The sequence below is a fragment of the Actinoplanes sp. NPDC049548 genome (assembly GCF_040676695.1).
GTDB lineage: Bacteria > Actinomycetota > Actinomycetes > Mycobacteriales > Micromonosporaceae > Actinoplanes.
In genome coordinates this window covers 1-46,894 of the sequence record NZ_JBFAPM010000034.1, presented here as the reverse complement: position 1 = coordinate 46,894, position 46,894 = coordinate 1, and the positions used below count along the sequence as shown (strand labels likewise).

Annotated in this window: 46 protein-coding genes and 1 tRNA gene; 28 read left to right on the top strand and 19 right to left on the bottom strand. The window is 71.8% G+C overall.

Translation table 11 applies throughout. The features are described from left to right. Positions 1-95: 95 nt before the first annotated feature. Positions 96-171 (bottom strand) — tRNA-Arg (locus AB0J80_RS36765). A 48-nt stretch (positions 172-219) separates the two neighbouring features. Beyond that, positions 220-1,293 (bottom strand): alpha/beta hydrolase, encoded by a 1,074-nt coding sequence (locus AB0J80_RS36760; RefSeq protein WP_364714248.1) that lies wholly within the window; start codon positions 1,291-1,293, stop codon positions 220-222. A 171-nt stretch (positions 1,294-1,464) separates the two neighbouring features. Between AB0J80_RS36760 and ssb the strand changes: the two genes are divergently transcribed. The 9 genes from ssb to AB0J80_RS36715 all read left to right on the top strand — a co-directional run bounded on the left by ssb (position 1,465) and on the right by AB0J80_RS36715 (position 12,460). Then, entirely contained in the window at positions 1,465-2,202 is a 738-nt protein-coding gene (gene ssb / locus AB0J80_RS36755) for a single-stranded DNA-binding protein (protein WP_364714246.1), read from the top strand. 643 nt (positions 2,203-2,845) lie between these two features. Beyond that, positions 2,846-3,793 carry a cobalamin biosynthesis protein gene (locus AB0J80_RS36750; protein ID WP_364714245.1) on the top strand — a complete coding sequence of 316 codons (948 nt, stop codon included), beginning with the start codon at positions 2,846-2,848 and terminating at the stop codon, positions 3,791-3,793. After that, complete coding sequence (locus tag AB0J80_RS36745) at positions 3,790-5,325, top strand: cobyric acid synthase (protein WP_364714244.1); 1,536 nt, start codon at positions 3,790-3,792, stop codon at positions 5,323-5,325. The genes AB0J80_RS36750 and AB0J80_RS36745 overlap by 4 nt, the downstream gene beginning before the upstream one ends. After that, a complete protein-coding gene (locus AB0J80_RS36740) occupies positions 5,318-5,935 on the top strand; it encodes a hypothetical protein (RefSeq protein ID WP_364714242.1) in 618 nt (205 codons plus the stop codon). Before AB0J80_RS36745 ends, AB0J80_RS36740 begins: the two co-directional genes overlap by 8 nt. A gap of 21 nt (positions 5,936-5,956) precedes the next feature. Next, positions 5,957-7,030, top strand: a complete 1,074-nt coding sequence (locus AB0J80_RS36735; RefSeq protein ID WP_364714240.1) for a M48 family metallopeptidase — start codon at positions 5,957-5,959, stop codon at positions 7,028-7,030. Positions 7,031-7,137: 107 nt separating this feature from the next. Further along, complete coding sequence (locus tag AB0J80_RS36730; protein ID WP_364714239.1) at positions 7,138-8,487, top strand: dipeptidase; 1,350 nt, start codon at positions 7,138-7,140, stop codon at positions 8,485-8,487. A 1-nt stretch (position 8,488) separates the two neighbouring features. Continuing rightward, positions 8,489-9,973, top strand: coding sequence for an FAD-dependent monooxygenase (locus AB0J80_RS36725; protein WP_364714238.1), 1,485 nt, complete (start codon positions 8,489-8,491; stop codon positions 9,971-9,973). Between the two features lie 138 nt (positions 9,974-10,111). Continuing rightward, positions 10,112-10,330: a hypothetical protein gene (locus tag AB0J80_RS36720; RefSeq protein ID WP_364714237.1), complete on the top strand. Its 219-nt coding sequence runs from the start codon at positions 10,112-10,114 to the stop codon at positions 10,328-10,330. Positions 10,331-10,906: 576 nt separating this feature from the next. Beyond that, positions 10,907-12,460, top strand: coding sequence for an ATP-dependent DNA ligase (locus AB0J80_RS36715; RefSeq protein ID WP_364714235.1), 1,554 nt, complete (start codon positions 10,907-10,909; stop codon positions 12,458-12,460). Here AB0J80_RS36715 and AB0J80_RS36710 read toward each other — a convergent pair. From AB0J80_RS36710 to AB0J80_RS36690, 5 genes are all read right to left on the bottom strand, one after another. Then, the gene (locus AB0J80_RS36710; protein WP_364714255.1) at positions 12,423-12,929 is read right to left on the bottom strand and encodes a hypothetical protein; all 507 of its coding nucleotides are present in this window, start codon (positions 12,927-12,929) and stop codon (positions 12,423-12,425) included. The two genes, AB0J80_RS36715 and AB0J80_RS36710, sit on opposite strands and share 38 nt — an antisense overlap. 246 nt (positions 12,930-13,175) lie before the next feature. Further along, the gene (locus tag AB0J80_RS36705) at positions 13,176-13,325 is read right to left on the bottom strand and encodes a transposase (protein WP_364714234.1); all 150 of its coding nucleotides are present in this window, start codon (positions 13,323-13,325) and stop codon (positions 13,176-13,178) included. Between the two features lie 73 nt (positions 13,326-13,398). Continuing rightward, the gene (locus tag AB0J80_RS36700; protein WP_364714232.1) at positions 13,399-14,130 is read right to left on the bottom strand and encodes a pentapeptide repeat-containing protein; all 732 of its coding nucleotides are present in this window, start codon (positions 14,128-14,130) and stop codon (positions 13,399-13,401) included. A 492-nt stretch (positions 14,131-14,622) separates the two neighbouring features. Beyond that, on the bottom strand, positions 14,623-15,060 hold the full coding sequence (locus AB0J80_RS36695) for a hypothetical protein (protein WP_364714230.1): 438 nt from the start codon (positions 15,058-15,060) through the stop codon (positions 14,623-14,625). Between the two features lie 84 nt (positions 15,061-15,144). After that, positions 15,145-15,984 (bottom strand): SURF1 family protein, encoded by an 840-nt coding sequence (locus AB0J80_RS36690; RefSeq protein ID WP_364714228.1) that lies wholly within the window; start codon positions 15,982-15,984, stop codon positions 15,145-15,147. A 111-nt stretch (positions 15,985-16,095) separates the two neighbouring features. Here AB0J80_RS36690 and AB0J80_RS36685 point away from each other — a divergent pair, with 111 nt between their 5' ends. Both AB0J80_RS36685 and AB0J80_RS36680 read left to right on the top strand, forming a co-directional pair. Further along, positions 16,096-17,571: a cobyrinate a,c-diamide synthase gene (locus tag AB0J80_RS36685; RefSeq protein ID WP_364714226.1), complete on the top strand. Its 1,476-nt coding sequence runs from the start codon at positions 16,096-16,098 to the stop codon at positions 17,569-17,571. Between the two features lie 318 nt (positions 17,572-17,889). Further along, positions 17,890-18,492 (top strand): TIGR03086 family metal-binding protein, encoded by a 603-nt coding sequence (locus AB0J80_RS36680; protein WP_364714224.1) that lies wholly within the window; start codon positions 17,890-17,892, stop codon positions 18,490-18,492. A 32-nt stretch (positions 18,493-18,524) separates the two neighbouring features. On the opposite strand, the gene AB0J80_RS36675 is transcribed toward AB0J80_RS36680, so the two are convergent. Continuing rightward, complete coding sequence (locus tag AB0J80_RS36675) at positions 18,525-20,675, bottom strand: transglycosylase domain-containing protein (protein WP_364714223.1); 2,151 nt, start codon at positions 20,673-20,675, stop codon at positions 18,525-18,527. 26 nt (positions 20,676-20,701) lie between these two features. On the opposite strand from AB0J80_RS36675, the gene cobC reads away from it, so the two are divergent. The 4 genes from cobC to AB0J80_RS36655 all read left to right on the top strand — a co-directional run bounded on the left by cobC (position 20,702) and on the right by AB0J80_RS36655 (position 24,515). Beyond that, positions 20,702-21,805 carry an Rv2231c family pyridoxal phosphate-dependent protein CobC gene (gene cobC, locus AB0J80_RS36670; RefSeq protein ID WP_364714222.1) on the top strand — a complete coding sequence of 368 codons (1,104 nt, stop codon included), beginning with the start codon at positions 20,702-20,704 and terminating at the stop codon, positions 21,803-21,805. A gap of 64 nt (positions 21,806-21,869) precedes the next feature. Then, positions 21,870-22,922, top strand: a complete 1,053-nt coding sequence (gene cobT / locus AB0J80_RS36665; protein ID WP_364714221.1) for a nicotinate-nucleotide--dimethylbenzimidazole phosphoribosyltransferase — start codon at positions 21,870-21,872, stop codon at positions 22,920-22,922. Beyond that, the gene (cobA, locus tag AB0J80_RS36660) at positions 22,919-24,112 is read left to right on the top strand and encodes a uroporphyrinogen-III C-methyltransferase (protein ID WP_364714220.1); all 1,194 of its coding nucleotides are present in this window, start codon (positions 22,919-22,921) and stop codon (positions 24,110-24,112) included. The genes cobT and cobA overlap by 4 nt, the downstream gene beginning before the upstream one ends. Before the next feature lie 28 nt (positions 24,113-24,140). After that, positions 24,141-24,515, top strand: coding sequence for a VOC family protein (locus tag AB0J80_RS36655; RefSeq protein ID WP_364714219.1), 375 nt, complete (start codon positions 24,141-24,143; stop codon positions 24,513-24,515). On the opposite strand, the gene AB0J80_RS36650 is transcribed toward AB0J80_RS36655, so the two are convergent. Next, positions 24,504-25,919 carry a trehalose-6-phosphate synthase gene (locus AB0J80_RS36650; protein WP_364714218.1) on the bottom strand — a complete coding sequence of 472 codons (1,416 nt, stop codon included), beginning with the start codon at positions 25,917-25,919 and terminating at the stop codon, positions 24,504-24,506. The two genes, AB0J80_RS36655 and AB0J80_RS36650, sit on opposite strands and share 12 nt — an antisense overlap. A 129-nt stretch (positions 25,920-26,048) precedes the next feature. Here AB0J80_RS36650 and AB0J80_RS36645 point away from each other — a divergent pair, with 129 nt between their 5' ends. From AB0J80_RS36645 to AB0J80_RS36625, 5 genes are all read left to right on the top strand, one after another. Next, on the top strand, positions 26,049-26,570 hold the full coding sequence (locus AB0J80_RS36645) for a hypothetical protein (protein WP_364714217.1): 522 nt from the start codon (positions 26,049-26,051) through the stop codon (positions 26,568-26,570). A 117-nt stretch (positions 26,571-26,687) separates the two neighbouring features. Continuing rightward, positions 26,688-28,364: an energy-dependent translational throttle protein EttA gene (gene ettA / locus AB0J80_RS36640; RefSeq protein ID WP_364714216.1), complete on the top strand. Its 1,677-nt coding sequence runs from the start codon at positions 26,688-26,690 to the stop codon at positions 28,362-28,364. Between the two features lie 34 nt (positions 28,365-28,398). Beyond that, on the top strand, positions 28,399-28,803 hold the full coding sequence (locus AB0J80_RS36635; protein WP_364714214.1) for a thioesterase family protein: 405 nt from the start codon (positions 28,399-28,401) through the stop codon (positions 28,801-28,803). 3 nt (positions 28,804-28,806) lie between these two features. After that, entirely contained in the window at positions 28,807-29,466 is a 660-nt protein-coding gene (locus tag AB0J80_RS36630; RefSeq protein ID WP_364714213.1) for a hypothetical protein, read from the top strand. Between the two features lie 129 nt (positions 29,467-29,595). Next, the gene (locus AB0J80_RS36625) at positions 29,596-30,177 is read left to right on the top strand and encodes a YbjN domain-containing protein (RefSeq protein WP_364714212.1); all 582 of its coding nucleotides are present in this window, start codon (positions 29,596-29,598) and stop codon (positions 30,175-30,177) included. 58 nt (positions 30,178-30,235) lie between these two features. On the opposite strand, the gene AB0J80_RS36620 is transcribed toward AB0J80_RS36625, so the two are convergent. The 4 genes from AB0J80_RS36620 to AB0J80_RS36605 all read right to left on the bottom strand — a co-directional run bounded on the left by AB0J80_RS36620 (position 30,236) and on the right by AB0J80_RS36605 (position 34,540). After that, entirely contained in the window at positions 30,236-31,495 is a 1,260-nt protein-coding gene (locus AB0J80_RS36620) for a PKD domain containing protein (RefSeq protein WP_364714210.1), read from the bottom strand. 56 nt (positions 31,496-31,551) lie between these two features. Continuing rightward, positions 31,552-31,941 carry a globin gene (locus AB0J80_RS36615; RefSeq protein ID WP_364714208.1) on the bottom strand — a complete coding sequence of 130 codons (390 nt, stop codon included), beginning with the start codon at positions 31,939-31,941 and terminating at the stop codon, positions 31,552-31,554. Further along, complete coding sequence (locus AB0J80_RS36610; RefSeq protein ID WP_364714206.1) at positions 31,938-33,329, bottom strand: MFS transporter; 1,392 nt, start codon at positions 33,327-33,329, stop codon at positions 31,938-31,940. The genes AB0J80_RS36615 and AB0J80_RS36610 overlap by 4 nt, the downstream gene beginning before the upstream one ends. A gap of 221 nt (positions 33,330-33,550) precedes the next feature. Further along, positions 33,551-34,540 carry a mechanosensitive ion channel family protein gene (locus tag AB0J80_RS36605; RefSeq protein ID WP_364714253.1) on the bottom strand — a complete coding sequence of 330 codons (990 nt, stop codon included), beginning with the start codon at positions 34,538-34,540 and terminating at the stop codon, positions 33,551-33,553. A gap of 314 nt (positions 34,541-34,854) precedes the next feature. Here AB0J80_RS36605 and AB0J80_RS36600 point away from each other — a divergent pair, with 314 nt between their 5' ends. Beyond that, positions 34,855-35,397: an HNH endonuclease gene (locus tag AB0J80_RS36600; RefSeq protein ID WP_364714204.1), complete on the top strand. Its 543-nt coding sequence runs from the start codon at positions 34,855-34,857 to the stop codon at positions 35,395-35,397. Between the two features lie 4 nt (positions 35,398-35,401). On the opposite strand, the gene AB0J80_RS36595 is transcribed toward AB0J80_RS36600, so the two are convergent. Both AB0J80_RS36595 and AB0J80_RS36590 read right to left on the bottom strand, forming a co-directional pair. Further along, complete coding sequence (locus AB0J80_RS36595) at positions 35,402-36,010, bottom strand: class F sortase (RefSeq protein WP_364714203.1); 609 nt, start codon at positions 36,008-36,010, stop codon at positions 35,402-35,404. Between the two features lie 250 nt (positions 36,011-36,260). Beyond that, positions 36,261-36,749, bottom strand: coding sequence for a hypothetical protein (locus AB0J80_RS36590; protein WP_364714201.1), 489 nt, complete (start codon positions 36,747-36,749; stop codon positions 36,261-36,263). A 223-nt stretch (positions 36,750-36,972) separates the two neighbouring features. Here AB0J80_RS36590 and AB0J80_RS36585 point away from each other — a divergent pair, with 223 nt between their 5' ends. Both AB0J80_RS36585 and AB0J80_RS36580 read left to right on the top strand, forming a co-directional pair. Next, positions 36,973-37,278 (top strand): hypothetical protein, encoded by a 306-nt coding sequence (locus AB0J80_RS36585; protein WP_364714200.1) that lies wholly within the window; start codon positions 36,973-36,975, stop codon positions 37,276-37,278. A gap of 91 nt (positions 37,279-37,369) precedes the next feature. Continuing rightward, positions 37,370-37,753, top strand: coding sequence for a DUF5130 family protein (locus AB0J80_RS36580; protein ID WP_364714251.1), 384 nt, complete (start codon positions 37,370-37,372; stop codon positions 37,751-37,753). A gap of 4 nt (positions 37,754-37,757) precedes the next feature. Here the strand turns inward: AB0J80_RS36580 and AB0J80_RS36575 are convergent, their stop codons facing one another. Further along, positions 37,758-38,360, bottom strand: a complete 603-nt coding sequence (locus AB0J80_RS36575) for a Uma2 family endonuclease (protein WP_364714198.1) — start codon at positions 38,358-38,360, stop codon at positions 37,758-37,760. Between the two features lie 83 nt (positions 38,361-38,443). Then, complete coding sequence (pepN, locus tag AB0J80_RS36570; protein WP_364714196.1) at positions 38,444-40,999, bottom strand: aminopeptidase N; 2,556 nt, start codon at positions 40,997-40,999, stop codon at positions 38,444-38,446. Positions 41,000-41,183: 184 nt separating this feature from the next. Between pepN and AB0J80_RS36565 the strand changes: the two genes are divergently transcribed. From AB0J80_RS36565 to AB0J80_RS36550, 4 genes are all read left to right on the top strand, one after another. Further along, on the top strand, positions 41,184-41,426 hold the full coding sequence (locus AB0J80_RS36565) for a hypothetical protein (RefSeq protein ID WP_364714195.1): 243 nt from the start codon (positions 41,184-41,186) through the stop codon (positions 41,424-41,426). Positions 41,427-41,487: 61 nt separating this feature from the next. Beyond that, positions 41,488-42,678 (top strand): DUF1015 family protein, encoded by a 1,191-nt coding sequence (locus tag AB0J80_RS36560; RefSeq protein ID WP_364714194.1) that lies wholly within the window; start codon positions 41,488-41,490, stop codon positions 42,676-42,678. Positions 42,679-42,680: 2 nt separating this feature from the next. Continuing rightward, positions 42,681-43,598, top strand: a complete 918-nt coding sequence (locus AB0J80_RS36555) for an alpha/beta hydrolase (RefSeq protein WP_364714192.1) — start codon at positions 42,681-42,683, stop codon at positions 43,596-43,598. A 23-nt stretch (positions 43,599-43,621) separates the two neighbouring features. Beyond that, the gene (locus AB0J80_RS36550) at positions 43,622-44,095 is read left to right on the top strand and encodes a ribose-5-phosphate isomerase (protein ID WP_364714190.1); all 474 of its coding nucleotides are present in this window, start codon (positions 43,622-43,624) and stop codon (positions 44,093-44,095) included. Between the two features lie 7 nt (positions 44,096-44,102). On the opposite strand, the gene AB0J80_RS36545 is transcribed toward AB0J80_RS36550, so the two are convergent. Beyond that, complete coding sequence (locus tag AB0J80_RS36545) at positions 44,103-44,399, bottom strand: hypothetical protein (protein ID WP_364714250.1); 297 nt, start codon at positions 44,397-44,399, stop codon at positions 44,103-44,105. A 326-nt stretch (positions 44,400-44,725) separates the two neighbouring features. After that, entirely contained in the window at positions 44,726-45,964 is a 1,239-nt protein-coding gene (locus tag AB0J80_RS36540) for a GNAT family N-acetyltransferase (protein WP_364714189.1), read from the bottom strand. A 99-nt stretch (positions 45,965-46,063) separates the two neighbouring features. Here AB0J80_RS36540 and AB0J80_RS36535 point away from each other — a divergent pair, with 99 nt between their 5' ends. Next, the gene (locus AB0J80_RS36535) at positions 46,064-46,774 is read left to right on the top strand and encodes a DNA-directed RNA polymerase II (protein ID WP_364714188.1); all 711 of its coding nucleotides are present in this window, start codon (positions 46,064-46,066) and stop codon (positions 46,772-46,774) included. Positions 46,775-46,894 lie beyond the last annotated feature (120 nt).

The window sequence follows — 46,894 nt, the reverse complement described above, 5'->3', positions numbered from 1 at the left end:
CCCACCGGCAGACCACCCGGACCCGCACCGAAAACGAAGAACCCCTGAACCCACAACCGTGGGTTCAGGGGTTTCCGATGTCTTGAGACATCACATGGCGCGCCCGGCAGGATTCGAACCTGCGACCGACGGATTAGAAGTCCGTTGCTCTATCCGCTGAGCTACGAGCGCCTGGCCTGCACATACTAGAGTCCCACCGGCTCCCTGGCGAGCCGGATGTCACGCCGTCGTGCTGCCCGCTTTGTCGTCCGATGCCCCGGCGCCCAGCTCCGCCTCGGCCTCCGCCCGCGCGACCCCTTCGGCGCTGTCCTCCGGCGCCGGCGGGATTTCCTCCTCGGCCGTGCCCTTGGGGGGCAGGAACGCGTCCACCCAGCGTCCGAGCTCGCGGAACACCTCGGCGCGCACGTCCTTGCCGGACAGCGTCAGGTCGTGCATGCCGCCGTCGAAGCGGGCGATCGTCACCCTCGGGCCGAGTCGCGGCGCCCAGCGGACGATGTGTTCCACATCGAGGACCGAGTCGGTCACTCGCGCGTCTTCGGACCAGGCCTTACCGCGGAAGGTACGGGTGGAGCAAGCGACCAGGATCGGCGCGCCGATCGCCAGTCCTGCGCGCAGGCGGGTCTGCCCGCGGCGGATTGCTTCGAGCCATCCGGTACGCACGGGGAAGCCGAGCAGGGGCTTCCAATCCAGCTCGTACGTCCATTCGCCACGGTGGTCCGAGTGCAGACTCTGCCCGTACACGCCGAGGGTGCTCAGTGGCAGCACGCGGTAGGGGTTACGGGAGCTGGTGCGCCCGACGAGGTTCATCAGGGGCCGGCGCAGCACCCACGGCACGTTGAAGTCGAAGAACGGGCTGTTGAGGAACAGGCCGTCGACGATGCCGCGGTCGCTGCGGGCGTGGGACCACAGGGACGTGATGAGCCCGCCCGTGGAGTGGCCGGCGACCAGGAGCTGGTCGTGGCCGTCCTGTTCGCGGATGATGCGTGCCGCCTCGTCGAGCTCCGGGAAGTACTCGGTGAGGCTGCGGGCGAAGTTGGGCGTCTGGTGGGGGAGCAGGCTGCGGCCGTACTTGCGCAGGTCGAGGGCGTAGAAGTCCCAGCCGCGCTCGCAGAAGAAGTCGGCCAGGTGGGTCTGGAAGAAGTAGTCGACGAAGCCGTGCACGTACAGCACCGCGCGCCGGGTGGGCTTGTCCGCGCGGCGCCGGACCAGGGTCGCGACGACCGGCCCTTCGTCGTCGGTGCCCAGGTCGATGGTGTGCCGCTCGTACGGCGGGCCCAGGACGTCGGTCTCCACGCCAGCCAGGTTACCCACAGGTAGGGCCTGGCGCGCCATAGCAGCTACGGCTGATCTTCGGAGGTTTTCCCCATCGCGCCGTCGTCCACAGGCCGCGCCGGCACTCCGGGCGGCCAGGGCGGCCTTCACGGCAGGCTGCTCCCACGAACTTCGACCGATGGAGGAGAAACGATGTTCGACACCAATATCGTCGTGATCGGCAACGTGCTCACCCCGCCCGAGTGGCGGCGGACCGCCGGTTCCCACACCCTCGTGGCGAACTTCCGGCTGGCGTCGACGGCACGCCGCATGGACCGGGACACGGGCAAGTGGGTGGACGGCAACCATCTTCGGGTACGCGTGAACTGCTGGCGCCGCCTCGCCGAGGGAGTGGCGTCCTCCGTCACGGTCGGCGACCCGGTCGTGGTGGCGGGACGCCTCTACACCCGCGACTGGACCGACGCCGAGGGCAACCTGCGTACGTCGTACGAGATGGAGGCGGTCTCCGTCGGTCACGACCTGTCCCGCGGCCGGGCCCGATTCTTCCGGAACAAGTCGGCGGCGACGGCTGCGGTCGAGAACCCGGAAGCGGTGGACAAGGTACGCGGTGAGCCGGCGTCCCCGATCTCCGAGTGCGACGCCCCCGCGGTGTACGGCGACGGCGTGCCCGACGGCGAGGAGCCGACCTTCGAGGACGTGCCCGCACAGCTGCCGGAGGGCTCCGAGCCCGTGGCCGCACTACCCGGCGGCGGGTTCGAGCCGTTCGACAGCATTGCGGCGCCCCCGGACGCCGAGCCGGTCGAGCCCGTCGACGCCGAACCCACCTCGACGATCCACGAACCGACGGCGGGCCGCACGGAGCAGGCCGAGTCGGTGAGCCCGCGCCGGGTGCGCAGCCGCAGTCCCCGTCGTCAGCCGGTCGCGGCCTGACCGGTCACCGCAGAGCCACCGGCCCCGGAGCGGCTACGGCTCACGGGGCCGGGGATGGCAGCCGGCGGCCCGCGCGAGACCGGGCGCGGGCTTCCGGCTCACCTGGGCGATGCGCGACGGCCGGCATCGCCTGGGCGGTATAGCCGCTCGTCGCCGGGGTCGCGAGCGAGCGGCCGAACCCGGTCGCCGGCGTACGACGGCGACCGGGCCAGAGTCTCCGGCCGCCGGTGGACGCGAGGGGTGAGCACGCGTCCCACCGGAGGGGCGGGCGGTCGGCACCCGCCCGTCCCCGCTGTTCCGCCCTTACCGCGGTGAGCGCACGCGAGGCGGAACAGCACCGGCCGGCCGCCGCTCGGTCGAGCAACGACGGCGGCCGGCCGCCCAGGCGCGACGGCGGAAGGGTCCCCGCCCCTCCGTCGTCGTCCGGCGGCGCGCGGGTGTTCCGGTGGCCGGCATCCGCGCGCCCACCCTCCTGCCCTGCCCCCGGGGCGGGAGGGGCGGGCCTGCCCGGCGTACGGCGCACGAGGGCCGGGCAGGCGAGAAGACCGCCGGCCACCGGTCCCGCTGGCGGACCGGTGGCCGGCACGCGGGCAGGGGCCCGCTCACTAGGGTGGTGCGGATGGAACGAGGAGGGCGAGCTGGGATGGTTGCCGACGCCGCCGGGATTGTGGCGGGGTATGCGCTGGATGCCGTTCTCGGCGATCCGCGGCGCTTTCACCCCGTGGCCGGCTTCGGCCGGGCGGCGGGGGCACTCGAGCAGCGCCTGTACGCGCCCAACCGCGTGGCCGGCACCGCATTCGCCGTGGTGGCCGCCGGCATCCCGATCGTGGCCGGTGCGGGTCTCGCCGTCCTGACACGTCGCCGGCCGGCCGTGCGAGCCGCCGTGGTGGCGGCCGCGACGTGGACCGTGCTCGGCGGCCGCACGCTGCGACAGGAGGCGGGCATCATGGCCGGCCATCTCGAGCGCCAGGATCTGGCCGCGGCGCGGGGGAGGCTGAACCACCTCTGCGGGCGCGACCCCGCCACGCTCGACGCGCCTGAGCTCGCCCGCGCCACCGTCGAATCCGTCGCCGAGAACACGTCCGACGCCGTGGTCGCCCCGCTGTTCTGGGGCGGCGTCGCCGGGCTGCCGGGGTTGCTGGGATACCGGGCCGCCAACACGCTGGACGCGATGGTCGGGCACCGCTCCTTGCGATACGCCCGCTTCGGTACGGCGTCCGCGCGGCTCGACGACGCGCTCAACCTCCTGCCCGCGCGGCTCACCGGGCTGCTCACGATCGCCGCCGCGCCGGTCGTGCAGGGACGCCGGGCCGAGGCGTTGCGGGTGTGGCGGCGCGACAGGCGGGACCATCCGAGTCCCAACGCGGGGCAGTGCGAGTCGGCGATGGCGGGGGCGCTCGGCGTACGGCTCGGGGGACGGAACGTCTACTTCGGGCGTACGGAAACCCGGCCTTTCCTGGGCGACGGACCGCGGCCGTCAGCCGCCCACCTGCGCCGCGCCGCACGCCTCTCCGGAGTTGTCGGACTCGCGGCGGCCGCGATCGGTGCCGGGACAGCCCTCGTCCGTGGCGTGGCCGGGAGCCGTCGATGAGCGGCGGGCTGCTGGTCGCCGGCACCACGTCCGATGCCGGCAAGAGCGTGCTGACCGCGGGAATCTGCCGGTGGCTGCGCCGGCGGGGGGTGAAGGTTGCGCCGTTCAAGGCGCAGAACATGTCCAACAACTCCGTCGTGGTGGTCGGCGAGGACGGGCGTGGCGGTGAGATCGGGCGGGCGCAGGCGATGCAGGCCGCCGCGTGCGGGATCGCGCCGGACATCCGGTTCAATCCCGTCCTGCTCAAGCCGGGCAGCGACCTCTCCAGCCAGGTCGTGCTGCTCGGCGAGGCGATCGACACGGTGACCGCGGGCAACTACCGCGCTCTGCGGCCCAAACTGGCCGAGACGGCGCATGCCACGCTTGCCGCCCTGCGCGCCGAGTACGACGCCGTCATCTGTGAGGGCGCCGGAAGCCCTGCCGAGATCAACCTGCGCGACGGTGACTTCGTCAACATGGGGCTGGCCCGGCATGCCGGGCTGCCTGCCGTCGTCGTCGGCGACATCGACCGCGGTGGGGTCTTCGCCGCGCTGTTCGGGACTCTGGCCCTGCTCAGCCCCGAGGACCAGGCGCTGATCAGCGGCTTCGTCATCAACAAGTTCCGGGGCGACCTCGGCCTGTTGCGGCCCGGGCTCGACATGATCACCGCTGCCACCGGGCGGCCGGTGCACGGCGTGCTGCCCTTCGATCTCGACGTCTGGCTCGACGCCGAGGACTCACTCGCGTACGGGCGGACATTGGGACGTCCCGGCCCGCCGCGGGGAACGGAGTGGCTGCGCGTCGCCGTGGTGCGGCTGCCGCGCATCTCCAACGCGACCGACGCCGAGGCGCTCGCGGCGGAACCCGGCGTGCGCGTGATGCTCACGATCGAACCCGGCGACATCGCAGACGCCGATCTCGTCGTGCTTCCCGGTTCCAAGGCGACCGTCAGCGACCTGGCATGGCTGCGGGAGACCGGTCTGGCCGACGCCGTCCTCGCACACGCGGCCGCGGGCAAACCGCTTGTCGGTATCTGCGGCGGCTTCCAGATGCTCTCCGAGACGATCCACGACGAGGTGGAAAGCCGCCGCGGCACCGTCCCGGGACTGGGGCTCCTGCCGGTCGGCATCACGTTCGGCGCCCGCAAGACCCTGACCCGGCCGAGCGGCACGGCGTGGCATCAGGTCCCGGTCGGTGGCTACGAGATCCATCACGGGTACGTCTCCAGCGGCGCACCGGAACCACTCCTGCGATACGCGGACGGCACGCCGGAGGGTGCCGTGGTGGGCGCGGTGTGCGGCACGCACTGGCACGGTGCCTTCGAGTCGGACGAGTTCCGCCGCCGCTTCCTGACCGAGGCGGCCCGGCAGGCCGGCCGGCACGGTTTCGTGGTGGCCCCGGACACCCGCTTCGCCGACGTCCGGGAGAAGGCGCTCGACACTCTCGGCGACCTTGTCGAGGAGCACCTGGACACCGACGCGCTGTGGCGGCTGATCGAGTCGGGTCCGCCTGCGGGCCTGCCGTTCATCCCGCCAGGGGCGCCGGGTGGCTAGCTTCGCCGAGCTCGCCGCGCGCATCCTGGCCACCGGGCCGCGGCTGGGACCCGTACGCCTCGTCGCCGTCGACGGGCCGAGTGGCGCGGGCAAGAGCTGGTTCGCCGGGAAACTGGCCAAGGCCGCCGATGTGCCCGTCGTGCACACCGACGACCTGCTCGACGGGTGGGAGGACCAGTTCACCTTCTGGGCGCGGCTCGAGGAACAGGTGCTCGAGCCGCTGCGGCGCGGGCGTCCCGCCACGTACCAGCGCTACCTCTGGCATCGGCAGGCGTTCGGCGGACCTCCTGTGACGGTTGCGCCTGCTGCGGCCGTACTGCTGGAAGGGGTGACGTCCGCGCGCCGGGCGATCCGGCCGGAGCTCTCGTTCTCGGTGTTCGTGACGGCGCCACCGGATCTACGCTGGCGTCGGGCTTTGGCACGCGATGGGCGTAACGATGTTGCGTTTCGGGCGTACCTTGAGCGCTGGCGCGCCGCGGAGGACGATCACTTCGCCGCCGAGGCCACCGCCGCGCACGTGGACCTGCTGGTCGACGGTGCGGCCGAAGGATCCGGTGACCGCTACGAACCGTTGCGGCAACCGCCTCATTGGCCACGATCTGCTGTGTGAGCAGCGGGGACGGGGACGACGATGACGACCGAAGACGACAACCGGCCGACGCGGCGACGGGTCACGCTGACCGGCATCAGTTCCCGCGCCTGGGAGCACCCCGCGGACCGAGGTGCGCTCACCGCCCTGCGCGAGCTGCGCGGCTTCGACGACGTGGTGAAGGCATTCTTCGGCATGTGGAACGAGCGGGGCTTCCGCCTGCAGTTCCTCGCCAGCGCCATCCGCGTCGACCACCGGCAGTATCCGCGGGTCTACCAGCGCTTCACCGAGGCCGCCACCACCCTCGACGTCGCCGAGCTGCCCGAGCTGTACGTGAGCCAGTCGCCGGTCATCAACGGGCAGGCGATCGGTATGGACAAGCCGTTCATCGTGATCACCACCGCGGCCGTGGAGAAGCTCGACGACGACGAGCTGCGGGCCCTGCTCGGGCACGAGATCGGCCACGTGCGCAGCGGCCACGCGGTCTACAAGACGATCATGATGATCCTCACCCGCTGGGCCGCCAACCTCAGCTGGCTGCCGGTCGGCGCGATCGCGCTGCGGGCCATCATCGCCGCGATGTTCGAGTGGTGGCGCAAGGCGGAGCTGTCCGCCGACCGGGCCGGCCTGCTCGCCGGCCAGGACCCGGCAGCCTCCACCCGCCTGCTGATGAAGCTCGCCGGCGGTGGCGACCTCTCCCAGATCGACACGGCCGCCTTCCTGGAGCAGGCCGCCGAGTACGAAAGCGGCGGCGACCTGCGCGACAGCATCCACAAGCTCGGGATGACGGCATGGAGCACGCACCCGGTGCCCGTGGCGCGCGCTTCCGAGCTGCGCAAGTGGATCGACGCGGGCGACTACGGCCGGATCCTGGGCGGCGACTACCCGCGGCGCGACTCCGACGGCAACGCCTCGGTCACCGAGGACATCAAGGCGGCCGCCGACTCCTACCGGCAGAGCTTCACCACCTCGCAGGACCCGCTGGTCGGGTTGCTGCGCAAGCTCGGTGACGGCGCCGCCGACCTGGCCGGGTCCGCCGCCCGCGGGGCACGCGACTGGGCCTCCGGGTCCGGCCGCCGGCGTAACGACGACACGCCACCTCCGCCGACGTCCTGACACTCCCGCAGCGTTGTCACGGCCGTCCGAAACCGTCCGGACCCCGTTGTCCACAGCCTCGAAAAGCGGCCCGGCACTCAGCCGGGCCGCGGGCCTAGGATCGGGTCATGAGCCTCACTGAAGACGACCTGCGCGCCACGATCGCGCGGGAGCTGCCCGGTGTCCGCGCCGACCTCGAACGGCTGGTCCGCATCCCCGGGATCGCGTTCGACGGCTTCGACCACTCGCACGTCGAGCGGTCGGCCGAAGCCGTCGCGGAGCTGCTGCGCGGCTGCGGGCTCGACGTGCAGATCGTCCGGGCCGGTGGGCAGCCGGCTGTCATCGGTCACAAGCCCGCGCCGCCCGGCGCCCCGACGGTCCTGCTCTACGCGCACCACGACGTCCAGCCGGCCGGCGACCCCGCGCTGTGGACGAGCGACCCGTTCGAGCCGGTCGAGCGCGACGGGCGGCTCTACGGCCGCGGCGCCGCGGACGACAAGGCGGGCGTCATGGCCCACGTGGCCGCGCTGCGCGCCTTCGGCGACCAGCTTCCGGTGGGTGTGGTCCTGTTCATCGAGGGCGAGGAGGAGTACGGCTCCGACTCCCTCGACGAGCTGATCCAGAACCACCGCGAGCTGCTGCGCTCCGACGTCATCGTCATCGCCGACTCCGGCAACTGGGACATCGGCGTGCCGGCGCTGACGACCTCCCTACGTGGCCTGGTCAACTGCTTCGTCGAGGTCAGCACCCTGCAGAGCGCCGTGCACAGCGGCATGTTCGGCGGACCGGTGCCGGACGCGCTGACCGTCCTCTCCCGCCTGATCAGCACCCTGCACGACGAGCAGGGCGAGGTGGCGGTCGACGGCCTGGTCGGCCGGGAGGGCGCCACCGTCGACTATCCCGAGGAGCGCCTCCGCCACGAGGCCGGCGTCCTCGACGGGGTCAAGCTCGTCGGCAACGGACGGCTCACCGACCGGATCTGGACCAAGCCGGCGATCTCGGTGCTCGGCATCGACGCCCCCAGAACCAGCGAGGCGCCCAACGCTCTGGTGCCCAAGGCCAAGGCCAAGCTGAGCGTACGGCTGGCGCCCGGCGACGACCCGGCCTCGGCGTATGCGGCGATTCGCGCCCACCTCGAGAAGTACGTGCCGTGGGGAGCGCACGTCGACGTGACCCTGGAGAGCGGCGGCGCTCCGTGCGTCATCGACGCGACCGGCCCGGCGTACGACGCGGCCCGCGCGGCGTTCACGACGGCGTGGGACGGAGTGGCACCGGTCGACATGGGGGTGGGCGGCTCGATCCCGTTCATCGCCACCTTCCAGGAGCTGTTCCCGCAGGCGGCGATCCTGGTGACCGGCGTCGAGGATCCGTTCGCCGGCGCCCACGGGCCCAACGAGAGCCTGCACCTGGGCGAGTTCGCGCGGGTCTGCCTCGCCGAGGCGCTCCTGCTGCGCAACGTGGCAGAGCTGGGCTCGTGACATGACGGCCCCGGCCCCGGGCGAGCCCCGGTCGAGCTGCGACGTACTGGTGGTCGGCGCCGGTCCCACCGGACTGATGCTGGCGAACTGGCTGGCCAAGCTCGGGGTCAGGGCCGTGGTCGCCGACGGCAAGGCGGGACCGACGCGCGAGTCGCGGGCGCTGGTCGTCCAGGCTCGCAGCCTCGAGGTGTACGACCAGCTCGGCATCGGCGACAAGGTCATCGCGGCGGCGTACCGGGCCAACGCCCTCGCACCGGGCTTCGGCGACCGGGTCTTCGGGCGGATCCCCCTCGGACCGCTCGGGGAGAGCCTCACGCCGTACCCGTACATCCAGGTTCTCGAGCAGAGCCGCAACGAGGAGATCCTGTACGAGAACCTGCGGGCTCTCGGCGGCACCGTCCGCTGGGGTGCCGCCGTCACCTCCCTCGAGCCGACGCCCGCCGGCGTCGAAGCGGTGCTGGACGGCGAGAGGATCACCGCCCGGTACTGCGTCGGTGCGGACGGCGCCAACTCGATCGTCCGCAGAGCGCGCGGCATCGCCTTCGAAGGCATCACCAACCCGCACCTCTTCTACGTCATCGACGCGACGGCCGTCGGTGGGCTGGTCGATGCCGCGATCAACGTACGCCCGGGCCGCGACGACTTCCTCCTCGGCTTCCCGATGGTCGGCCGCGGCAACTGGCGCCTGATCGGCCTGGTCCGCGACGACGACGGCGACGGCAAGGTGGGCGAGGAGGACGCCCGCGCCCGCATCCGCCGCGACTTCGCCGTCACGTACGCCGACAGCCGCTGGTTCGCGACATACCGGGTGCACCACCGGGTGGCGGCCGCCTTCCGCGACGGCCCGTTCTTCCTCGCCGGCGACGCGGCTCACGTCCACTCGCCGGTCGGCGGCCAAGGCATGAACACCGGCCTCCAGGATGCCCACAACCTCGCCTTCAAGCTCGCCGACGTCATCCACGGCCGCGCCGCGGACGCATGGCTCGACCGCTACCAGGCGGAACGCCGCCCGGTCGCACGCACCCTGGTCGCCACAACGGACCGCATCTTCGGCTTCATCACGTCCCAGCGCACCTCGCTCCGCGTCCTGCGGCGCGCCATCGTGCCGCTGCTCGCCCCGGTCGGTGTGCGAACCCTGCCGCGCTCCACCGGCGGCTCCCGCCTGTTCGGATACGTCTCCCAGATCCGCATCCGCTACCCGATGCTGCCGGACGAACCCCGCGACCCGGTGGTGGGCCGCCGCCTCCCGTGGACCGGCACCAACCACGCGGCGTTGCGGTCACTGGAGTGGCAGGTCCACGCGTACGGGAAGACCGCTGCGGTTCCGGACCTCGAACTGCCGGTACACGTCTTCGGCGCGGCTCCGCAGACGGCACTGCAACCCGGCATGCTCTATCTCGTACGGCCGGACGGATTCGTAGCGGCGGCCGCCCCGCCCGCCGAGGCGGCGGAGGCCTTCCGTCGCGCAATGCCGCCGCCTGCTTGACCCGGTAGGGGGAGATCGTGCGACCCGCCGCCAGGCCGTGCTGCCGCCGCGCCGCCTCTGCCGCGTACCCCGGAAAACTGCTCGCTCGATCGGGTGTTTCCAGCGCACCGGCGAGATCATCCCTGATAAGGTTCGAACATGAGTTCGAATGATGCCATCGAGGCGCTTCGCGCCGCCGGCCGTGCTCTGGGAGACGTCGACGTCTCCGGATGGGACGACACCATCCTCAGTGACCAGCTCGCAGAGCTGTCCGCGGTCCTGTGCCAGCTCGACGCTCAGCTCAGCCGGGTCGCCGACGCCGTGCGAGCCCGCGGGTACCGCATCGCGGAGCCCCTACCCGAACCCCTCGCAGCCTGACTGTGAGACGGCGAGCCGGCGACGACGCCGGCCGCCATGCCGATGCTCTTCAGCGTCTCTGTCGCCCGGCAGCGCCTCCATTGCCCCATGGGCGCGCTCGACGAGCGACAGAAGCCGCCGTCGCGCTCGCAGACCCTGTCGCCACAGGGCCCGCAAGTGCGGCAGGCGGACCGGCCGGGTCCCTTCGATCCGGCTGGATCCGGCAGGGTTCTGTCGAACTCTGCTGGTGGCCCGGGCCGGCCCGCATGTCCCGGTCGGCCGGCCCGGCAAGCTTTCGCACCGTCGATCCGTTGCACCGGCTCGGCAAGTGCTTGCACCGCTTGTTGGCCGCGCCGGCTCGCAGCATTCCATCCTTCTGCTGCGGGCCGGTTCGGTGCTCCGGCTCGACGGGGCGCTCAGCGTTCGCGCAGAGCCGCGCATCGGCTTGCCTGCCGCAGTCCATCGGCGGCCGAGCCGAGCGTTCGGCGCGATGTCCGTGACCTCCTACGGACCAGGTCGCGGCCGTTTTGACTGCTTCACGGGGGAGCACGTCACAACGGCCCGGAAATTGTCGTAGGTGGCTGCCAGGATGGGTCCGTGCAGTTCCTCGACCTGGCAGCCACCTCGGCAGCCGTCACCGCCGTCTCCGGCCGGAAGGCGAAAATCGACCTGATGGCCGACGCTCTGCGCCGCCTCGATCCCGTTGAGGTCGCGCCGGGCTCCGCCTATCTGGCCGGTGAGCTCCGGCAGCGGCAGACCGGCGTGGGCTATGCCGCCCTGCGGGACCTGCCGGCGCCCGCGGCCGTGCCGAGTCTCACCGTCGCCGAGGTCGACTCCCGGATCGCCGCGATCTCGATCGTCGCGGGTGCCGGCTCCCAGGCCCGCCGGCGTGAGCTGCTCGCCGAGCTGTTCGGCCGGGCGACCGCCGACGAGCAGCGGTTGCTCGTCGGACTCTTCGGCGGGGAGCTCCGTCAGGGCGCACAGGCCGGCCTGCTCGCCGACGCGATCGCCCGCGCCGCCGACGTGCCGGCCACCGCCGTGCGGCGGGCCCTGCTGCTCTCCGGCGACCTCAAGCAGGTGGCGGTCGCCGCCCTGAGCGGCGGCGCGCCCGCGCTGGCGGGCATCAGCCTGCGCGTCGGCACACCCCTGACACCGATGCTGGCCAGCAGCGCACCCGACGTCAACACCGCCGTGGACGCCACCGGGTCGCCCGCCACCGCCGACGTCAAGCTCGACGGGATTCGCATCCAGGTGCACCGCTCCGGGGACGATGTCGCCGTCTTCACCCGCAGCCTCGACGACATCACGCCCCGCCTCCCGGAGGTGGTCGCCGCCGCGCGTGCGCTGCCGGTCACCGACATCGTGCTCGACGGCGAGGCCATGGCGCTGGACGCCACCGGCCGCCCCCGGCCGTTCCAGGAGACGTCCAGCCGGGCCGCCACTCGAGGCGCCCGCCGCGGCGGCGGGAACGGACCTGTCGAGGGCCCCGCGCTGGTTCCGTTCTTCTTCGACCTGCTGCACCTCGACGGCACCGACCTGCTCGACGAGCCCGGCCGCGTCCGCTGGGCGGCGTTGGCCGACACCCTCCCGCCGTCGCTCATCGTCGGCCGCCGCACGGTCGAAACCGCCGAACAGGCCCAGGAAGCCTTCGCCGCCGCCCTCGCCGCCGGCCAGGAAGGCGTCGTCATCAAAGCGCAGGAAGCCCCGTACGACGTGGGTCGCCGCGGCGCCGCCTGGGTGAAGGTCAAGCCCCGCCACACCCTCGACCTGGTCGTCCTGGCGGTCGAGTGGGGACATGGCCGCCGCAAAGGCTGGCTGTCCAACCTGCACCTCGGGGCCCGTGACCCGCGAACGGGCGGGTTCGTGATGCTCGGCAAGACGTTCAAGGGGCTCACGGACGAGCTGCTGCGCTGGCAGACCGAGCGGTTCAAGGAACTCGCCGTCGACGACTCCGGCTGGGTGGTAACGGTACGCCCGGAGCAGGTCGTGGAGATCGCCTTCGACGGCGTCCAGACCTCACCCCGCTACCCGGGCGGCGTGGCCCTGCGCTTCGCCCGAGTGCTCCGCTACCGCGACGACAAACGAGCCGAGGAGGCCGACACCATCGACATGGTCAAGTCCATCGGCGGCCACAACCAGCCCGAATCCTGAAGGCCAAGCGGCACGATCGCCGTGCACTCCACGCCCGACTTAAAGGTCTAACACGATCTCTTAGCGGGTCCAGTTGATCAGTCGGCGCCAGCAGATTAGGACGCAGGCACGGCTGACAAGCCGTCGTGGATGTCGAGGCGGCGTTCCCAGCGCACGGCAAGTCGGCGGAACTGGTGCAGCAAAGCGAAGGTCTGCTCGACGACGTAGCGCAGCTTGCCCAGGCCTTTGACCCTGTGCGTCCTGGGCTTGGGGATGATCGGCTCGGTGCGCCGTGCTCGTGGCAGGCCTGGCGGAACGCCGCGCTGCGGGAAGCCTTGACGGCCAGCAGCGCGGCAAAGCGGCGCCGGGGCCGGCCCGGGCGTCCGGCGATCGGCGGGTAGCAGTCGAGCAGGTCCCGGGCCCGTTTGATGTCGGGCACGTTCGCGCCGCTGGTCAGCACGTATATCGGGGTGCCGTTACCGTCGCAGATCAGGTGGTGCTTCGAGCCGGGCTTGTCGCGGTTGACCGGCGACGGGCCTGTCCCGGCACCCCGTTTTTCGCGTCGATGTGACTCGCGTACATCGCCGCTCTCGACCAGTCGATCCGGTTTGCTGCGTTCAGCCTGGCCAGCAGTATCTGGTGGACTTGGTCGAAGACGTCGGCCTCAGTTCAGCGTTGCAGCCGCCGCCGGCACGTCATCCCCAGAGCCGAACCCGAGCTCCTGCGGCGGGTCCCCTCACCCGATGCCGGTGTGCAGCACGAACAGATTGCCCTGCAGGCACAGCCGGTCCGACAGAGGCCGCGGGCTCGGAGCCTTCGCCGGCCACGCAGGCAGCACCGGCTCGATCAGCTTCCACAACTCGTCGTCGACCCACGCCTTGCTCACGACGAACGGAACGAGACTGATCTTCGCCTCGCCACGCTGATCAACATCGATTCAGCAGATCGCGTGAGGAGCTTTAGGGGCAGTTAGGAAGTTCGGTCCCCAGCGGCAGCGATGTGGTCTGGTCGGTCTTGACGCACTGCAGGTCAGCGCCTTTCAAGTTCGCCCCGCTCAGGTCCGCCCCGATGAGGTTCGCGCCGCTGAGGTCGGCTTCGATCAGATCCGCGCTGAGGTGTGCACCCCGCAGGTCGGCGCCATTGAGGTTCACGCCGTTCGCGTTGCTTTTCATCTGTACATCGATGAGCACCGCACCGGACAGATCCGTGCCATGAAGGTAGGCGGCGTCCAGATTCGCTCCGGAGAGGTCCGCGTCGTGCAGGTCCGCGTCCCGTAGGTCTGCGCCGACAAGGTCGGCGCCGGCGAACTTGCCCGCGGGCAGGACCGCCCGTCCGAAGTTCGAGAAAGACAGTACGAGGCGACTCTCATCGCCACGGCCCGGCACCCGGCGTGCCAGGACGGTCATTGCGGCTTGGATGTCCGCTGGGGGAGCTGCGGGAAACCGGGATTCGGGTTCGTCGGATACCTGGGAGTGCACGCGGATGAATGCACAGAGGATGTCCACGACCGCGGCCTGGTCGTCCTCCGAGTCGCGCATGATGCGCTGGAGCGCATAGATCGCCCCCATGCGAACGTCGATCTTCTGTGGTCCCGGTTGGCCGAGCTGCTCCACGGCCCTGGTGAACCTATCGGTGATCTGGCCCTGCAGGGCGAGCGCTTGTTGATCACGGTTGTAGTTGTTCGTGATCACGAGGCCTACCGCCACCGCCAACACAGAGAGCAGACCAGCAATCGCTGTAACTCGTTGCCATCTGTCCGACTCGGCTTGCACAAAGCCCATAGTGGATGACCGGTGGCCGGAACAACCAGTTCTGTCGGGGCGGCGCCACGTCACCACTCGAAAGAGCAGGGTTCCCGTTGGCGACGTTGCGGAAGCTGTTCGGTGTCCTCTACATTGCCGGCTCCGAGGGATCGAACGGCCCCCGGCCGCACGACCTGGTCCCGCGGGCAGCGTGCGGCGTCGCTCGTCTAGGAGCGGCGATATGGACGACAACAGCATCGAGCCCGGGACCAAGCTGACGCCCAAGGACCTCTTTGCCATACCCGCCGCCTGTGGCGCCGGTAACGTGCCGGCCAAGCTGACGCCATGGGCCGCAAACCGGACGTCCACGAAGGCCGGCGGCCTGCACCCGCTCAAAGCCAACTGCCACGTCGGGCGAAAGGGGCGCCTACCCGGGCCGGCTCAGAGCGCCGCCAGCGACCGGACGTAGTTCACCTGCTGGTGGACGTACGTGACCTGCGACTGGTCCGTCACCGGGATCCGCGACACATACTGCCTCGTCCCATTCGTCACCGTCACCTGCACTGTCCCCTGCTGGATCGTCACCTTGACCAGCAGGAACAGCAGGCTGAACACCGTCAGGACGCAGAATCCCGCGATCGCCGCCACGATCGCCCACGTCGGGATCTTCGTCTCGCTGTGCCAGTAGTCGTGCACCGTCCACGTCGAACCCGGCAGCGGGATGTCGCCGGCCGGGGTGTGGACGACCGTCGAGGTCACGCCCATGTCCCCGATCTGCACGATCACCGGCCCGGGCACCGCCGGCGCGTCCGGCGGAGGCGGGGGAGGGGCCGGCACACTCCACGGGTCACTGGGGGCCGGATCCTGGGGAAACGTCACTCCCGAAACCCTAGTCGGGCACAGCCGGGCACGAAACTCCGCGCGAACAGCGTCAGGCGGGCAGGACGGGCAGAGCAGGCAGGCTCAGGCGGGGTGGATTGACCGGTCCGTGGCGTGACCGGCGGGCGGCGTCGGCACGGGCGGCGGCGATGCACCCTCCACCCGGTCGACCCGCTTCTTCGGCGTGTCGCCCTGCGCTTCCTTACGCGCCTGCCAGCCGTACGCCAGCAGCGCCATCACCGCGAACATCCACCACTGGACCGCGTACCCGCCGTTCTGCCACGCGTCCTCGTGGTCGACGGGGATCCGGGAGAAGCCTTCCGCCGGATCGGTGTCCAGCACGTATGCCCCGTACACGGGATAGGGCATTTCTTTCGCGAGATGGGGCAGCGAGATCCTGCGGGTGTCCAGCCGTCCGTCCCGGCGCGAGATGCTCGAGGGGCGGCTCTCGGTGAGGTGGAGCTGGCCGACCACGGTGACCTCGCCCGCCGGGGGTGGGGAGGCGACCGGTGGGGAGATGGCGTCGCCGTTCTGGGACGGGACCCAGCCGCGGTCGATCAGTATCGCCGTCCCATCTGCCAGGACGAGGGGGGTGACGATCTCGAATCCGACTTTGCTGTCGACCGTGCGGCCGCGGGCCTGGATCTCGTGCGTGGCGTCGTACTTTCCGGTCACGGTGACCTTCGTCCACGCCTGGTCCTTGCCGGGCCGGGCGCCGAGCGTGCCCGCCGCGGGGGGCTTGACCAGCACTGATGTCAGCGGAACCGCCGGTGCCGAGTCGGCCGCGTCGATGCGGTGGTTGATCGCGCTGCGCTCGTGGTACCGGTGGAGCTGCCAGTTGCCGAGGAAGACCATGACCACCGAGGCGGCCACCGTCAGTGCCGCCGCGGCGAGCCAGCGGGGGGTCAGCAGGAACCGGTACACGACCCGAGGCTACCCGGGTGTGAACGGCGGCTCGCGGCTGGCAGGTAGGGTGCGACTTCCGGCGGGCTTATCACGTCGGCGGCGTTTTCCGTATCCCCGAGGGAGCCATTGATGACCACCCCATCACGTCTGGTGGTGAGCGCCCCCTCGTCCGGGCACGGCAAGACTGCGATCGCTGTCGGGTTGCTGGCGGCCTGCGCTGCCCGGGGAGTGCCCGCGGCCGGTTTCAAGGTGGGGCCGGACCACACCGACGCGGCGTACCTGGGTCTGGCGGCCGGGCGTCCCGGCCGCAACCTGGACCCGCGCCTGGTCGGGGCGCAGCGCATCGCTCCGCTGTTCGCCCATGGCGCGACCGGTGCTCAGCTCTCCGTCATCGAGGGCGCGATGGGCCTGTTCGACAGCCTGACCGGCCAACCGGAGATCGACGGCACTGCGGCGGTCGCGGCCGCCCTGCGCGCGCCGGTCCTGCTCGTCGTCGACGTCGCGGCGATGGGGCATTCGCTGGCGGCGCTGGTGCACGGCTTCCGGATGTTCGACGAGATGGTTCACCTGGGCGGCGTCGTGCTCAACCGGGTCGCCTCGCCGCGGCACGAGGAGATGCTGCGCACCGCACTTGACGACATCGGCATGCCCGTACTCGGTGCGCTGCGCCGCGGCGACCTTCCCGCCGTGCTGCCGGCTCGCGCTCATGGGCCGGTGCCGGTCGCCCACCGTACGGTCGAAGCGGTCCGGGCGGTCCGCCGCCTGGGTGAGGCCGTGGCGGGCGCTCTCGACCTGGACCGCATCATGGCCCTTGCGGACACCGCCCCCGCGCTTGCGGGATCGCCCTGGTCGCCCACGGACGCCCTTGCCGAGGCGACCGGCGAACCTCCGCTTCCGCCCGGGAACCGGCCGGTGATCGCGCTGGCGGGCGGGCCGGGTGCGCCGTACACGTACGTCGAGACGGCGGAACTGCTCACGGCCGCCGGAGCGGACGTCGTCGTGCTGGACCCCCTGCGCGACGAGGCCCTTCCACCCGGCACCCGGGCCCTGATGATCGGCGCGGGCCTTCCCGAGGGCTACGCGGAGGAGCTCTCGGCGAACCACCGCCTCAGCGCGGCCGTCGCGCGGCTCGCCCACGAGGGCGGTCCGATCGTCGCGGAGGGCATCGGACTGCCCTGGCTGACCCGCGACTTCGATGGCCGACCGATGTGCGGCGTCCTCGACGCGTCGGCGACGACCGGCGCCCAGACCGTGGCCGGCTACCGCGAGGCGACAGCGCCGGCCACGTCGCCGCTCGCCCCGGCGGGAGCGCGCGTCACCGGCTACAAGCAGCACCGGGCGATCGTCACACCCCGTGCGGGACAGGTCCCGGCCTGGACCTGGTCAGGCGGCAACCCGGAAGGCTTCATCTGGCGGCAGGTGCACGCGTCCCAGCTCGGCCTGCACTGGGCGGGCGCGCCGGACATCGCCCGCCGCCTGGTCGCGGCGACGGCCCTGCCGGGCGAGGCCCCGCAGATCCCGGTCAAGGCCGGCGTCGCCCCACCCACCGAAGACCCGGGCGAGGCCACGTTGTCCCTCACGGCCGTGACACCCCCAAACCCTTGATATGTACGCGGACACGAGCCCAGTGACACCAAAGCTCTCGACCGCCCTCGAACCCGGACTCCGCCCCGCCCCCACCGCCCCGGAGCGCTAGGTCGCCCCCTCGAGAACGGCGCCCGGTGGCACCGCCGGCGTCCCGTGGCACCGCCGCCAGGGCCGCGCGATCCTCCACCGAACGCCGCCCCTGGCACGCGACCCGCCGGACTCCGGCCGGGCCCGTTCTCCCGCACCCGGCACGGCGTGTCGCCACCCGACACGCCGCCCGGCAATTGTCACAGCCCGGCCTTACGGTGAGGGGGTCCGCGAGAAGGGAGAACGACCGTGGCAGATCGTGTGCCGCTCGATTTCGACCCGCCGGTCCGCCAGATCCGGGCCTTGCTGTTCGGCATCACCGACGACCATCTCACCGCCCCGACGCCCTGCCCCGCCTGGTCCGTCGGCGACCTGCTCGATCACCTGATGGGCCTCTGCTGGGCCTTCACGCAGGCAGCCCAGAAGAAGACCGACCCCGGCACCGACTCGGCCCCGCCTCAGCCCTCCGCGGCCAACCTCAACCGCCACTGGCGCAGCCGCCTGCCCGTCGTCCTCGAAGACCTCGCGACCGCCTGGAGACAACCGACGGCTTGGGAGGGCACCGCCTCGGCGGGCGGCGTCACGATGCCGGCGGCCGCCATGGGCACCGTCGCCGTCAACGAGCTGATCATGCACGGCTGGGACCTGGCCCGAGCCACCGGCCAGGAGTATGCAGCCGATCCCCGCACCCTCGAGCAGCTCATCGAGTTCCTGTCCCAGGGCCCGGCGGAGGGCACGCCCGGCCTGTTCGGCCCCGTCGTCCCGGTCGACGACGAGGCAACCCTCCTCGAGCAGGCCGTCGGCCTCGCCGGTCGCGACCCCCACTGGCGTCCGGTCACGGCGCCCCACTGAACGGGAGGGGACGACGCCACCGAAGCCCCGGGTCAGTCCCCGTGGACCATGCTGTCCGGAGGCGGGGTGAACTTCGCCTTCGGCAGGCCCTTGAGCGCATCCTTCAGCGTCTCGGCCACCGTGAACTTCGAGATCGTCCCCCGGCTGGTCCCCACCGTGTTATCCGGATTGTCCGGATCCGCCACGAAGGCCGCCGCCGCCAGCTGCGGGGTGAAGCCGCAGAACCAGGCGCTGCGGTTGCTGTCGGTCGTGCCGCTCTTGCCCGCGACCGGCCGCCGCAGCGTCGCGTGGACCATCGGGGAGGTCGACCAGCCGCCGCATTCGCCCTTCGCCGCGCCGTAGCCCGTCACGCAGCGGGCCGCGTCCGTCGCCGCCTGGGCGACTTCCGGGCGCAGGGCCTGGTGGCAGCGCGGGCCGGCGACCTTCTTGCCCTTGTACTCGAGGCTGGCCCCGTCGCGGGTGTTGATCAGGCGGACCGGGATGGGTTCGCAGTACTTGCCCTCGGCCGCGAGGGTGGCGAAGACGTTGGCCATCTCGATCGGGGTGGCGTCGCTGACGCCCAGCGTGAAGGCGCCCCAGCCGTTCGCGTGCTCGGGTGTGGCGAGCATCTTGTCGATCTCGGTACGCCATTTCAGGCCGAGGCGTTCCGCCATCCGGACCGCCTTCTCGGCGCCCACCTTCTGTTCGAGCTGCACGAAGTAGGTGTTGACCGACTTGCCGAAGCCGCTCCACATGGTCTGGCGGCCGCTCATCGAGGCGCTGGAGTTCTTCGGGCACCAGTGGATGCCACAGGTCGCCGGGCCGGGGGCGGTGATGTACTTGGTGACGTAGCGCTGCGGGGAGTTGAAGGCCGTGTCCAGCGGCATGCCCTCGTCGAGGGCCGCCAGCATGGTGAAGATCTTGAACGTCGAACCGGCCTGGTAGCCCGCCATGTCGCCGCCGCCGAGCAGCGGGTTGACCGTGTTCGGGTAGTTGCCGCGGACCTGGTCCCGGAGCCGGCGGTCGCTGTGTTCGCCGTTGTTCTTCTGATCGAGGGAGTAGCGGCGGTTCACGGCCATGGCCTTGATGCGGCCGGTGCCCGGTTCGATGACGACCTCGCCGTGGGCGTAGACGCTCTTGCGCTTCTCCTTGTCCAGGACGTGCTTCATCGCCGACGACTGGATCTTCGGGTCGATGGAGGTCACGATCTTGTAGCCGCCGCGGCGGAGGTTCTCGAGGCGTTCCTGGGCGTTGGCGCCGAAGGCGGGCTGTTCCATCCACCAGTTGCGCAGGTAGTCGCAGAAGAAGCCCCAGTCGTTGTGCTTCTTCGGCACCGACACGCAGTCGTTGGGCGGGCTGGTCAGCTTCAGCTTGATCCTGCTCTTCTTGGCGGAGCGGGCCTGCGCGTCGGTGATCGTGCCCATCTTGAGCATCTGGTCGATGACGTAGTTGCGCCGCTCGGTCGCCGCCGTCTGGTCGTTCACCGCCGGGTCGTACGCCGACGGTGCCTTGACCAGGCCGGCGAGGGTGGCCGCCTCGGTCAGGGTGAGGTCCTTGGGCGTCTTGGAGAAGAACACCTCGGAGGCGGCGAAGATCCCGTACGCCCGGTGCCCGAAGTACGCCGAGTTCAGGTACCGCTGGAGGATCTCCTCCTTCGACACGCGCTTCTCGAGCTCGATGGCGAGGCGCATCTCCCGCAGCTTGCGGGCGGTGGTCTGCTCGGTGGCCTCGAGGGCCTCCTTGGGCGTCTTGGCCCCGTCGCGCAGCGCCATGCGGACGTACTGCATGGTCAGCGTCGACGCGCCCTGGGAGACGCCGCCGGCCTGCTGGTTGGCGACGAAGGCGCGGGCCACGCCCTTGGGGTCGACGCCGTTGTGCTCGTAGAACCGGGTGTCCTCGGAGGCCACGATCGCCTTGAGGACGTACGGCGACATGTCCTCGATCTTGGTGGGCTTGCGGTGCTCCTCGTAGAACATGGTGAGCAGGGTCTTGCCGTCGTTCGCGTACACGTAGGTGGTCTGCGCCGACGGCACGACCGTGAGCTGCTCGGGCATGCTCTGCAACGCGTCCGCGCCGTTCTTCGCCTGGACGCCGGCGAGGGCGACCAGGGGGAAGATCAGACCGGCGATGGCGAGCCCGGCGATGAGTCCGGCCCGGATGAGCGGGGCGAGTCGTCCAGCTTTGGCGAGTCCGGTCTTCGTCACCCTTCGAAGGTATGACAAATCGGCTCATGTCCCGACGGAACGGCCGAAGTGGCCGCCGGTTTCCGATCCGGCATGCTGGCGGGGTGGAGATGGATCTGCACCACCACGGGGACGCCGAGGTGGCACCGGGGCTGGTCGACCTGGCCGTCAACGTCCGGCGGCAGCCGATGCCGGCCTGGCTCGCCGACCCGATCGCGGCGACCCTCGGCGACCTCGCCGCCTATCCCGACGCGACGCGCGCCACCGCGGCCGTCGCGCGCCGCCACGGCCGGGACCCGCGGGAGGTGCTGCTGACGGCCGGTGCCGCCCAGGCCTTCGTCCTGATCGCCCGGGCGGTCGACGCGCGGCGCCCGGTCGTGGTCCATCCGCAGTTCACCGAGCCGGAGGCGGCCCTGCGCAACGCGGGCCACGACGTCGGGCGCGTGCTGTTGCGCGAGGCCGACGGGTTCCGCCTGGACCCGGCTGCGGTGCCGGACGATGCCGATCTGGTCTTCGTGGGCAACCCCACCAATCCCACCTCCGTCCTGCACCCGGCGGACGATGTCGCCCGGCTCGCCCGCCCCGGCCGGGTGCTGGTCGTCGACGAGGCGTTTGCCGACACCACGTGGCGCGCCGGTGTCGACGGCGAGCCGGAGTCGCTCGCCGGCCGCGGTGACCTGCCGGGCCTGATCGTGCTCCGTAGCCTCACCAAGACCTGGGGGCTGGCCGGCCTGCGGATCGGCTACGCCCTCGCCGGTCCGGAGCTGATCACCCGGCTCGCCGCCGCCCAGCCGCTCTGGGCGGTGTCGACGCCGGCGCTGGCCGCGGCCGAGGCGTGCGCGTCGCCGGTGGCCGTCGCGGCCGAGCGGGAGATCGCCGCCGCCCTGGCCGTCGAGCGCGAGCACCTGGTCCGCGGGCTGCGGGGAGTGCCGGACGTCACTGTCGCGGGCGATCCGGCCAGCGCGTTCGTCGCGCTGCGCCTGCCGGGCGCCGGCCAGGTGCGCCTTGACCTGCGCAAAGAGGGGTACGCGGTGAGGCGCGGCGACACCTTCCCGGGGCTGGGCGCCGACTGGCTGCGCGTAGCGGTGCGCGACACTGCCACCAGCGACGCGTTCCTGGCGAAGCTGACCGACGTGCTGAAGCGACGATGACCGACGCGCCGACGCGCCGGACGACCCGAGCTGACACGCTGACCGACGTGCTGAAGGAGCGCCAGTGACCCTGGAGACGACCCTCGCCGCCATCGCGCCCGCCGATGAGCCGGCCATGGCCGCCGCCCGTGACCTGCAGTCGCGGCTGACCAAGCCGGCCGGCTCGCTGGGCGTCCTCGAGGAGCTGTCCGTACGCCTGTCCGGCCTCGCCGGGGCCTGCCCGCCGCCGCTGCCGGAGCCCGCGGCCATCGCGGTCTTCGCCGGCGACCACGGGGTGCACGCCCAGGGCGTCACGCCGTGGCCGCAGGAGGTCACCGCGCAGATGGTGGCGAACTTCGTCGCCGGCGGCGCGGTGATCAACGCCTTCGCCCGGCAGGCCGGCGCCTCGCTCATGGTCGTCGACGTCGGCGTGGCCATCCCGCTGCACGGCGGCGACAACCTGCTCGACGCCAACGTGCGCCGCGGCACCCGCGACCTCGCCCTGACCGCGGCCATGACGCAGGAGGAGGCGCGGGCCGCCCTCGAGACCGGCATCTCGGTGGCCGGCGCACTCGTCGAAGGCGGCGCGAAGTGCCTGCTCACCGGCGACATGGGCATCGCGAACACCACCCCGGCGGCGGCGCTGGTCGCGGCCTTCACCGGCGCGGCCCCGGCCGAGGTCACCGGTCGCGGCACGGGCGTCGACGACGAGACGTACGCCCGGAAGGTCGACGTGGTCACCCGCGCGCTCGCGCTGCACCGCCCGGACCCGGCGCGGCCGCTTGCGACCCTGGCCGCCGTCGGCGGGCTGGAGCACGCGGCGCTGGCCGGCTTCATCCTCGGGGCCGCGGCCCGCCGGGTGCCGGTGATCGTCGACGGTGTCATCGCCGCCTCGGCCGCCCTGGTGGCCGCGGCGTTCGCTCCCGACGCCGTCGCGGCGATGGTCGCCGGGCACCGGTCGGTCGAGCCGGGTGCCTCGGTCGCCCTCGCCCACCTGGGCCTCACCCCGCTGCTCGACCTGGGCATGCGGCTCGGTGAGGGTACGGGCGCCGCCCTGGCCCTCCCGATCGCCGCGAGTGCGGTGCGGGTGCTGCGCGAGGTGGCCACCTTCGACGCGGCGGGGGTCTCGGAGAAGTGAACCTCTATCCGTTGGCGTTGCGGCTCGAGGGCCGCCCGGTGCTCGTCGTCGGCGGCGGGGCCGTGGCCACCCGCCGCATGCCGGCCCTGCTCGCGTCCGGGGCGCGCGTCCAGATCGTCTCGCCCGTGCTCACGCCTGCGCTGCAGGCCTACGTCGACGCCGGCCGGCTGACCTGGCGGGAGGGCCGGTTCGAGCCGTCCGACCTGGACGGGGCGTGGCTGGTGCAGGTCGCCGTCGACGACCCGGCCGCGGCGGCCCAGGTGAGTGTGGCGGCCGAGGAGCGCCGCGTCTTCTGCGTACGCGCGGACGACCGCGACGCCGCGACGGCCTGGACCCCCGCGGTGACCCGGCAGGGACAGATCACCGTCGCGGTGACCGACGGCGGCGACCGTCGCAACGCGATGGCGCTGCGCGATCTCATCGCCGCGGCACTGGAGAACAACGAGCTGCTCAGCCACCGCGCCGAGCGGGGTCAGGTCTTCCTGGTCGGCAGCGGTCCGGGCGACCCGGAGCTGATCACCGTCAAGGGCCGCCGGCTGCTGAACCGCGCCGAGGTCGTGGTCGCCGACCGGCTGGTGCCCGGGATGCTGCTGGACGAGCTGCGCCCCGACGTGGAGCTGGTCGACGCGGCCAAGATCCCGTACGGGCCGTCCGCCGCGCAGGAGGAGATCAACCGGATCCTCGTGGAGCGCGCGCAGGCCGGGAAGTTCGTGGTGCGGCTCAAGGGCGGCGACCCGTTCGTCTTCGGCCGCGGGGGCGAGGAGGTGCTGGCGTGCGCGAAGGCCGGCGTACCCGTGACGGTCGTGCCCGGGGTGACCAGCTCGATCGCCGCGCCGGCGCTGGCCGGCATTCCCGTCACGCACCGCGGCGTCGCGCACGAGTTCACCGTGGTCTCCGGGCATGTGCCGCCGGAGAGCGAGCAGTCCCTCGTGGACTGGGCGGCGCTGGCCCGGCTGCGCGGCACGCTGGTGATCATGATGGGGCTCAAGAACCTGCCGAAGATCGCCGAGCGGCTGCTCGCCGAGGGGCGTGCCGCCGACACGCCCGCGGCGGTGGTGCAGGAGGGTTCGACGAGCTCGCAGCGGGTTCTGCGGAGCACCCTGGGAGAGGTCGCCAAGGCGACGGCGGCCGCCGGACTGCGCCCGCCCGCGGTCGTGGTCATCGGCGATGTCGTACCCGTGCTGGGATAGTCACCGTACGGGTGGGTAACTCGCATTCATGAGTGAGCGACCGCAGATGACACTGGCGGGGGTCACGCTGGACGCCCCGGACGCACGGGAACTCGCGGCGTTCTACCAGCGGCTGCTGGGCTGGAACGTCGTGCAGGACGAGCCGGGCTGGGTGACGCTCGGCGCCCCGGCCGGCCCGACCGGCCTGTCGTTCCAGACCGAGAAGGACTACGTACGCCCGGTCTGGCCGGCCGGCCCGGGCGACCCCCAGATGAGCGTGCACCTCGACATCCACGTCGACGACCTCGACGCGGCTTGCGCGCACGCGGAGAAGGCGGGCGCCACCAGGGCCGACTTCCAGCCGCAGGAGGACGTCCGGGTCTATCTCGACCCGGCCGGCCATCCGTTCTGCCTATTCCTCTGACTCCGCCGCGGCGCCGGTCTCCGGGACGCCCAGCTCGTTGAGGAACGAGCGGGCCCACTCGGCGACGTCGTGGGTCCGCAGGTGCCGCTGCATGACCCGCATGCGCCGCTTGAGCTCGGCCGGCTCGGCGGCCACGGCGCGCAGCAGTGCGTCCTTGACCCCGTCCGGGTCGTGCGGGTTGCACAGGAAGGCCTGCCGCAGTTCCGTCGCGGCGCCGGCGAACTCGCTCAGCACCAGCGCGCCGCCGCGGTCGGAGCGGCAGGCCACGTACTCCTTGGCGACCAGGTTCATGCCGTCGCGCAGGGGCGTCACCATCATGACGTCGGCCGCGACGTACATCGCCGCGAGCTCCTGCTTGCTGTACGACTGGTGCAGGTAGTGCACGGCCGGCATGCCCACCTTGCCGAACTCGCCGTTGATCCGGCCGACCTCGCGCTCCACCTTCACCCGCAGCGTCTGGTAGTGCTCGACGCGTTCCCGGCTGGGCGTCGCGACCTGCACCATCACCGCGTCCGGCACGTTGAGCTTGCCGTCGGCCAGCAGCTCACGGAAGGCCTTGAGGCGCAGCTCGATGCCCTTGGTGTAGTCGAGCCGGTCCACGCCCAGGATGATCGTCTCGGGGTCGCCCAGCTCGGCGCGGATCTCCTTGGCCCGGGCCTGCACCTTCGGGTCGGCGGCCATCCTTTCCATGTCCGCGGTGTCGATGCTGATCGGGAAGGCGCCGGCCTTGACCTTGCGGCCGTCGACCTGGATCGACTGGCCCTCGTAGCGCAGGCCGAGCAGGTGCCGGGCGAGCCGGACGAAGTTCTGCGCGGCGAGCCGCTGCTGGAAGCCCACCAGGTCGGCGCCGAGCAGGCCGCGCAGGATCTCGGCGCGGAACGGCATCTGCATGAACAGCTCGATCGGCGGGAACGGGATGTGCAGGAAGAACCCGATCCGCAGGTCGGGACGCATCTCGCGGAGCATCGCCGGCACCAGCTGCAGCTGGTAGTCCTGCACCCAGACGGTCGCTCCCTCGTCCGCCACCTCGGCCGCGGCCTGGGCGAAACGCTGGTTGACCACCCGGTACGCCTCGCGCCAGCGACGCTTGTACACCGGCGTCTCGACGGCGTCGTGATACAGCGGCCAGATCGTGGCGTTGGACTGGCCCTCGTAGTAGCGCTCGAGCTCCTCCGCGCTCAGCGGCACCGGATGGATGTGGATCCCTTCCAGCTCGAACGGCTCCGGTGCTTCGCCGTCGCCGCCGGCCCACCCGATCCAGGTGCCCCGCTGCTGGGTCAGCACGGGGTGCAGGGCGGTCACGAGGCCGCCCGGACTCGGGCGCCACTGCCGCTCGCCGTCGACGATGACCTCGTCCACGGGCAGGCGGTTGGCGACTACGACGAAGGAACTTCGTTCGGCCACGCTGAAAGCACCTCCGGGTCGTTCTGGTTCCCCGCCGTTGAGCCTACTGTGCGTAGCCAGCCGGGGCTTGGCGAGGCGTGTTCCGACCGCGCGGCGCCGCTTCTGGCGAACAGGTGCCATCCTTGGCCGGTGAGCCTGCCCGTTGATCTTCCCCCGCCGCGGCGACCACTGTTCTTCCCTGTGGTCATTGCCACCGTCTTCCTGAGCATCATCGGGATGTCGGCGGGCTTCGCTCTCGGCACCCGGCACGAGTCGGGCGGCGTCGCCCAGAACCCGCAGGGCCAGGAGTCGCCCGCGCCGGCCGAGAACACGGCAGTGCTTTGCCCGGAAGAGATGCACGAGACCGCGCGCAAGTTGGGGATCCTGGAGGAGCTGACCCAGGTCCTGCGGGTACGCGCCGACGAGACCGGCACCACCGTCTGGATCTGCCGGGATCCCGGCGGGAAGCTGTACTACCAGGCCAACCGCGGCGGCGAGCAGACCACGTGGATCGAGGGCCAGACCGCGCTGTTCCTCTCCAACGTGATCCAGGAAGGCGACACCTATACCGCCATGGCAACGGACGGGAACTCGTTCGTCGTCAACGACGAAGTGCTGCGGGTGACGATCAAGGGCAAGGAGAAGACGTACGCGGTCCGGCGCGAGGGGTGAGCGCGCGGGGAATCCTTGTGCGGCGGGCGGGGTTGTTGTAAGCGGCCGGGGTGCGACCTGGAAAGATTGTGCTCCCATTCCGGCACCGGAATCACGATCACGGAGGTAGGCCGCACCGTGGCCCAGTTCATCTACACCTTGGAGAAGGCGCGCAAGGCGCACGGCGACAAGGTCGTGCTCGACAACGTGACGCTGAACTTCCTGCCCGGGGTCAAGATCGGTGTCGTCGGTCCGAACGGCGCCGGTAAGTCCAGTCTGCTGAAGATCATGGCGGGCGTGGACCAGGTCAGCAACGGCGAGGCCCGGCTGATGCCCGGCTACACCGTCGGCATGCTGGCCCAGGAGCCCCCGCTCAACGACGCGAAGACGGTCCTCGGGAACATCGAGGAGGCCGTCGCGGAGACGAAGGCCAAGCTCGAGCGGTTCAACAAGATCGCCGAGCAGATGGCCACCGACTACAGCGACGAGCTGATGGAGGAGATGGGCAAGCTTCAGGAGGAGCTCGACCACGCCGACGCGTGGGACGTCGACTCGCAGCTCGAGCTGGCGATGGACGCGCTGCGGTGCCCGCCGCCGGACGCCGACGTCACCCAGCTCTCCGGTGGTGAGCGCCGCCGGGTCGCGCTCTGCAAGCTGCTGCTCGAGGCGCCCGACCTGCTGCTGCTCGACGAGCCCACCAACCACCTGGACGCCGAGAGCGTGCAGTGGCTGGAGCAGCACCTCGCCAAGTACGCCGGCACCGTCATCGCCATCACCCACGACCGGTACTTCCTGGACAACGTGGCCACCTGGATCCTCGAGCTGGACCGCGGCCGGGCGTACCCGTACGAGGGCAACTACTCCACCTACCTGGACAAGAAGGCGCAGCGTCTCGCGGTCGAGGGCCGCAAGGACGCCAAGCTCAAGCGCCGGCTGTCCGAGGAGCTGGAGTGGGTCCGCTCCAACGCCAAGGCCCGCCAGACCAAGAGCAAGGCTCGCCTCGACCGCTACGAGGAGATGGCCACCGAGGCGGAGAAGACCCGCAAGCTCGACTTCGAGGAGATCCAGATCCCGCCGGGCCCGCGCCTGGGCAACACGGTGATCGAGGTCAACGACCTGGTCAAGGGCTTCGACGGGCGCACGCTCATCGACCACCTGTCGTTCTCGCTGCCGCGCAACGGCATCGTCGGCATCATCGGCCCGAACGGCGTCGGCAAGACCACGCTGTTCAAGACCATCGTCGGGCTCGAGCAGCCGGACGAGGGCTCGGTGCGCATCGGCGAGACCGTGCAGCTCTCGTACGTGGACCAGAACCGCGAGGGTCTCGACGGCAACGAGACGGTGTGGGAGGTCGTGTCCGACGGGCTCGACCACCTCATGGTGGGCAAGGTCGAGATGCCCTCCCGGGCGTACGTGGCCGCGTTCGGCTTCAAGGGCCCCGACCAGCAGAAGCCGGTCAAGGTGCTCTCGGGTGGTGAGCGCAACCGCCTCAATCTCGCGCTGACGCTGAAGATCGGCGGCAACGTGATCCTGCTCGACGAGCCGACCAACGACCTCGACGTGGAGACGCTGGGCAGCCTGGAGAACGCGCTGCTGGAGTTCCCCGGCTGTGCCGTGGTCATCTCCCACGACCGGATGTTCCTCGACCGGGTCGCCACCCACATGCTCGCGTGGGAGGGCACCGAGGAGGACCCGGACAAGTGGTTCTGGTTCGAGGGCAACTTCGAGGCGTACGAGAAGAACAAGATCGACCGGCTCGGCGCCGAGGCGGCCCGCCCGCACCGGGTCACCTACCGCAAGCTCACGCGTGACTGAGCCTTCCCGCGGCGGAAAACCCAAGGAAAAGCGTTTGGAGAGATTCACCTACGAGGTGGCCGTCCGCTGGTCCGACATGGACGCGTACGGCCACGTCAACAACGCGCGCTTCCTCACTCTGTACGAGGAGGCGCGCGTTGCCATGTTCTTCGTCGGCGCACGGGCGCAGGGTCTCACGTCGTTCGAGGACGGCATCGTGATCTCCCGGCACGAGATCGACTACCTGCGCCCCGTCGACTACGGCGATCCCGTACGCATCGAGCTGTGGATCTGCGACCTGCGGGCCGCCGCCTTCACGGTGGCGTACGAGCTCTTCGACGGCGACGTGCTCGCGAGCCGCGCCAAGTCGGTGTGCGTGCCGTACAACCTGGCCCAGGGGTTCCCGCGCCGGCTGACCGAGCCCGAGCGGGCTTTCCTCGAGCCCTACCTGGACGCGTGAGCCATGGGTGACCACGGCATACGCGGGGTCAGGGATGCCGGGCCGTTCCTGGCCCGGCTGGCCCGCCTGGACCGCTCGCTGCCGGTCCGGTTGCGGTCGGGCCGCGGGCGCACCGCGCTCTGGGCCCGTCTGCCCTGGGGTGTGCTGGTGACCCGGGAGGTCGAGGGGCCCGGCCCGGGTGACGCCACGGTCTCCGCCGGCGATCTGCTCGCGGTGCTGTCGGCCGGCGGCGAAGAGCTGCCCGGTCGCCGGGACGCCGAGTGGCGCTGGCCGCTGCCGCCCGCCGGTGTCCGGGCCGTCGAGTCGGTGGCGACCGCCGAGCTCGGCCGGCTGGCGGCCGCCGCGGCGGGCACCCTGCGCGAGGTGACCTCCGGCGGCCTGGGTGGCCGGGCGGTAGGCCAGCGGGCGGTGCGCGACGCGCTTCTGGATCACGTCGCCATGGTCGTCACGCCGCCTCACGGTGACCCGGTCGCGGTCCCGCAGCGGCTCGTTCAGGCGGTCTCGCGGATGGGCTTCCTCGGTTCGGCCGATGTGGACGGTCCGGCAGCGCGCGTGTGCGTAGCGGGACGATGGGTGGGTCTTTCCGCACCATATGGAGTCGCGTGGCTACAGCCGGTCCAGGAATTGACCGTTATGCCTATAGGGGTTCACCCGAAAGGGTGATGCTGCATCGGTTGTCCGGTCGCGCCCTCCCTTTGAGGGGATGACCTCCGCGACCTGTACGGGTACCGTCGCCCCCGGGTCTTCCGCTACGTCCGGCGGCTGACCTGCTGGGGAGTGAGGTGCACAACGATGCCGTGGTGGTCATGGCGTCCCGGATCGTCCGGAGACAACGAACCCGAGAGCGGTGGTGAGGTCGCGCTGCAGCGCGGCGTCCGCGTCGGCGTGCCGGCGCAGCGGGAACCCGAGCGCTCGGCGATGTCCTCCGCCGATCTGCAGATCGATGAGCCCGAACAGGTCGCCCCGGTCGACCTGACCCGGATCGGCAAGGCCCTCGACCTGCTCGACATCCGGTTCCTCGCCGACGGCGGCGGCAGCCTGCTGGCGATGTGGGAACGGCACGCGGTGCTGTTCACGCTCGAGGGCCCGGACGACGAGATCCTGGTGATGCGGGCCCGGCCGCACGCTACCGTTCCGCCCGACTGGGCCGACCGCGCCTACCGCGTGGTCAACGAATGGAACCACACCCGCCGCTTCTGCAAGGCGTACGTCGGCGACCCCACCGAGCGCGGGCAGCTGCCGATCTACGCGGAGCTGCAGGTGCCCCTGGCCTCGGGAGCCCACGAGGCCCTGCTGGTGGAGATGCTCGACTGCGGCGCCGCGGTGGCGACCTCGTTCGTCGACTGGCTCCACGACGAAGGCGCTCTGTTGTAGAAAGCTCTGAAACGGAAAAGGCCGGGCCCATCGGGCCCGGCCTTCCTTTTCGGCTTCTTCAGGACAGCGGGAACATACCGACGCGGCCGTGGTACTCGCGGCCGAGCTGGTCGGTGTCCCAGCCGACGATCAGGCCCTCCGGGACCGCTCGGAACGCGCGGACGCCCACGTTGCGCTTGAGGCTCGGGTTCCACGGCAGCGCGCGGCCCGTCGTGGGGTTGAGCGCGCCGATGCCCACCCGGGCCACCGCGCCGGGGCCGGGGCCCTTGGCGTCGCTGCCGAACGGGTTGTCCAGGTAGCGCTGGTGACCGCCCACGTACACCGCGCTGCCGGTCACGGCGACCGCGTAGAGCGAGTCGCCGCCGGTGCGCTGGACCCACGTCGGGTTGTGCTTGCCGCCGCCGGCCGTCTCGAAGCGGGCCGCCGAGTCGCAGAGCTTGGTGGGGGAGGACGCACGGCCGGTCGACACGACCACGAAGTAGCGGCCGTCGGGCGAGAACTTCACCTGCCGCAGGTACGTGTCGAAGCCCTTCATGCACTCCGCCTGGTACGCGTCGGTGTACCAGCTCAGGACCGTCGCCCGGGTGCCCGAGGTGTCGAACAGCGCGATCTGCGTACGGCTGACCGATCCGACCTTGAGCAGCGCCCCGACGATGACCAGGCGCTTGCCGTCCGGGGAGAGGTCGAGGTGCTCCACCCGGGTGCGGCTCAGCCCCGGTGCCGAGAGCTTGGCGTCGAAGCCGGTGTCGACCGCGCCCGAGCTGGTGTGGACGCGGGCCAGGCCGACCCGGGCGACGCCGTTCACCGCGGAGAAGGTGCCGCCGAGGTAGAGCCGGCTGCCCTGGGCGGACAGCACCCGCACGTCGCCCCAGTTGATCTTCGCTGCGAAGCCGGGCACGCGCGCGCCGTCGCTGACCGATACCCGGGCGACGCCGCGCTGGGCGGCCTGGTTGACGGTCTTGAAGGCGCCGCCCAGGTAGACGGAGTTGTCCGCGCCCGCCGCGAGTGCGTAGACCGCCGCGTCCACCTGCGGGGCGAAGGGGCGCACGATGCCGTCACGGAGCCCGTACGCGAAGACGTTCTTCCGGTCGTAGGTCAGCTTGCGGGTGCTGTCCTGGACCTTGGTGAAGCTGCCGCCGACCACCACCGTGTCGCCGACGACGGCGAGGGCCCACACCGTGCCGTCCAGGACGTGCGGGGTGTTGTCGACCGGGTTGGCCGACACCACCGCGGGGTGGGCGAGGTCGGCAGCCGCGGGCATCGCGCCCAGCAGGGTGGCGCAGGACAGCGCGGCAGCGGCGAACAGGCGGCGTCGCATCGGTGGCAGCTCCTGGGATCGGGACGGAGTCAACCCGATCAACGAGCGGCGCGGCCTCAGGGATGCGCGTCCATGGTGTTGACCATGAAGTAGGCGGCCCGCTCGAGGTAGTCCCAGAGGGCCGTGCGCTGCGGCTCGGGCAGGCCGAGCGAGTCGACGGCCTCGCGCATGTGCAGCAGCCAGGCGTCGCGTTCCTCGGCGCCGACCCGGTACGGCGCGTGCCGCATCCGCAGGCGGGGGTGGCCGCGGCTGGCGGAGTAGGTGTTCGGGCCGCCCCAGTACTGCATCAGGAACAGCGTCAGCCGCTCGGCAGCCGGTCCGAGGTCCTCCTCGGGATACATCGGGCGCAGCAGCGGATCCTTGGCGACGCCCTCGTAGAACCGGTCGACGAGCCGGCGGAAGGTGGGCTCGCCACCGACCGCCTCGAAGAAGCTGACCTCGCTCACGCGTCCAGTCTGCCAGCAGCGGTGCGGCGTGCCGGGGCGGGTGTGATGCGCATTGCGGTCCCGTCGGGACGCTGGTCGTCCTTCGGCGGAGCGTGCTTCGTCCCGGGCGGAGTCGCCGCGGCCGCCCGGTCGGGCCAGCGGGCGGCCAGCGTCGCCATGATGATCAGCCCGCCCAGGCTCCACAGGCCCATGACCCGCGGGATCGACGAGTGCTGGGCGATCGCGCCGGAGATCAGCACGGCGGCGCCCTGGATGAGCTGCATGCCGCCCTGCATCACGCCGAACGCACGGGCCCGGTAGCCGTGGGGCAGGGCGAGCACGAACACGCCGTTGAGCGTGGGCATGAGCACGCCCTGGGCCACGCCGGAGATCATCACCAGGACCGCCACGACGACGGCGCTGGGCGCCCACAGGGTCAGCGCCAGCGCCAGCGGCATCAGGATGGCGGACGGCCTCACCAGGTGCACCTTGCGGGAGGGCGACACCAGCCGGCCGACGAGGAGGCCGCCGGCGATGAACCCGATCGGCCCGGCGGCCATGATCATGCCCTGGTCGAAGCCCCGCGCCGCCGGGTCCTCGTGGAACAGCGCCGCCCAGCCCGCCGCGAGGCCCTCCGGCAGGATCGTGAACGTCGTGACGGCGAAGACCATCAGGGCGATCGACCGCAGCAGCGGAGTGCCGAAGACCAGCCGGTAACCCTCGCTCGTCTCGCGCAGCAGGTGACGCCGCTCGGTGGCCCTCGCCACGGCCGGCCGGGGCCGGATCCCGGCCGCGATGATGCCGGCCGAGGCCACGAACGAGAACGCGTCCAGCAGCAGCCCGAGGCGGGCGTCCACGGCGACGGCCAGGGTGGCGCCGGCGAAGTATCCGAAGACCTGGGCCGCCTGTGCCGTCGAGGAGTTGACGGCCAGCACGGTGACGAGTTGCCGGCGGTCGACGATCAGCGGGATGAGCGCGGACCGCGCGGCCTGCGTGGGCGGAGCGCCGAGCATCGTCACGAACAGCAGCACGAAGATCACGGGGACGGGCAGGTCCGGGAGCGCGATCAACGCGATCGGCACGGCGCGCGCCAGGTCCGAGATGATCAGGACCCTCCGGTACGGGTACCGCTCGGCGACCGCCGCCAGCACCGGTCCGCCGAGGATCCACGGCAGATAGCTCACCGCGAAGGAGGCGGCCGACAGCAGCACCGACTCGCTCTGCTGGTAGACGAGCGTGATGATCGCCGCCCGGGCGAGATAGTCGCCGCCCCAGTTGACGATCAACGAGAAGTACAGCGCGCGATACTCGCGGACCGCGAAGACGTCGTGGAAGGTCACCGGGCGGTCCGGCTCCGTCGCGCCGCCGGCTTGCTCGCCGGGCTGCGCAGCGGGTCGGTCGTCGGACACCAGGGCCCTCCATCGATCGCGACGGCCGGCGGGATCGCCGACGGCGGTCGGTCACGGACGCGGGCGACCAGGGTGGTTTCCGGCCTCGCGTACGTGACGCTGCATGTGCAGATGCTCCTTGCAGGATTCTGCCCGATCGGTCGAGCCGTGGCTAGGGCGTACGGGGGGAATGTCGGCCATTCGGTCGAGGGTGGACATCCCCGCCATGCCGTATCAGCAGGTCAGGTAGCGCCTCCGGGGGTACCCGACGAATCCTGCGGCGAGCCCGGGAAGACCGGCGGTACGGCGGAACGCGGCAGCATGCGTGAAACGGCGATCCGCTCGGAGATCCCGGAGCTCTCCAGGGCCTCGGTGAGCCGGCGGCGCAGTTCACGTTGGACGATGGGCTGACCGTCCGCCGTGGTCTTGGCGATCGTGCGGATCACCGCGCCGTCCACCGTCAGCTGCTCCACACCCACCACGTCCGGCGGCTCGAGGAACTCGGTCGCGTGCTCGGGCTCGTCCGCCAGCGCCAGCGCCGCCTCGCGGAGCACCGCGGACGCCTCCTCGGAGTTCACGAAGCCGATCGGGATGTCGATGACCACCATCGCCCAGCCCTGGCTCTTGTTGCCGACCCGGACGACCTCGCCGTTGCGGATGTACCAGAGCACGCCTCGCATGTCGCGGACGGTCGTGACGCGCAGCCCGACCGTCTCCACCACCCCGACGGCGTCGCCGAGGTCCACCGAGTCGCCGACGCCGTACTGGTCCTCCAGGAGCATGAACAGGCCCGCGATGAGGTCCTTGACGAGGCTCTGCGCGCCGAAGCCGAGCGCGACGCCCACGATGCCGGCGCTGGCCAGCAGCGGGGCCAGGTTGAAGCCGAGCTCGCCCATCACCAGCAGGGCGGCCATCGTGGCGATCACCGCGGTCACGAAGCTGCGCAGCACCGAGCCGATCGCCTCGGCCCGCTGGCGGCGGCGTTCGGGAATGAACTGGTTCTCCGCGGCCTCCGGCTGCTTGGCCGCGCGTTCGCGCAACGGCTTCAGCAGCGCCGGCATCTCGGCCCGTGAGGTGGACGTGGTCAGCCGCCGGATCGCCCGGTGCAGCAGCCAGCGGACCAACAGGGCGACGAGGATGATCGCCAGGATCCGCACCGGCTTCACGATGAACAAGTAGCTGCTGTTGGCCAGCCACTCATTGTGGGTGTTGTCGGAGATCCACTTGCACAGCACGTCCGACTTGCAGCGCTCGGACAGCGGCGTCGTATCGACGATCACGCCGGTGGACGGAGGCGGGTTGGTAGGTCCTTGCCAGATCACGGGTCCTCACCGTACCGGCCGTCCGACCTCGGCCGGGAACCGGACATCCTCCCACGAGACCTCAGACGTTTACGTCGCGGCCACAGATTGTGCTCGCCAATTCGTCATTCATCAGGGACTATTGGCGCACGAGGGTCGGCAGTCGGCGGCCCTCGGCGGACCTCGCATGCGACGACAAGCACATCGGGAGCGGTTACAAGCACCTACACCGAAGGGTGATCGCGATGCCTGACATACGACCCACAGTGGGCTCTTCCGCGTTGGTTCTGAACGCTACCTACGAGCCGCTGTGCGTCGTATCGGTGCGTCGAGCTACCATCCTCGTGCTGACCGCCAAGGCGGAATGCGTCTCCGACGGCGACGGCATCCTGCACAGCGCACACCACGCTCTCCCGGTGCCCTCCGTCGTCCGCCTCACCCGGTATGTGAAGGTGCCCTACAGGACCCATGTCGGGCTCTCGCGTCGCGCCATCTTCGCCCGCGACGGCGGCCGGTGCGCGTATTGCCGCGGCTCCGCCGAGACGATCGACCACGTCTTCCCCCGCAGCCGGGGCGGCCTCCACGCGTGGGAGAACGTGGTCGCGGCCTGCGCGAAGTGCAACCACAGCAAGGGCGACAAGACCCCCGCGGAGCTGGGCTGGCGGCTGCACGCGGCACCGCAGGCCCCCCGCGGAGTGGCGTGGCGGGTGCTCGGCCATCGCACCCCCGACCCGCGCTGGGCCGACTGGCTCGACCTTCCCACCCCGGTCGACGCCGAAGCGGCCTGAGTCGCTAGCGCCGCTTCGTGCCGATCAGCGAGGCGAAGACGACCACGTTGTCGGAGTAGCCCCGGGTGCCGCCGAGCCACGTGCCACCACAGGTCACCAGGCGCAGCGACGGTCTGCTGTAGTCGCCGTAGACGCGTTGGACCGGCAGCTTCTCCTTGCCGTACCGCTCCACCGAGTTCACCTGGAAGACGGCCGTCTCGTCGTCCTCCCGGAGGACCTCGATCCGCTGCCCGGGCCTCAGCTCGTGCAGCCGGTGGAAGACCGAGGGACCCGTACGGGTGTCGGCGTGCCCCACGATGAGCGCCGGCCCGAACTGCCCAGGCGTCGGACCCTCGCGGAACCAGCCGGCCTCGTTGTGCCGGTTCAGCGGCGGTACGGCCACCGACCCGTCGCGCGCCAGCCCGACCATGAGGATCGGCGCCTCCACCTTGATCGCCGGGATGCTCAGGCGCTGCGGCCGGCTCGGGTCCAGCACCGGGAAGTCGCGGGGCGGCGGCTTGTCCGGCCCGCGGAAGATGTCGCGGAGGTCGAAGCCCGTCGCCGCCCCCACCCCGGCGCCCACGGTGAACAGTCCGAGGAAGACGAGGGCGACGGCCATGAGGCCCAGTGGCATGACGCGGCGCCCCCGCACGGGCGGCGGAGGGGGAAGGCGTCGGCGTCGCGGCGAGCGCAACAGCGCACGTGACGGGGCGTGCGGTGGCGTGACCGCCGGCCCGGACGCTGCGGCTGCCTCCTCGCGAGAAGCGGGTGCCGGCTCGACGGTGTGCGTCACGATCTCGGCCGGCCGGCGGCGCAGCACCGACTCGGGCATGGGGGAACCGGGAACGGCCGGGCTCGGCCGTACCGCGCGCGACACCCGCGCCTCAGCTCGGACGGCGGCGGCGCAGCGCCGCCACGCCCAGGGCGATGCCGGCGGCCACCGCCGCGCCGCCTCCGCCGATCAGCATCGGCGCCGACCTGCCGGGTGCGGTTCCGCCGCCCCCGGTGGCCGGGCCACGTTGCGGTTCCACCTTCACGACCACGTGCAGGGTGGCGGTGGCCATCTTGCCGTCGGGACAGGTCAGGCGGACGGGGTAGTCGCCGGGCGCGGTCGTGGCGGGGACCCGCGCGGTGGCGGTGAGGAAGCCGTACCGCGGGGAGACCGTCACGGTCTTCAGGGGCTCGGCGGTGACCTTGGCGGCGGTCAGGTTGTCGTCGCAGCTGGCGCGGATGCCGACCTCGTCCCCGGCACGGGCGGTGCTCGGGTTGATCTCGAGGAACACGGCGGCCGCCCGGGCGGGCGAGTCCGGCAGCAGGACCACGGGCAGGGACAGGGCCAGCGCCGCGAGCGCGGCCGGGACGGATGGACGCATGACCTCCCCCTCCTGCCGTCCGGGGCGGAAACGTCGCGGACGGCGCGTGAGGGTGATTTTCGCACCTCGGGGCCGATTTCGCGTGGGTCAGGACATCCCACGTAGTGGGTCTTGACACCCGACGCTCCGTGGCGCCGCACACTCCGCTACCGTGATTGACGTTCGGATCACTGGGAACACAGTGACTTGGCCCGGTTCCTTATGACGCCTGGGGGCGTTGAGGTTGTCGATATTCAGCACGATTCTGGTCTACGCGGTCATCCCGTTGTCGGTGATCCTCGTGGTGGCGGCCCTCGTCGCCGTCGGTGGGCGCGACGGCCGGCCCGACCGCCGCTACCGGCCCGGCCGGCCGTACGACTTCAAGCCGATCTGGTTCCTCGCGTCACCCGCGCAGGTGAGCCCGGCTTTCGGTGGCAAGACCTCCGACCGCACCGCCCAGCCGCCCGCGCTGGAGTCGGGCGTCGTCGAGGGTTCCGCGGGCCGGCAGGTGCGGCCCGGACCGGTAGGAGGCGCAAGTGACCGTTGGTGAGCACCAGGCCATCGTGAGCGGCGGTGAGCAGCCCCTGACGGCGCTCGACCACGCCGGCGGCCCGACGCTGACCGAGCGGCCCGAGCTGACGATGTCCGACTCGGGCGTCGCGGCGCTCGACGGGCCGTTCACGACCCGGCAGCTGCTGCGCCTCGACGAGGCGCTGCGGGTCGCCGACCAGCAGACCGGCCTGACCTTCAGCGTTTACATCGGCCCGCTCGACGAGCCCACCCGGGAGAGCGCCGAGGCGCTGCACCGGCAGCTCGAGGGCGCGGCCAAGGCGGTGCTCCTCGCCATCTCGCCCGGCCAGCGGCTGCTCGAGATCGTCACCGGCGCGGAGGCCCGCAAGCGCATCTCCGACCGCGACGCCAAGCTGGCCGCGCTGTCGATGGCGGCGGCCTTCGCCGGGGGAGACCTCGCCGGCGGCGTCCTCGCCGGCCTCGACCAGCTGGCCTCCCACGCCGGGCGGCACTGACCGGCTAGCGCAGGGAGTCCGGGGAGACCCGGACCGGGAACGGGGCGTCGACCTTCACCGGGCCGGCGCCCTGGATCGTCTGTGCCGGGAGATAGCCGCCCGGCCCCAGCTCGTAGACGTGCACCACCGGCTGCGGCATCGACTCCACACGCCAGTAGCCGTCGATGCCTGCGTCGGCGTAGAGGGCGGGCTTGAGCAGCCGGTCGTAGCGCCGGCTGGTGTCGCTCTCCACCTCGATGACCAGGGCCACGTCCGCGGGAGCGGCCCAGCTGGCGCCCGATGACCGGGGCCGCAGCACGGTCACGTCCGGGATGAGGTTGCTCTCGCCCAGCTCGATGCCCAGGCGGTCGCACACCCACCAGCCGTCCGGCGCCGCCGCGCGCAGCGTCGTGACGAGCGCACGGACTACCGCCTCGTGCACTTCCTCCAGTGGTGGTGTCACGTGCAGGCTGCCGTCGACGATCTCGTAGCGGTGGCCGTCCTGCGGGAACAGGTGCAGGTCCGGCTCCGTCCACGGCCCTTCGGGGGCGGCCCATCGCGCCGGCGAGCTGTGCCCGATCACCACCACCGCACCACCTCCATCACCGCGGAGTGCCAGCGTACTCACGCAGTGTTGTTTCCGGTGGGTTTCCTCGCCCTGACTTTTCGCGGGTCGCAAGGATGGTGAATCCTCACGACCCGCGGAAAAGGTCAGGCAGCGGCGTCTTTCGCGCGGGCCTTCAGCGCGCGCAGCACGCCGTCACGTCCCTCGGCGACCAGCCGGCGCAGCGAGGGGGAGTGATCCTCCGCGGCGAGCCAGGCGTCGGTCAGCGCCACGGTCTCCTCGCTCACCTGGTAGGCCGGGTACGCCAGCATCACGAACTCCTGCGCCGGCTCGCTGTCCGAGCGCGCCCACACGTGGTCGACGACCTCGAAGAACTTCGGCGCGTACGGCGCGGTGAGCTCCACCTGCGTCGACGACTGGAAGCCCTGCAGCAGCGACCGGTTGAGCCAGTTCGGCAGCTTCTCGCCGCCGGTGAGCTTCGCCCAGACCGCGGCCTTGTTCTCCGGCGTCGGCAGCAACGCCCGCGCCAGGGCGGCCTCCCGCTCACCGCTGGCGGTGCGGTCCGCGTCGAGCTCGGCGCCGATCTCCTCGTCGGTCGCCGCTCCCCGGGCGGCCAGCGCCTCCAGCAACGACCAACGCAGCTCGGTGTCGACGGTCAGGCCCTCCGGGATGTCGCGGCCCTCCAGCCAGCCGCGCAGCACGGCCAGCTCCTCGGGGCTGCGGGCGGCGCCGAGGTACGCCCGCGCCCAGGCGAGCTGGAAGCCGCTGCCCGGCTCCGCCGCCGCCAGCGCCGTGCGGGCCGTGGCGGCGAGCTGCGCCCAGCCGGTCGGGGCCCACTGCGGGTCGGCGTACATGGTCAGGGTGGTCGCCGCCTGCCGCAGCGTCGCCGTGGTGAGGTTGATGTCGCGTTCCTCGGGCAGCCCGGTGCTGACCAGCGCCACGTAGTCGCGGGCCGCCAGCTCGGCGTCGCGGACCATGTCCCAGGCGGCCGCCCAGCACAGCGCGCGCGGCAGCGACGACTCGAAACCGTCGATGTGGCGGACCACCGTGGCCATGGAGCGCTCGTCGAGGCGCAGCTTGGCGTACGTGAGGTCGTCGTCGTTGACCAGGAGCACGTCCGCCGCACGCTGCCCGGCCAGCGACGGGATCGGCGTCTCCTCGCCGCTCACGTCGATCTCGAGGCGGTCGCGGCGCACCAGCCGGTCGCCGTCGACGTCGTACAGGCCGACCCCGATGCGGTGGGTGCGCAGCGTCGGGTAGGTGGCGGGCGCCTCCTGCTTGACGACCACGCTCTCGTACGTGCCGTCCGGGCCCACCGTGACGACCGGGCGCAGCGTGTTGACCTGTGCCGTCTCCAGCCACTGGGCGGCGAACTTGCGCAGCTCCCGCCCGGACGCGGTCTCCAGCTCGGTGAGCAGGTCGTCGAACGTGGCGTTGCCCCACGCGTGCCGCTGGAAGTACGCCCGCAGCCCGGCCCGGAACGAGTCCAGCCCGACGTACGCGACGAGCTGCTTGATGACGCTCGCGCCCTTCGCGTACGTGATGCCGTCGAAGTTGACCTCGACCGCCTCGAGGTCCGGCATCTCGCAGTAGACCGGGTGCGTCGACGAGAGCTGGTCCTGGCGGTAGCCCCACGTCTTGCGCACGGACAGGAACGTCGACCACGCGTCGGTGAAGCGGGTGGCGTTGGTGTTGCACCAGTGGCTCGCCCACTCCGCGAACGACTCGTTCAGCCACAGGTCGTTCCACCAGCGCATGGTCACCAGGTCGCCGAACCACATGTGGGCCAGCTCGTGCAGGATCGTGTTGGCGCGCTGCTCGTACTCGTAGTCGGTGACCTGCGAGCGGAAGATGTAGTGCGCCTCGGCGTGCGTGACGCAGCCGAAGTTCTCCATGGCGCCGGCGTTGAAGTCGGGCACCCAGAGCTGGTCGTACTTGGGCAGCGGGTAGCGCACCCCGAACTGCTCGTGGAAGAAGTCGAAGCCCTGCTTGGTGATGAGGAACAGGTCGTCGGCGTCGAGGTACTGCGCCATCGAGGCCCGGCAGAACACGCCCAGCTCGATGCCGTCGTGGCTGTCGCGCACCTCGTGGTACGGCCCCGCGCACAGCGCCGTGATGTACGTGCTCATCCGCGGCGACTGCGCGAAGTGCACGGTCTTGGCGCCCCCCTCGGCCGGGACGGTGCTGTCCACCGGCATGTTGGAGACGACCTTCCAGTGCCCCGGCACGGTGGCGTGCCAGGTGAAGACGCTCTTGAGGTCGGGCTGGTCGAACGCGGCGTAGACCCGCTGGGCGTCCGCCGTCTCGAACTGGCTGTAGAGGTAGATCTCCTTGTCCACCGGGTCCTGGCTGCGCTGCAGGCCCTGGCCGCTGGCGGAGAAGAAGAAGTCGGCGTCGACGACGAGAGTGTTCTCGGCGGCCAGCCCGGTCAGCGTGAGACCGCTCTCCGCCGACCAGCCGGAGATGTCCACGGGCGTGCCGTTGAGCTCGGCCGAGCGCACGGCCGCGGCCGCGACCTCGATGAACGTCTGGGCGCCCGGCTCGGCGCAGCGGAACGTGACCTCGGTGACGGTGCGGAAGGTGCCCTCGCCCGGGTTTCCGGCCCCGTCGGTCAGGTCCAGGGCGATGTCGTACCCCGTCACCTCGAGCAGGCGGGCCCGTTCGGCGGCCTCCACCTGGGTCAGGTTACGAACTCCGGCCACGTTCACTCTCCTCCACGCTGGCAGGGGCTACGCCGCCCCGCCTCGAGCTTTCCACGCCCAGCCTATGCGGTGCTCGCGGGCTCTCGGAGCGCGGGAAGATCGGGGGTATTTGCGCGAAGTCATCACGTACGAGCTTCTTCTGTCGTTGTAAAGGTGAGAACCGTCACCCTGACCGGAGGCTCCGATGGCCGAGACCGACACCGTCGCCACGAGCACCATCGCCGTGCACCGGGGCGCCTGGGAGAGCGTCTGCCCCACGCTGCCCGCCGACGTCGCCGCGATGGTCGCACCGCCCGTCACCGTGTCCAGCTTCCCGGTGGCCACGGCCATCAGCGGCGCGCAGGACCGCCGCCGCGCCCGGGAGGCCCGCTTCCGGGCGAACATGCCGTCGGTTCCCGCGTACGGGCGGCACCGGCGCAGCAGCTGAAGGGTGGGACGGGCCCGGGGTCCCCACACCCCGCCCGGACCGGCTCGGTAGGTTCGCGGGCATGACGGTCGTGCACCCGATCAGCCGGGCCTGGATCACCACTGGCGGCACCGGCGCGCAGAACTACGACGAGTTCGCGGACGACGCGGAGATCACCGAGATCATCGCCGCGAACCCGCACAGCGCGCTGGCCATCGAGATGCCCCACCGGGCGCCGGGGTCGGTGGGCAGGTCGTTCCTCGACTGCCTGCCGGACGCCGCCCAGCGGCTCGCCGAGGAGAAGGCGGACGGCAGCTACACGCCCGCCGAGCAGGTGGTGGTCCTCTACCGGATCAGCGCCCCGGGCGAGCCGGCCGCGTACGGCCTGTGGGCCATGGTCGACACCGACCAGATCTCCACCAGTGCCGAGGAGCCGGGGCTGGTCATCCGCAACGAGGACGTGTTCATCGCCAAGGTGCGTGAGCGGGTGGCGCTCGCCGAGGCTCTGAAGACGCTGCTCTCACCCGTACTGCTGCTGCAGACCGGCAAGGGTGACGAGCTGCACGCCGCTCTCGCCGCCGCGACCGACGCGGCCGGGGCGCCGGCCGCCACCGACGTCGACCAGAGCGGGCGCACGCACGCGATCTGGATCGTGGCCCCGGGGCCGCTGCAGGACGAGCTGACCGCGCTGGCGGGCGGGGGTGAGCTCGTGGTGGCCGACGGCAACCACCGCAGCCTCGCCGCGCAGACCGGCGGCCTTCCGCGCTTCCTCGCCGTGGTGACCACGCCCGCGTCGGTCGCGATCCAGCCCTACAACCGGCTCATCGCGGAACTGCCGGCCGAGGACCTGGTCAAGCAGCTCACCGCGGCCGGCGCGCGGGTCGAGGAGCTGCCGCGCCCGGCGGCGATCCCGGAGAAGGGCACCGTCGAGCTGTACGCCCAGGGCAAGTCGTACGCGGTGGTGCTGCCGCCGGCCGCGGACGCCACCGTGGTCGACAACCTCGACCACGCGCTCGTCGAGCGGGTGCTGCTGCGCGACGCGCTCGGCCTCGACCCGGGCGACAAGCGGATCTCGTACGTGGGCGGCGACTACCCGGCCGAGTGGCTGCGTGGCGAGGTCGACGCCGGCCGCGCCGAGCTGGCCGTGTTGATCGCCCCGGTCACCGTCGACGACTTCGTGGCCGTCAACCTGGCCCGCCGGAAGCTGCCCCGCAAGAGCACCTGGTTCACCCCCAAGGCCCGCGGCGGCCTCGTCCTCGCCCAGCTCGACTAGCGGTGCTGCACCCACAGGTCGAGGCGTCGCTGGCGATCCGGCGGCGCCCGCCTGCCGAGCTGCTGGCCGCGGATCCGTACGCGCGGTTGCAGCACGCCCGGCAGGCGATGGAGGAGTCCAACGAGGCCGAGTGCGGCCCGGCCATCCCGCTGCCGGTGGTGGTCGACGTGGACGCCGACGGCGTGCCCTGCCGCCTGTACGCGGCCAGGACCGGCGCCCCGGTCCTCGTCTACGTGCACGGCGGCGGCTGGTGCTACGGCAGCGTGGAGACGGTCGACCGGCTCTGCCGCCGGATCGCCGACCGCTCGGGTTGCGCGGTGCTGTCCGTCGACTACCGCCTCGCCCCCGAGCACGTGTACCCGGCCGCGCTGCACGACGTGGAAACCGTGCTGCGCTGGGTCCGCAAGGAGGGTGCCGGCCTGGGCGTCGACCCCTCCCGGCTGGCGATCGGCGGGGACAGCGCCGGCGGCCAGCTCGCCACGGTCGCCGCCCGCCGCCAGCGGGACGCGGCCACGCCGCTCGACTACCAGGTGCTCATCTACCCCGCGATCGACCCCATGACGGCCTCCGAGTCGTACGACGAGGTCGGCGGGTACGGCCTGGACCGCGCCTCGATGAAGCTGGCGTGGGAGACGTTCGTCCCGTCGCCCGCCGACCGCTTCAGCGCCGACGTCGCGCCGCTCGCTGCCGAGGACCTCGCCGGCATGCCGCCCACCCTGCTGATCACCGCGGAGTACGACGTCCTGCGCGACGAGGGCGCCGACTATGCCGACGCGCTGCTCACGGCCGGGGTGCCGGTCGTCCACGTCCGCTACGCCGGCGTCAACCACGGGTTCGCCCGCAAGCTCGCGATCTTCGACGCCGCCCGGGCCGCTGCCGACCAGATAGCCGTGAGCCTGCGGGCCGCGCTGACGTTCTGAACGGCGTTTGACAGACTGCGGTCATGCGCGTCTACCTCGGTTCCGACCACGCCGGCTACGAGCTGAAGAGCCACCTCGTCAACTACCTCGCCAAGCAGGGGTACGAAGTCGTCGACGTCGGCCCGCACGTCTTCGACCCCGAGGACGACTATCCGGCCTTCTGCCTGCACACGGGCGCGAAGGTGGTCGCCGACGAGGGCAGCCTCGGCATCGTCATCGGCGGCTCGGGCAACGGCGAGCAGATCGCCGCCAACAAGATCGCCGGGGTCCGCTCGGCGCTGGCCTGGAAGGTCGAGATCGCCCAGCTCGCCCGCCAGCACAACGACTCCAACGTGCTGGCGATCGGAGCGCGCCAGCACACCCTCGACGAGGCCACGGCGATGGCCGAGGCCTTCCTGACCACCTCGTTCTCCGGCAACGAGCGGCACGCCCGCCGCATCGGCCAGCTCGCCGACTACGAGCGCACCCGCGAGCTGCCCGAGCTGCCGTCCTCCTGACGCCGGCTCAGCGGGCCCGCGGCAGATCCTCGCGAGGCACCCAGTTGCGGCGGACGATCGGCAGGCTCCGGTCGGCGTCGGCCAGGTGCTGATCCGAGGGGCGGGCGGCGTCCCGGGCCCGCATCGCCGCGGTGACGCTCACCTGCGAGGAGCCGGATCCGACGAGGCCGCGCAGCCCCCGCTCGGCCGGCTCGTCGCTCGCGGCGCGGGCGCCGGCGGGCCGGGCTGCGGCACCCGTGCCGGAGGGGGCCGGTCGCGCGGCGGCGGGCCGGGGCGTCCGGCCGCCGGCCGGTCCCGGACGCATCGCCGACGGCTTCGGGTTGTCCGGCTCGGGATCGAGCACCGGCGGGGTCTCGGCCACGGCGGTCGCTCCGGGCAGTCCCTCGGCCAGGGCGGTCGCCTCGGGCAGTCCCTCGGCCACGGCGGCTGCCTCGGGCAGTCCCTCGGCTGCGGCGGCTCCTTCGGGCGGTTTCCCGGCCACCGCGGCGGTCACGGTCGCGCCGGCCGGGTCGGCGGCCGGTTCGGCTTCCGCGGGGGTCGCGGCCGGGGCCGCGTGGGAGGGACGCACGCGGCGGCGCCGGCGTCCGGGTTCTTCGCCCATGCCGCCGAACCTACCGCCGCCGCGCCCACCTAGAACACCTCGGTGGGGTTCGGCATCCGGTGCCAGCCGAACGCGGTCGACGCCTTCCGCACCGCGTCCGGCGTCAGCTCGCGGACCGTTCCGGCCGCTCCGAGCGCCGCGAGCGGCACCGCGCCGAGATAGGCCGCCGCCAGCTCCAGCACGGTGCATGCCAGGTCCGCGGGTTCTTCGGTACGCGTACACGTCGCGGAACCGGACGCGTCGGCGGTCAGCCGCCAGCGGCCGGAGTTCTCCGTCAGCAGCGGATCGGTCACATCGAGCACGACGTCGACGGGAGCCGCGTAGCTGCGGGCGGCGAGAGCGCGGGGAAGGTCGACGATGCGGATCCACAGGCCGTCCGCGACCGCGGTGCCGAGCCGGCGTGGCTCGTCGACCAGGTACTGCAGGGGCTCGTCCAGCGACGCGAAGTGCACGCTCGCCGTCCGGGCCAGGTCGATGGTGAGCAGGAAGCGCCACAGCGCCCGGTACGCCACCGGGTCGGCGGCCACGACCTCCCGGACGCGTACCTCCGCGTCGGGACCCCGGTCGTCCCAGTTTCCCTTGGTGCGCCAGATCGCGTAGCCGGTCGGCCCGTCGGCGGTCTCGTGCACGACGCCGTACTGGGCGGTCGCGCCCTCGCGCTGCGACTCGATATCCGACAGCACGAACCGCCACCACCGCTCGTCGCGGCTCGACCAGCCCGGACGGGTCGCGCGCAGCTGCTCGTACACCTTGCTCAGCTCGGGGATCGCGTCGAGCGGGCGGATGAGCCGCAGCCGGCTGTCCCCGGTCGCAGGCGCGTCGGGCGGGCTCACCTCGCGGGTCGCGACCGTCATCCGCAGCCGTGGGGCGGCGTGGCCGTACCCGAACCGCGGATAGATCTTCGTCTCGCTCGCCCAGAGGACCGCGACCGGTTCCCGTCCGGCCGCCGCGATCTCGCGCAGCTGCCGGTGCATCATCCGGGTGAGCAGCCCGCGCCGGCGGTGGGTCGGCAGAACGCCGACCAGCGTCACGTGCGCGGCCGGGATCACCGCACCGGGCACGGTCAGATCCCTCGTGTACGCCGCCGCGTGGCCGACCACGGTGCCCGAGTCGTCGGCGACCAGTGACCTTTCGGGCTCGAACACCGAGCCCTCCACCTCGCGTTCCTCCGCCGACATCGTGTGGTGGAAGACGCTGCCCAGCAGGTCGGAGATGGCGTCCCAGTCCTCCGCCGTGCCGACCCTGATCGGTGTTCCGGTGCCGTCCATCCTGTTTGTGTAACGGACGGCGCGCGCGACGGCGAGCTATTTGTCGGCTCGCTACTCTCGATGCAGGGCGGCGACCGGCCGTTCCGGGGGAGGGTAACGATGCCAGAGCAACCGCAGTGGCCCGAGCGGACGCTCGACATGCCGCCACAGGATCCCTGGGCCGATCCGCCGACGACGGACATGCCGACGCGCCCCGGGACAGCTCCGCCGCACGATCCCACCCGCCAGTACGGCGCCGCGCCCGCACCGCAGTACGACCCGACCCGCCGGCAGGGCGCCGTGGATCCGACCCGCGCCGCTCACCCGGGCGACGCCGGTCAGGCCCGGCCGGCACCGCCGCCGTCGCCGTTCTCCAGCGGCCGGGCCGCGGTCAACCCCCGCCCCCAGCCGCAGGGCTTCACGGCCGAGCACGAACCCACCGGCACCGGCTGGCCGGGCGCCGCACCGCCCACCCAGCGTCACCCGCTGAGCTGGCACATCGCTCAGCTGCGGCGCGGCGGCGAGTGGAGCTTCGCCGGCCTGCTCTTCGCGTTCGTCTGCTGGGGCATCTGGGCGATCTCGTCCGACGGCAGCCTGACCACCCCGATCATCGTGTTCATCGTGTCGGTGGTGGTGGCCGGCGGTGTCTTCGCCCTGTCGCGGCTGGTGGGCCGGCTGGTCCTGGAGCGGCAGCTCGGCCGGGAACGGCGTACCGCCAAGGGCTCGCACGTCGTCGCCGGCCTGTTCCTGGCCGGCGTCGGTATCGCGCACCTGCGCCAGACCGAATGGGTGATGACCGCGGTCAGCTGGGTCGTCGACCTCTTCCGCTGACCGCGGTCCTGCTTACCCGGTCTCCTTACTTGGCGGCTTTCGCGGCGGCCTTGGCGGCGGCGGCGTCGGCCTTCTCCTGGGCCTTGTCGGCCTTGGCGGCGGCGGCGTCGGCCTTGACCT

Coding starts and splice junctions, on each gene's coding strand:
- ssb (WP_364714246.1), top strand. CDS start 1,465: ATGTTCGACACCAATATCGTCGTGATCGGCAACGTGCTCACCCCGCCC.
- AB0J80_RS36750 (WP_364714245.1), top strand. CDS start 2,846: ATGGTTGCCGACGCCGCCGGGATTGTGGCGGGGTATGCGCTGGATGCC.
- AB0J80_RS36745 (WP_364714244.1), top strand. CDS start 3,790: ATGAGCGGCGGGCTGCTGGTCGCCGGCACCACGTCCGATGCCGGCAAG.
- AB0J80_RS36735 (WP_364714240.1), top strand. CDS start 5,957: ATGACGACCGAAGACGACAACCGGCCGACGCGGCGACGGGTCACGCTG.
- AB0J80_RS36730 (WP_364714239.1), top strand. CDS start 7,138: ATGAGCCTCACTGAAGACGACCTGCGCGCCACGATCGCGCGGGAGCTG.
- AB0J80_RS36725 (WP_364714238.1), top strand. CDS start 8,489: ATGACGGCCCCGGCCCCGGGCGAGCCCCGGTCGAGCTGCGACGTACTG.
- AB0J80_RS36720 (WP_364714237.1), top strand. CDS start 10,112: ATGAGTTCGAATGATGCCATCGAGGCGCTTCGCGCCGCCGGCCGTGCT.
- AB0J80_RS36685 (WP_364714226.1), top strand. CDS start 16,096: ATGACCACCCCATCACGTCTGGTGGTGAGCGCCCCCTCGTCCGGGCAC.
- cobC (WP_364714222.1), top strand. CDS start 20,702: ATGTCCCGACGGAACGGCCGAAGTGGCCGCCGGTTTCCGATCCGGCAT.
- AB0J80_RS36655 (WP_364714219.1), top strand. CDS start 24,141: ATGAGTGAGCGACCGCAGATGACACTGGCGGGGGTCACGCTGGACGCC.
- AB0J80_RS36630 (WP_364714213.1), top strand. CDS start 28,807: ATGGGTGACCACGGCATACGCGGGGTCAGGGATGCCGGGCCGTTCCTG.
- AB0J80_RS36625 (WP_364714212.1), top strand. CDS start 29,596: ATGCCGTGGTGGTCATGGCGTCCCGGATCGTCCGGAGACAACGAACCC.
- AB0J80_RS36620 (WP_364714210.1), bottom strand. CDS start 31,495: ATGCGACGCCGCCTGTTCGCCGCTGCCGCGCTGTCCTGCGCCACCCTG.
- AB0J80_RS36600 (WP_364714204.1), top strand. CDS start 34,855: ATGCCTGACATACGACCCACAGTGGGCTCTTCCGCGTTGGTTCTGAAC.
- AB0J80_RS36595 (WP_364714203.1), bottom strand. CDS start 36,010: ATGCCACTGGGCCTCATGGCCGTCGCCCTCGTCTTCCTCGGACTGTTC.
- AB0J80_RS36590 (WP_364714201.1), bottom strand. CDS start 36,749: ATGCGTCCATCCGTCCCGGCCGCGCTCGCGGCGCTGGCCCTGTCCCTG.
- AB0J80_RS36580 (WP_364714251.1), top strand. CDS start 37,370: ATGTCCGACTCGGGCGTCGCGGCGCTCGACGGGCCGTTCACGACCCGG.
- AB0J80_RS36565 (WP_364714195.1), top strand. CDS start 41,184: ATGGCCGAGACCGACACCGTCGCCACGAGCACCATCGCCGTGCACCGG.
- AB0J80_RS36560 (WP_364714194.1), top strand. CDS start 41,488: ATGACGGTCGTGCACCCGATCAGCCGGGCCTGGATCACCACTGGCGGC.
- AB0J80_RS36550 (WP_364714190.1), top strand. CDS start 43,622: ATGCGCGTCTACCTCGGTTCCGACCACGCCGGCTACGAGCTGAAGAGC.
- AB0J80_RS36545 (WP_364714250.1), bottom strand. CDS start 44,399: ATGCGTCCGGGACCGGCCGGCGGCCGGACGCCCCGGCCCGCCGCCGCG.
- AB0J80_RS36540 (WP_364714189.1), bottom strand. CDS start 45,964: ATGGACGGCACCGGAACACCGATCAGGGTCGGCACGGCGGAGGACTGG.
- AB0J80_RS36535 (WP_364714188.1), top strand. CDS start 46,064: ATGCCAGAGCAACCGCAGTGGCCCGAGCGGACGCTCGACATGCCGCCA.